The sequence below is a fragment of the Aeromonas sp. 160P genome, from assembly GCF_055193095.1.
This window is the reverse complement of sequence record NZ_JBUXKV010000001.1, coordinates 1823187-1880314: the sequence shown is the minus strand read 5'-3', so window position 1 is coordinate 1880314 and position 57128 is coordinate 1823187. Positions and strand designations below refer to the sequence as shown.

At 59.2% G+C, this 57128-nt stretch carries 52 protein-coding genes, 1 tRNA gene and 3 pseudogenes (2 of these 56 cut by a window edge); 32 read left to right on the top strand and 24 right to left on the bottom strand.

The features are described 5' to 3' along the window. Window positions 1–1179 carry the 3' portion of an MATE family efflux transporter gene (locus tag ACY8FN_RS08930; protein WP_463099788.1) on the top strand. It extends 201 nt beyond the left edge of the window, so the window shows 1179 of its 1380 coding nt (coding positions 202–1380); its start codon lies beyond the left edge, outside the window; its stop codon occupies window positions 1177–1179. Between the two features lie 123 nt (window positions 1180–1302). After that, window positions 1303–1551, top strand: coding sequence for a YciN family protein (locus ACY8FN_RS08925; protein ID WP_463099787.1), 249 nt, complete (start codon window positions 1303–1305; stop codon window positions 1549–1551). 30 nt (window positions 1552–1581) lie between these two features. Here the strand turns inward: ACY8FN_RS08925 and ACY8FN_RS08920 are convergent, their stop codons facing one another. Further along, window positions 1582–2703, bottom strand: coding sequence for a GGDEF domain-containing protein (locus tag ACY8FN_RS08920; RefSeq protein ID WP_463099786.1), 1122 nt, complete (start codon window positions 2701–2703; stop codon window positions 1582–1584). Window positions 2704–2939: 236 nt separating this feature from the next. Between ACY8FN_RS08920 and ACY8FN_RS08915 the strand changes: the two genes are divergently transcribed. From ACY8FN_RS08915 to ACY8FN_RS08900, 4 genes are all read left to right on the top strand, one after another. Then, window positions 2940–4337, top strand: a complete 1398-nt coding sequence (locus tag ACY8FN_RS08915; RefSeq protein WP_463099785.1) for a nucleobase:cation symporter-2 family protein — start codon at window positions 2940–2942, stop codon at window positions 4335–4337. Window positions 4338–4495: 158 nt separating this feature from the next. Next, on the top strand, window positions 4496–4663 hold the full coding sequence (locus tag ACY8FN_RS08910; protein WP_157830565.1) for a hypothetical protein: 168 nt from the start codon (window positions 4496–4498) through the stop codon (window positions 4661–4663). A 1-nt stretch (window position 4664) separates the two neighbouring features. Beyond that, complete coding sequence (gene yccS, locus ACY8FN_RS08905) at window positions 4665–6830, top strand: YccS family putative transporter (RefSeq protein WP_463099784.1); 2166 nt, start codon at window positions 4665–4667, stop codon at window positions 6828–6830. 23 nt (window positions 6831–6853) lie between these two features. Further along, window positions 6854–7204, top strand: coding sequence for a TusE/DsrC/DsvC family sulfur relay protein (locus tag ACY8FN_RS08900; RefSeq protein WP_068978729.1), 351 nt, complete (start codon window positions 6854–6856; stop codon window positions 7202–7204). A gap of 98 nt (window positions 7205–7302) precedes the next feature. Here ACY8FN_RS08900 and ACY8FN_RS08895 read toward each other — a convergent pair whose 3' ends face one another. Both ACY8FN_RS08895 and ACY8FN_RS08890 read right to left on the bottom strand, forming a co-directional pair. Then, window positions 7303–8217, bottom strand: coding sequence for a Gfo/Idh/MocA family protein (locus ACY8FN_RS08895; RefSeq protein WP_463099783.1), 915 nt, complete (start codon window positions 8215–8217; stop codon window positions 7303–7305). A 127-nt stretch (window positions 8218–8344) separates the two neighbouring features. Beyond that, on the bottom strand, window positions 8345–9229 hold the full coding sequence (locus ACY8FN_RS08890) for a LysR family transcriptional regulator (protein WP_463099782.1): 885 nt from the start codon (window positions 9227–9229) through the stop codon (window positions 8345–8347). A 105-nt stretch (window positions 9230–9334) separates the two neighbouring features. Between ACY8FN_RS08890 and ACY8FN_RS08885 the strand changes: the two genes are divergently transcribed. From ACY8FN_RS08885 to ACY8FN_RS08870, 4 genes are all read left to right on the top strand, one after another. Continuing rightward, on the top strand, window positions 9335–9943 hold the full coding sequence (locus ACY8FN_RS08885) for a short chain dehydrogenase (protein WP_339014184.1): 609 nt from the start codon (window positions 9335–9337) through the stop codon (window positions 9941–9943). A 184-nt stretch (window positions 9944–10127) separates the two neighbouring features. Beyond that, window positions 10128–10628, top strand: coding sequence for a DinB family protein (locus ACY8FN_RS08880; protein ID WP_463099781.1), 501 nt, complete (start codon window positions 10128–10130; stop codon window positions 10626–10628). Window positions 10629–10864: 236 nt separating this feature from the next. After that, window positions 10865–11401: a YbhB/YbcL family Raf kinase inhibitor-like protein gene (locus ACY8FN_RS08875; RefSeq protein ID WP_463099780.1), complete on the top strand. Its 537-nt coding sequence runs from the start codon at window positions 10865–10867 to the stop codon at window positions 11399–11401. Between the two features lie 11 nt (window positions 11402–11412). Beyond that, window positions 11413–12213, top strand: coding sequence for a helix-turn-helix transcriptional regulator (locus ACY8FN_RS08870; RefSeq protein WP_463099779.1), 801 nt, complete (start codon window positions 11413–11415; stop codon window positions 12211–12213). A 156-nt stretch (window positions 12214–12369) separates the two neighbouring features. Here the strand turns inward: ACY8FN_RS08870 and ACY8FN_RS08865 are convergent, their stop codons facing one another. From ACY8FN_RS08865 to ACY8FN_RS08855, 3 genes are all read right to left on the bottom strand, one after another. Then, a complete protein-coding gene (locus ACY8FN_RS08865; protein WP_101325394.1) occupies window positions 12370–12921 on the bottom strand; it encodes a hemerythrin domain-containing protein in 552 nt (183 codons plus the stop codon). Between the two features lie 70 nt (window positions 12922–12991). Continuing rightward, window positions 12992–13669, bottom strand: coding sequence for a uracil-DNA glycosylase (gene ung, locus ACY8FN_RS08860; RefSeq protein ID WP_139718196.1), 678 nt, complete (start codon window positions 13667–13669; stop codon window positions 12992–12994). Window positions 13670–13738: 69 nt separating this feature from the next. Beyond that, window positions 13739–14473 (bottom strand): substrate-binding periplasmic protein, encoded by a 735-nt coding sequence (locus ACY8FN_RS08855; RefSeq protein WP_463099778.1) that lies wholly within the window; start codon window positions 14471–14473, stop codon window positions 13739–13741. 369 nt (window positions 14474–14842) lie between these two features. Between ACY8FN_RS08855 and grcA the strand changes: the two genes are divergently transcribed. After that, the gene (grcA, locus tag ACY8FN_RS08850; protein WP_042020546.1) at window positions 14843–15223 is read left to right on the top strand and encodes an autonomous glycyl radical cofactor GrcA; all 381 of its coding nucleotides are present in this window, start codon (window positions 14843–14845) and stop codon (window positions 15221–15223) included. A gap of 144 nt (window positions 15224–15367) precedes the next feature. Here the strand turns inward: grcA and ACY8FN_RS08845 are convergent, their stop codons facing one another. The 8 genes from ACY8FN_RS08845 to hemA all read right to left on the bottom strand — a co-directional run bounded on the left by ACY8FN_RS08845 (window position 15368) and on the right by hemA (window position 24036). Then, window positions 15368–16648, bottom strand: coding sequence for a dicarboxylate/amino acid:cation symporter (locus ACY8FN_RS08845; protein WP_068978738.1), 1281 nt, complete (start codon window positions 16646–16648; stop codon window positions 15368–15370). Window positions 16649–16933: 285 nt separating this feature from the next. Continuing rightward, complete coding sequence (locus ACY8FN_RS08840) at window positions 16934–18262, bottom strand: IS4 family transposase (RefSeq protein WP_463099777.1); 1329 nt, start codon at window positions 18260–18262, stop codon at window positions 16934–16936. Between the two features lie 126 nt (window positions 18263–18388). Next, window positions 18389–19243, bottom strand: a complete 855-nt coding sequence (gene kdsA / locus ACY8FN_RS08835) for a 3-deoxy-8-phosphooctulonate synthase (protein ID WP_042020544.1) — start codon at window positions 19241–19243, stop codon at window positions 18389–18391. Window positions 19244–19444: 201 nt separating this feature from the next. Further along, window positions 19445–20245 carry a SirB1 family protein gene (locus tag ACY8FN_RS08830; protein ID WP_042020543.1) on the bottom strand — a complete coding sequence of 267 codons (801 nt, stop codon included), beginning with the start codon at window positions 20243–20245 and terminating at the stop codon, window positions 19445–19447. A gap of 12 nt (window positions 20246–20257) precedes the next feature. Next, window positions 20258–20641 (bottom strand): SirB2 family protein, encoded by a 384-nt coding sequence (locus ACY8FN_RS08825; protein ID WP_101318368.1) that lies wholly within the window; start codon window positions 20639–20641, stop codon window positions 20258–20260. A gap of 88 nt (window positions 20642–20729) precedes the next feature. After that, entirely contained in the window at window positions 20730–21575 is an 846-nt protein-coding gene (gene prmC, locus ACY8FN_RS08820) for a peptide chain release factor N(5)-glutamine methyltransferase (RefSeq protein ID WP_463099776.1), read from the bottom strand. Between the two features lie 61 nt (window positions 21576–21636). After that, on the bottom strand, window positions 21637–22725 hold the full coding sequence (gene prfA / locus ACY8FN_RS08815) for a peptide chain release factor 1 (RefSeq protein ID WP_042020540.1): 1089 nt from the start codon (window positions 22723–22725) through the stop codon (window positions 21637–21639). A gap of 54 nt (window positions 22726–22779) precedes the next feature. Next, window positions 22780–24036 (bottom strand): glutamyl-tRNA reductase, encoded by a 1257-nt coding sequence (gene hemA / locus ACY8FN_RS08810; RefSeq protein WP_101318372.1) that lies wholly within the window; start codon window positions 24034–24036, stop codon window positions 22780–22782. Window positions 24037–24161: 125 nt separating this feature from the next. Between hemA and lolB the strand changes: the two genes are divergently transcribed. The 8 genes and pseudogenes from lolB (at window position 24162) to ychF (ending at window position 31076) form a co-directional block, all read left to right on the top strand. Beyond that, a complete protein-coding gene (lolB, locus tag ACY8FN_RS08805; RefSeq protein WP_463099775.1) occupies window positions 24162–24740 on the top strand; it encodes a lipoprotein insertase outer membrane protein LolB in 579 nt (192 codons plus the stop codon). After that, window positions 24740–25610 (top strand): annotated as a pseudogene (ispE, locus tag ACY8FN_RS08800) (4-(cytidine 5'-diphospho)-2-C-methyl-D-erythritol kinase). Before lolB ends, ispE begins: the two are co-directional and overlap by 1 nt. Beyond that, window positions 25590–25664, top strand: a tRNA-Gln gene (locus ACY8FN_RS08795). The pseudogene ispE and the gene ACY8FN_RS08795 overlap by 21 nt, the downstream one beginning before the upstream one ends. 115 nt (window positions 25665–25779) lie before the next feature. Then, window positions 25780–26727: a ribose-phosphate pyrophosphokinase gene (locus ACY8FN_RS08790; RefSeq protein ID WP_042020535.1), complete on the top strand. Its 948-nt coding sequence runs from the start codon at window positions 25780–25782 to the stop codon at window positions 26725–26727. Window positions 26728–26842: 115 nt separating this feature from the next. Next, window positions 26843–28831: a bifunctional metallophosphatase/5'-nucleotidase gene (locus ACY8FN_RS08785; RefSeq protein WP_463099774.1), complete on the top strand. Its 1989-nt coding sequence runs from the start codon at window positions 26843–26845 to the stop codon at window positions 28829–28831. A gap of 200 nt (window positions 28832–29031) precedes the next feature. After that, the gene (pth, locus tag ACY8FN_RS08780) at window positions 29032–29628 is read left to right on the top strand and encodes an aminoacyl-tRNA hydrolase (protein ID WP_101325405.1); all 597 of its coding nucleotides are present in this window, start codon (window positions 29032–29034) and stop codon (window positions 29626–29628) included. Continuing rightward, window positions 29621–29748, top strand: a pseudogene (locus ACY8FN_RS08775) (aminoacyl-tRNA hydrolase); the annotation flags it as partial. The gene pth and the pseudogene ACY8FN_RS08775, both read left to right, overlap by 8 nt. 236 nt (window positions 29749–29984) lie before the next feature. Then, complete coding sequence (ychF, locus tag ACY8FN_RS08770; protein WP_101347712.1) at window positions 29985–31076, top strand: redox-regulated ATPase YchF; 1092 nt, start codon at window positions 29985–29987, stop codon at window positions 31074–31076. A 243-nt stretch (window positions 31077–31319) separates the two neighbouring features. Here ychF and yidZ (ACY8FN_RS08765) read toward each other — a convergent pair whose 3' ends face one another. The 5 genes from yidZ (ACY8FN_RS08765) to ACY8FN_RS08745 all read right to left on the bottom strand — a co-directional run bounded on the left by yidZ (ACY8FN_RS08765) (window position 31320) and on the right by ACY8FN_RS08745 (window position 36470). Then, window positions 31320–32288, bottom strand: a complete 969-nt coding sequence (gene yidZ, locus ACY8FN_RS08765) for an HTH-type transcriptional regulator YidZ (RefSeq protein WP_463099773.1) — start codon at window positions 32286–32288, stop codon at window positions 31320–31322. A gap of 214 nt (window positions 32289–32502) precedes the next feature. Further along, window positions 32503–33468: a hypothetical protein gene (locus ACY8FN_RS08760; RefSeq protein ID WP_463099772.1), complete on the bottom strand. Its 966-nt coding sequence runs from the start codon at window positions 33466–33468 to the stop codon at window positions 32503–32505. Window positions 33469–33487: 19 nt separating this feature from the next. Continuing rightward, on the bottom strand, window positions 33488–33811 hold the full coding sequence (locus ACY8FN_RS08755; RefSeq protein WP_139718206.1) for a Bor/Iss family lipoprotein: 324 nt from the start codon (window positions 33809–33811) through the stop codon (window positions 33488–33490). Between the two features lie 505 nt (window positions 33812–34316). After that, entirely contained in the window at window positions 34317–35279 is a 963-nt protein-coding gene (yidZ, locus tag ACY8FN_RS08750; protein ID WP_139718227.1) for an HTH-type transcriptional regulator YidZ, read from the bottom strand. A gap of 18 nt (window positions 35280–35297) precedes the next feature. Next, window positions 35298–36470 carry an MdtL family multidrug efflux MFS transporter gene (locus tag ACY8FN_RS08745; RefSeq protein WP_463099771.1) on the bottom strand — a complete coding sequence of 391 codons (1173 nt, stop codon included), beginning with the start codon at window positions 36468–36470 and terminating at the stop codon, window positions 35298–35300. 360 nt (window positions 36471–36830) lie between these two features. Between ACY8FN_RS08745 and ACY8FN_RS08740 the strand changes: the two genes are divergently transcribed. Genes ACY8FN_RS08740 through ACY8FN_RS08730 form a run of 3 tightly spaced genes read left to right on the top strand, consistent with a single transcriptional unit; the run spans window position 36831 to window position 40715 of the window. Continuing rightward, entirely contained in the window at window positions 36831–37760 is a 930-nt protein-coding gene (locus ACY8FN_RS08740) for an AAA family ATPase (RefSeq protein ID WP_463099770.1), read from the top strand. Further along, window positions 37760–38755, top strand: a complete 996-nt coding sequence (locus tag ACY8FN_RS08735; RefSeq protein WP_463099769.1) for a DUF58 domain-containing protein — start codon at window positions 37760–37762, stop codon at window positions 38753–38755. Before ACY8FN_RS08740 ends, ACY8FN_RS08735 begins: the two co-directional genes overlap by 1 nt. Further along, complete coding sequence (locus tag ACY8FN_RS08730; protein ID WP_463099768.1) at window positions 38742–40715, top strand: transglutaminase TgpA family protein; 1974 nt, start codon at window positions 38742–38744, stop codon at window positions 40713–40715. Before ACY8FN_RS08735 ends, ACY8FN_RS08730 begins: the two co-directional genes overlap by 14 nt. Window positions 40716–40839: 124 nt before the next feature. Here the strand turns inward: ACY8FN_RS08730 and ACY8FN_RS08725 are convergent, their stop codons facing one another. The 3 genes from ACY8FN_RS08725 to ACY8FN_RS08715 form a co-directional block, all read right to left on the bottom strand. Further along, window positions 40840–41385 carry a peptidoglycan L,D-endopeptidase MepK gene (locus ACY8FN_RS08725; protein ID WP_101318265.1) on the bottom strand — a complete coding sequence of 182 codons (546 nt, stop codon included), beginning with the start codon at window positions 41383–41385 and terminating at the stop codon, window positions 40840–40842. 164 nt (window positions 41386–41549) lie between these two features. Continuing rightward, entirely contained in the window at window positions 41550–43034 is a 1485-nt protein-coding gene (locus ACY8FN_RS08720; protein ID WP_463099767.1) for a L,D-transpeptidase family protein, read from the bottom strand. A 92-nt stretch (window positions 43035–43126) separates the two neighbouring features. Further along, window positions 43127–43891 (bottom strand): substrate-binding periplasmic protein, encoded by a 765-nt coding sequence (locus tag ACY8FN_RS08715; protein ID WP_463099766.1) that lies wholly within the window; start codon window positions 43889–43891, stop codon window positions 43127–43129. Window positions 43892–44214: 323 nt separating this feature from the next. Between ACY8FN_RS08715 and ACY8FN_RS08710 the strand changes: the two genes are divergently transcribed. The 5 genes from ACY8FN_RS08710 (at window position 44215) to ACY8FN_RS08690 (ending at window position 49697) form a co-directional block, all read left to right on the top strand. Next, entirely contained in the window at window positions 44215–44760 is a 546-nt protein-coding gene (locus ACY8FN_RS08710; RefSeq protein ID WP_139691248.1) for a hypothetical protein, read from the top strand. Window positions 44761–44815: 55 nt separating this feature from the next. Then, entirely contained in the window at window positions 44816–45823 is a 1008-nt protein-coding gene (locus ACY8FN_RS08705) for a glycosyltransferase family 2 protein (RefSeq protein ID WP_438578627.1), read from the top strand. After that, entirely contained in the window at window positions 45820–46191 is a 372-nt protein-coding gene (locus tag ACY8FN_RS08700; protein ID WP_042020504.1) for a GtrA family protein, read from the top strand. Before ACY8FN_RS08705 ends, ACY8FN_RS08700 begins: the two co-directional genes overlap by 4 nt. After that, a complete protein-coding gene (locus tag ACY8FN_RS08695) occupies window positions 46191–47357 on the top strand; it encodes a hypothetical protein (RefSeq protein WP_139691246.1) in 1167 nt (388 codons plus the stop codon). The genes ACY8FN_RS08700 and ACY8FN_RS08695 overlap by 1 nt, the downstream gene beginning before the upstream one ends. Window positions 47358–47585: 228 nt before the next feature. Next, window positions 47586–49697, top strand: a complete 2112-nt coding sequence (locus ACY8FN_RS08690; RefSeq protein WP_463099765.1) for an alpha-amylase — start codon at window positions 47586–47588, stop codon at window positions 49695–49697. 75 nt (window positions 49698–49772) lie between these two features. Here the strand turns inward: ACY8FN_RS08690 and ACY8FN_RS08685 are convergent, their stop codons facing one another. After that, window positions 49773–50399 carry a glutathione S-transferase N-terminal domain-containing protein gene (locus ACY8FN_RS08685; RefSeq protein ID WP_463099764.1) on the bottom strand — a complete coding sequence of 209 codons (627 nt, stop codon included), beginning with the start codon at window positions 50397–50399 and terminating at the stop codon, window positions 49773–49775. Between the two features lie 170 nt (window positions 50400–50569). On the opposite strand from ACY8FN_RS08685, the gene ACY8FN_RS08680 reads away from it, so the two are divergent. The 4 genes from ACY8FN_RS08680 to ACY8FN_RS08665 all read left to right on the top strand — a co-directional run bounded on the left by ACY8FN_RS08680 (window position 50570) and on the right by ACY8FN_RS08665 (window position 54241). Further along, entirely contained in the window at window positions 50570–51214 is a 645-nt protein-coding gene (locus ACY8FN_RS08680) for a response regulator (RefSeq protein ID WP_101325442.1), read from the top strand. Between the two features lie 210 nt (window positions 51215–51424). Further along, a complete protein-coding gene (locus ACY8FN_RS08675; protein WP_463099763.1) occupies window positions 51425–52021 on the top strand; it encodes a TetR/AcrR family transcriptional regulator in 597 nt (198 codons plus the stop codon). A gap of 82 nt (window positions 52022–52103) precedes the next feature. Further along, window positions 52104–52982: an alpha/beta hydrolase gene (locus ACY8FN_RS08670; RefSeq protein WP_463099762.1), complete on the top strand. Its 879-nt coding sequence runs from the start codon at window positions 52104–52106 to the stop codon at window positions 52980–52982. A gap of 113 nt (window positions 52983–53095) precedes the next feature. Then, window positions 53096–54241, top strand: a complete 1146-nt coding sequence (locus ACY8FN_RS08665; protein WP_463099761.1) for a patatin-like phospholipase family protein — start codon at window positions 53096–53098, stop codon at window positions 54239–54241. A 27-nt stretch (window positions 54242–54268) separates the two neighbouring features. Here ACY8FN_RS08665 and ACY8FN_RS08660 read toward each other — a convergent pair. Next, a pseudogene (locus tag ACY8FN_RS08660) lies at window positions 54269–56221 on the bottom strand (cation:proton antiporter domain-containing protein). 123 nt (window positions 56222–56344) lie between these two features. Between ACY8FN_RS08660 and ACY8FN_RS08655 the strand changes: the two are divergent. Further along, window positions 56345–57128, top strand: partial view of a GGDEF domain-containing protein gene (locus ACY8FN_RS08655; RefSeq protein WP_101325445.1) — the 5' portion only. The gene runs 119 nt beyond the window's last position; 784 of the gene's 903 nt are visible here — the first part of the coding sequence; its start codon is at window positions 56345–56347; the stop codon falls past the right edge of the window.

The window sequence follows — 57128 nt, the reverse complement described above, 5'->3', positions numbered from 1 at the left end:
CTGGTAATAGGGGGCCTCGCGGGCGGGGTCTCGGTATTGTCAGCGCAATACTTCGGGCGCGGCGAGCTGGCGGGGGTGCGCCGCTCCCTGGCGCTGGCGCTGGTGGGGGCCCTGCTGATTACCCTGCCGTTTGCCTTTCTCTATGTGTTATCGCCGGGCAGCGTGCTGGGCTTTGCCAGCCAGGATCCAGCACTGCGCCTGCTGGCGGATCAATTCCTGATGATCACCGGCGCCACCATCCTCTGTACCGCCATCGTGGTGCCGCTGGAGTCAGCGCTGCGTTCGGTAGGCAACGCCGCGGCACCGACCCGCATCGGCATTATCGCCATCATCGCCAACGTCATCCTCAACTACGCCCTCATCTTCGGTCACTTCGGCTGCGAGGCGATGGGGGTGGCCGGGTCGGCCTGGGGCACCACCATTTCGCGCCTGCTGCAAACGGCCTTGCTGCTGATCTATGTGAAGCGTTATGAGTCGCGGCTGATCCCGCGCGCACCAGACTGGCTGGCCGCCTTCAAACGCAAGGAGGTGGTGCGCTTCACCCTGATCGCCCTGCCGCTCTTGTTCCACGACGGGCTCTGGGCCTTTGGCATGCTGATTTACGGCTTTCTCTACGCCCATCTGGGCACCGATTCGCTGGCCATCATGACCACCCTCGGCACGCTGGAGAGCATTCTTATCTCCCTCTTCTTCGGGCTGGCAGTGGCCTGCTCTACCCTGCTCGGCCACCGGCTCGGGGCCGAGCAGTACGACATCGCCTGGCAGCACTCCCAGCTGTTCCTGCTGCTGGCACCGATTGGTGCGCTATTGGTGGGGATCGCGGTCTGGTTGCTGCAAGCCAATCTGCTGCAGTGGGTCGGCAACCTGCCCGCCGAGCTGATGACCGAGGCGGGTCAGGTGCTCGGCATCATGTGTCTGGGGATGCTGCTCAAGGTGTTCAATATGGTGGGGATCATCGGCGTGCTGCGCTCTGGCGGCGATGTGAACTACAGCATCTTCATCGATATCGTCGGCATGTGGTGCATCGGCATCCCGCTCGCCTGGGTGGCGGTCAGTGTGCTCGGCTGGCCCCTCTCCTGGGTGGTAGCAGTGGTGTTGCTGGAGGAGCTCTGCAAGGTGCTGCTGGTGCAACGCCGCATTCGCCAGCGGCGCTGGCTCAAAAACCTGGTGATCGGATAAACAGCCACAAATCGGGGTCATATCAATGACAGAAAAACCCTGTTTGCAGTATGCTGGGCGCCTCTTCAATCAGAGGCAGGGATCCACGGTTTCCCTGTCCAGTAGTCGTTTAAGGAGACGAGCATGCAACCACAAAAAGAGCTGATCACCGAGACTGCCCTGCTTGAGATGGCCAACAAGATCATCAAGAGCCACGAAGACTTCATCCACGGCATGCGTGCCGATTCGGTGGAGCAAAAGAGCGACATTCTGGTATTCAAAGGGGAGTTCTTCCTGGCCGAAGATGGCACCCCGACCGGCAAAACCATGGCGGTGTTCAACATGTTCAAGCTGCTGGCCCAGCAGCTCTCCGGCAAGTACCGGCTGAGCTAAGCTCGACACCTCGCCAACAAGATGCCGCCCTCAGGCGGCATCTGTTTTTACGCTCGGCTGATGCTCAACCACCACGCAGTTGCGACCCGCCATCTTGGCCTGATAGAGACACTCGTCGGCACGGTTGATCAGAATATCTATGGTGTCGTCGGTGCGGGCCATGGCAATCCCGATACTCACCGTCACCTCCAGCAACTCATCAGCGGTGGGGCTTTTCACCAGCCGCGCCTCGACCGCAATGCGCAGCCGCTCGGCCACTTTGCTTGCCTGCGCCGGGTCAGCACAGTTGTGGATCAAAATGGCAAACTCTTCGCCGCCATAACGCCCCAACACCATCCCTGAGTCCAGTTGTTCATTCAAGGTCGCCGCGACGTCTTTGAGCACCGCATCCCCCGCCAGATGACCATAGATGTCATTGATCCGCTTGAAGCGATCCAGATCCAGCAGCAACACAGCAAACGATCTCTTCTTGGCTAACAGCCTGACACGGGCTTGCTCCAGCTCTTTCATCAACAAGCGGCGATTCATCATGCCGGTCAGCTCGTCGGTGGTCGATTCCCGATAGAGCCGCAGCAACATATTGAGCTGACCACACTGCACCCAGCAGCTGGCCAGGGTGAACATGCCGAGCACCCACACCTGATTCAGGGTGGCCTGACTCCAGATGGTCTGGCCCACCAGCAGCCAGTGGCCCAGCAGCATGGTCAGCAACACCACCCCCGCCAGTTGTAACCCGAGGGAAAGAGGAATAGGAAAGATGGCAAACAGGGTGATCAGCAGATAGGGAAAGGCGACATAGCCCGCTTGCAGCTGTTGTTCCGTGCCAAAGCTATGAAGGCAAAAGAGCGAGAAGAGCATCATCACCGCCATCAAATAGCCGAGTGCCAGCTTCATTCGCTCACGACGAAAGCGGATGAGATAGGAGAGCGGGATCAGGGGGGAGAGCGTCAGCGTGCAGAAGATCCTGGCCTGAAACAGTTGCTCGAAATGACCCGCAGGCAAGGTAGCCCAATCGATCACTGCCCACACCGGCAAGCCCGCCATCAGCAGGCAGGTGAGCAGGCGCAAACGCACTGTCATAAAGCCCATGCGGGTACGGGTAAAATCTTCGGAGTGAGCCTTGGCACTCCAGAACTCCGCCAATTTCAGCATCTGGATGCTCCACATAACTAAAGAGGGCTCATTCTACACCGACTCAGGGGGGGGCAAGGGGAAATTAAACCGTGAGGGGGATCACACAAACCGACAGATGATAACCGCAGCGCGCAAACGTTTCAATGCATCGAAAAATAAACCTTTTTCCGCATAATTAGCGCTGGTCAGCACCATTTCAATCACTACAATAGCGCCCAATTTTCTCCCCCTCCCCACACCATTTCGAGGTACTTATGGAACAGGCTGCCGCCGCCCCCATCACCCCTGAGGCACATCCACCCCGACGAGCGCACAGCGAACTGGTCTACGGCATAGATGATGTCCCTCCACTGCCCCAGACCCTGTTCGCCGCCCTGCAGCATATGCTCGCCATGTTTGTCGCCATCATCACTCCCACTCTCATCATCGCCAATGCCCTCGGGCTCCCTGCTGCCGACACCCGTTATATCGTCTCCATGTCACTGGTCATGTCCGGCATTGCCTCCTTCATCCAGACCCGCCGTTTCGGCCCTGTCGGTTCCGGTCTGCTGTCGGTACAGGGCACCAGCTTCAACTTCCTCGGCCCTATCATCGCCTCGGGCCTCGCGCTGCAACAAGCCGCCATGCCGACGGAAGATATGCTCGGCACCCTGTTTGGCACCATGATGGTGGCGGCACTCACCATGGTGATCCTGAGTCGCTTTCTCCATCTGGTACAAAAGGTGATCACCCCGCTGGTGACCGGCATAGTGGTGTTGCTGATCGGCCTGACCCTGATCAAGGTGGGTCTGATCAGCATGGGCGGTGGCTACGGTGCCCTTGCGGATGGCAGCTTTGCCAGCCACAGCAACCTGTTGCTTTCCCTGCTGGTGCTCGGTCTTATCGTGCTGCTGCAGCGCAGCCGCAACCCCTGGCTACGTCTCTCGGCCATCATGATCGCCATGCTGACCGGCTATGCCGTGGCGCTGCTGCTGGGCAAGGTGACACCACCAACCTTTGACGGCCCCATGGTGATGGTGCCGATCCCCTTGCGTTATGGCCTGGGTTTTGACTGGCAGCTGTTTGTGCCACTGGCCATCATCTTTGTGGTCACCGCACTGGAAGCCATTGGTGATATGACCGCCACGTCGGATGTCTCTGGCGAACCGGTGAGCGGCAAGATCTATATGCAACGGATTAAAGGGGGGGTGCTGGCTGATGGTTGCAACTCGATCATGGCGGCGCTCTTCTCCACCTTCCCCATGTCCACCTTCAGCCAGAACAATGGCGTCATCCAGCTGACCGGGGTGGCCAGCCGCTATGTCGGCCTGTTTATCGCTGGCATGCTGGCGCTACTCGGCCTGTTCCCCGCGGTCGCCAGCCTGGTACAACAGATCCCGGAACCCGTGCTGGGAGGGGCCACCATAGTGATGTTCGGCACCATTGCTGCCGCGGGTGTCCGCATTATTTCCCGCGAGGAGCTGGATAGACGGGCCCTGATGATCCTGGCAGTCTCGATTGCGATGGGGCTGGGCGTCGCCCAGGTGCCCGAGGTCTTGCAACATATGCCGGAACTCGTCAAGAGCGTGCTCTCCTACGGCGTTGCCACCGGTGGTATCACTGCTATCTTGATGAACCTGTTGCTACCCAAGCGCGAAAAGCCTCGCGTCTGAGTCATCACCTCCCGATAGCGGATTTCAGTGTGGCGATGCCCGGTTTTTCCGGGGAGGTGGCGGGTAGTGACAAGGCTCGCCGGGCGCCAAACAGGATCATCGATTGACTCATCGCCATTTCTGTCAAGATAATAGGTAAATCAACAATATGAAGCGAAGTGGCCCTGATCCAAATCAGGGCCACTTCGCGCTTGGCAGGTTACTATCCCGCTCTCGTCTCGTTCAAAGGTTTCACCTCTCTCATGCTGATGGATCTCTCTGGCCTGCTGCGCGGACTGCTGACCGACAGTCGCATCGATTTCACTTCGCTCAAGGGGGGGATCTAGCATGCCCATGGAGTTCTCCAGTCTGTTACGCCGACTGCTCACCGATAGTCACATCTACTTCGCCCTCAAGGTGCTGCTGGCCATTCTCGGTCTGCTCGCCTTCACCCTGGCCACCGGCAATATCCAGCTCACCGTGCTGCTCTCCCTCGGGGTAGTGGCAGGGGCCATCGCCGAAACCGATGACAGCCTGTGGGGGCGGCTCAAGAACCTCGCCATGACGCTGATCTGCTTCATGTTTGCGTCCCTCTGCGTGCAGTATCTCTACCCTACCCCCTGGCTATTCGCCATCGGGCTCGCCAGCTCCACCTTTATCTTCGTGATGGTGGGGGCGCTCGGTGCCCGCTACGCCACCATCAGCTTTGGCTCGCTGCTGATCGCCATCTACACCATGCTGGGGGCCGCCAAGGCGCCGGATCTCTTCTACCAGCCGCTGGCGCTCGGTGCTGGCGCCCTCTGGTACGGGCTGGTCTCTTTCATCTGGCTCTGGCTGCTGCCCTACAAGACCCTGCACGAACAGCTGGCCCAGAGCTACTTCGCCCTTGGCCGCTATCTGCTGGAAAAAGCCCGCTTCTTCCCGGCGGACGAGCACGGTGCCCAGGCCATTCGCCACAATCTGGCCCAGCTCAATATCAATCTGGTGAGTGCGTTGACCCTCACCAAGTCGGCCCTCAACGCCCGCCTCAGCCGCCGCCATCCGGCCAGCCCCGAGCTGGCCAGCCTGCTGCGCCTCTACCTGTTGGCGCTGGAAATTCACGAGCGCGCCACCTCCAGTCACTACCCCTACAGCCGACTGGAAGCTGAGCTCAAACAGGGCATAGTGCTGGAAGGATTTCAGGAGGTGTTCCTGCAACTCTCCGAGGCGTGTCAGCGGCTCGGCTACGCCATTCTGGTACACAAGCCCTACACCCATAACAAGCGCATTCACTGGACGCTGCAGGCCCTTGGCGATCAGCTGGAGTTCACCCACCTCAAGCAGCACTACCCGAAAACCCTGCTGACGCCGATGAAGTTTCTGCGCCGCAATCTGGCCAGCATCAACCAACTGTTGGGCAGCGCCGAGGGGCTGCAAAACCCCGAGCAGGCGCCGCAAAACCTGCCCGCGCTGGCCCGCCCGCCCCGGCTGCCGCTGCTGACCCAGCTCAAACAGCACCTCACCCTGCACTCCATGGTGTTTCGCCATGCGCTGCGCCTCTCCTTGGGGCTGGTGATCGGCTACGGCATACTGCAAGCCTTTGATCTGGAAAAGGGTTACTGGATATTGCTCACAGTGCTGTTTGTCTGCCAGCCCAGCTACAGCGCCACCCGCCGCCGACTGGTGCAGCGGATGCTCGGCACCTTCGCCGGTATTCTGGTGGGCATTCCGGTGCTCTGGCTGTTCCCCGAGCTGCACGTTCAGCTGGTGGTGATGGGGCTGGCCGCCTTCCTGTTCTTCACCCAGGTGCGCAACAACTACAGCGCCGCAGTCTGCTTTATCACTCTCTATGTACTGATGGCGTTCAACCTGCTCGATGGCATCGGCTTTGCCATTCTGGGGCCGCGTTTGCTCGATACCCTGCTCGGCTGCCTGATCTCCTACGGGCTGGTGGCCTGGCTGTGGCCGGACTGGCAATACAAACGGCTGCCGACCCTGATCGCCAATTCGCTGTCGGCCAACGCCCGTTACCTCTCGGCGGTGCTGGCGAGCCTCACCCAGCAGCGGGATGAATCCATAGACTATCGGGTGGCGCGCAAGAGCGCCCATCTGGCCGACAGCGAGCTGGCCACCGCCTGGCAGAGCATGCTGGTGGAGCCGCAAAAGCGCCGCCGCTTCCTCGATCTCTGCTTTACCCTCACCTGGCGCAACCACGCCCTGCTCTCCTACATCTCGGCGCTGGGGGCCCATCGCGACAAGCTGGAGGCAGTAAACGGGCTGGAGGAGCTGCGCCACCATATCTGCCACACCCTGGAGCAGGCCGCTGGCCATCTGGCGGGCAACCCCTCCAGCTCCATCGGCAACAAGAACCTGCTGATCACCCCGGATGGCGACCAGGAGTGCAGCGAGGAGCAGCTGATGCTGACCCAGCAGCTCAACCTGATCAGCGAGCTGGCGGATCAGTTGCTGCATCTGGCCAACGAGAGCCGGTTGCTCACCGGGGATCAAGGCGCTACCATGCCCGCCCAATCCTGATAGCCCCATTAGCGAGGAGCCCCATGTCTGCGTCCGAACAACATCAGCTGGAATTGAACGGCCAACTCATCAAGACCGATGCCAAGGGCTACCTGCTCAACAGCAGCGACTGGAGCGAGGAGCTGGCGCTGGTACTGGCTGCGCAGGAGGGGATCGAGCTGGAGGAGCCGCACTGGGAAGTGGTGCGGTTTGTGCGCGCCTTCTATCTGGAGTTCAACACCTCCCCCGCCATCCGCGCGCTGGTCAAGGCGATGGAGAAGCAGTACGGCCCCGAGAAGGGCAACAGCCGCTACCTCTACAAGCTATTCCCGGAAGGACCCGCCAAGCAGGCGACCAAGATTGGCGGCCTGCCCAAGCCGGTGAAATGCATCTGATCCCATAAAACGGGGGCCGCAACTGCGGCCCCCGTTGTTGTTGGTGCGCCTTGCTCACGCACCTTCCATTCATATTCCTCGCACTGACTCAGCCTGCCTTATCCCCGCTGTTCAGCCTGCGCCACCAGCTGCTCTGCAAGCCGGTGACCGTGCAGGTAGGAAGCGATCAGCTCGCTATCGGCCTTACCCGATCCAATCTGCTGATACCAGTGTTCCAGCATGGCAGCAAAGCCGCGCTGGGCCAGCACCGGCTGCCAGTCGTTGGGGGCCAGCGTCTGCGCCTGCTTGTCGCGGGCGATAATGCCGCGGGTGCAATTCTCAAGGTGCAGCGAGAGATTGTCGCCGTAGGCGTCGATGCGCTCCTCGGTGATGCCGGAGCTGCGATTCATGCTGCCGCTGATGGCGCGATCGCCGCTCTGCCAGCTGACGCTCACCCCGGCCAGCAAGCGCTGGTCCTGGGCACTTGGCCGCAGCACCGCCTGAAAATCCCCCTGTGGCGCACCGCCATAAAAACAGAGGCTGTCGAGCACATGGATAAAGTCGTCGAACAGAAAATCCCGCGCCCGCCCCGGCAGGGCAAAGCGGTGTTTTTGCCAGTTAAGTTCGGTGAGCGGCTGGGCGCGGGCGGCATCCATGGCGGGCAGATAGCGACGGTTGAAGCCGACAAACAGCGCACAATCCTGTGCCATGGCGAGGTTGGCAAGCTCCTCGGCCTCGGCCAGCGTGTCACACAGCGGCTTATCGACAAAGGTGGGGATACCCGCGCGCAGGCACTGCTCGGCAATCTGGCTGTGGACGGCGGTAGCGGCGTGGATCATCACGGCGTCGGGGCGGCTGGCCAGCAGGGCTGCCACATCGGTAAAGCACTCGGCGACCCGATACTGGCGGGCGAGCTTCTCCAGCACCGCTGGATTGCGGGTGCAGAGCAGCGGGGTGACCCGCTCATTGCTCGTCAGCAGCGGCAGATAGGCTTTTTGGGCGATATCCCCCAGACCAATCATGGCAATGCGCATCTCAACTCCTTTTCACTCGATAACGGGACAAGCGGATAACTGCCCGCACCATCGCAGGATTTCCCCCGCAGATCCAGCCTGCCGTTACCACGCTGCTGACGCTGGCCTTTCTCTGCCAGCGGCTGCGTTATCTGGGCGTGGCAAGGGCGCTGACCGACTTAATCACCTCGGCCAGCCACTCGATAGCCAGATTGCCCTGACTTTTGCGATGTCTGCCGACCACCACCTCGAACGGCTGCGGCGCCCCGGCCAGCGCCAGCAAGCGAAAATCCCCAAGGGCGGCGATGGCCGACGGAATGCAGGCCGCCACGTCATTGACCGACATAAAGGCTTGCAACGAGGTGTAACAGGGGAGCGTCGCCACCGCCGAGCGGGTGACCTGCTGCGGGCTCATTTGTCCTTCAAAATTGCCGACGCTGTTGGCGAACTGCACAAAGGGGATGGCCGCCATATCCTGCGACTGGGCATTATCCGGAAGATATCGGGAGTCCTGGCGCAGCACGCAGCAGTAGTGATCCCGGCGCAGGGTGGCGCGCAGCAACCCCGGGTCGATATAGGCATCAAAGCCAATCACCAGATCGACCTCGCCACTGGCCAGAGCGTCCAGATGCAGCTCGGCCTGAAAGTCCACCACATCGAGCCGGATGGAGGGCGCCAGGCGTCGCAGAGCGCTCGCCAACCTTGGAATAATGGCGAGTTGGGCATACTCGTTGGCCATCACCCTGAAGGTGCGCTGGCTGCTGGCCGGAACGAAGGGCGCAGCCACAAAGACCCCGTCGATGTCGGCCAGGATCTGCTCAAACTTGTCGGCCAGCTCGCAGGCGTAGTCGGTCGACTGCAATCCGGCGCTCTGGCGGATAAAGAGCTCGGCGGGAAAGGCATCGCGCAGCTTTTTCAGATGGCTGCTCACCCCCTGCTGGGAGATCTCCAGCAGCTCGGCCACCCGCGACACACTCTTGTGTCTGACCAGCAGCACCAGCACCCGCATCTGCCTGATATCGATCTTCTCCACCCTCACCTCACCAATTTAAGTTGTATCACATACAAATCACCCATGATTTACATTGTATCAGTGGCTCTCTAACCTTGCAGCTCTTCCAGCAAAGCGAGGTTAACGATGAAAACGGTCATTCTGATTGGTGCACAGGGGAAAATGGGGCAAGCCGCCCTCAGTGGTTTGGGCAAGCACAAAGTGATCACCGCCAGCCGCTCCGGCGAGGGGTGTGATTTTCAGGTGGATATCACCAGCAGAGAGTCTATCGAGCGGCTCTACCAAAACGTGGGTTCCTTCGATGCGGTGGTCAATACCGCCGGCTATTGCGAATACGCCCCCTTTGGCGAGATGAGCGACGAGCAGTGGCAAACCACCATCCAGAGCAAGCTGATGGGCCAGATCAATCTGGTCAATGTCGGCCTCAACTACATCAATCAGGGCGGCTCCTTCACCCTGATCTCCGGCATCCTCAATATCAAGCCGATCCCGCTGGCCATTGCCGATGCCACCACCAGTGGCGCCATCGATACCTTTGTCCAGTGCGTGGCCCACGAGCTGCCCCGCGGCATCCGCATCAATGTGGTCAACCCGACCGTACTGGAAGAAGCGTGGGACGTGTATGGCGAGATGATGCCCGGCTTCCAGCCGGTGCCGGGCGCCCTGGTCGGCAAGGCGTTTGAGCGCTCCGTCGATGGCTTTATTACCGGCCAGGTGCTCTATGTCGATGCCTGATCCCGTTCAGGCCTGACCCCAATGCCTTTGTAATCCCTTGTCGATGATTTTCCTCTTCCCCGACAGCGCCAGCTTTCGGGGCTTTTTGTATTGGAAGCGTCAAGCCCGCCACAGCATGGGTTTCGTATTGAGCCCTTTTTGGCTAACATGCCGCACTTCACGAAGCGACAAGGGCAAGGAAGCGATGGGCAACAAGACACTGCAATCTCTCTTTCACTACAAGCGCTGGGCCGATGGCGAGCTGCTGGATGCGATCGCCACACTCGATGCGCAGCAATATGGCGAGGCCCACCACACCTGCCTTAGGATCTTCAACCATATCCATGTGGTCGATGCCATCTTCAAAGCGAATCTACTGGGTAAAACCCACGGCTTTGCCGCCACCAATACCCCGGAGACGCCAACGTTGACCGCCCTTCGCAACGCAGTCACTGAGCTGGATAACTGGTTGGTGGATTACGTCGCGACCATCAGCCCGCAGGAGGGGGCAACCCCGCTCTCATTTCGCTTTGTCGATGGTGACAAGGGGCAGATGAGCCGCGACGAAATGTTGCTCCATCTGGTGACTCACGGCGGCTATCACAGGGGGGCTATCGGGCGGATTCTGGTGCAATGCGGCATCACGCCGCCGCGCGATACCCTGACCACCTTCCTGCATCGCAGCGAGCCAGCACGGCAACGATGACCCTCTCGTGGCCTGGGCGGTGACGAGATGATCCTGCGCTAAGCCGCACCTCTCATCGTCAAACAAAAACCGGCATCCATGATGCCGGTTTTTTATGGCTGCAATTTACCCTCTCGCCACAAAACAACCAAAAGGCTCATACAACTCATCTCATGACATCATAATGAGCCGTTCTGCAATAATATTCTGCCCCGTCCTCGCTAAAGTGATCCCGTTACCACACGAGGAGTCACCCGATGAAATTGCTCAAACACAGTGCCCTGCTGCCCCTGCTCTGCCTGACGGCCATGCCCGCCTTTGCCATGACCCTGAAGAGCACGGATATTCACGAAGGCCAGCTGATGGACAAACAGTTCAGCTTCAACGGCTTTGGCTGTAGCGGTGACAACCGCTCGCCCCAGCTGAGCTGGCAGGATCTGCCGGCAGGCACCCAGCGCGTCGCCATCACCGCCTATGACCCCGATGCCCCCACCGGCAGCGGTTGGTGGCACTGGCTGGTGGTGAACCTGCCTGCCACCCAGAGCGAGCTGGCCAGGAATGCCTCCGGCAAGCTCAAGCAGGGATTGGAGATCCGCACCGACTTTGGCAGCCAGGGTTACGGCGGCCCGTGCCCACCCGCGGGTCACGGCATGCACCGCTATCAGTTCACCGCCTGGGCCCTGCCCCATGATCTCGAGGTGAAGGCCGATACCCCGCCCGCTATGGTAGGCTACATGCTCAACAGCATGGCGCTCGGCAAGGCCACCCTGACCGCCACCTTCGTCACCCCCTAGGAGCCAACCGGATGAGCACTCCCCTGCTGCAACAGAGCCACTATCTCGGGATCCGCCAGCAGCCCCTGCACCGGGTGCTCATCTATGCCCCGACCCTCATCTGGGTCACTCAGGGGAGCAAGCAACTGTGGTGGCGCGAGCGGCGTCTGTCATTTGACAGGGAGCGCTGGCTGCTGATCCCGGCAGGGCACCAGCTCACCTTCATCAATCAGCCGGAGCAGGGCAAATTTCGCTCCCACGCCATCACATTGCTCACCCCACCGCCGAAAGAATGGCTGGCCGCGTCAGCCCCTTCCCATGCCGATCTGGATGAGCCAGCAGTCAAGGTCACCCCCGGGCTCGCCTTCTGCTTCGAGCTGATCAGCACCATGGCCGAGCGGGGCCTGAGTGAGGCGACCCAGGCCGAGCTGCTGCGCGGCTTTTACGCCGAACTGCGGGCCGAAAATGCCCTAGGGTTGCTCTTCCCCGCCAGCACCATGACCCTCGGCGAGCGGCTGGCCCGCTACCTGGCGGTCGAGCCCGGCATCGACCACACCCTTGAGGCGGTGGCACCACACTTCGCCATGAGTCGCGCCTCCATGGTGCGCAAGCTGGCCGCCGAAGATCGCTGCTTTCGCCAGTTGCTGGCTCAGGTTCGCATGAGCCATGCCCTCAACCTGCTGCAACAGGGCCTGACCCCGCTGGAGGTCGCCCTCGCCTGCGGTTATGACTCCCCCAGCCGTTTTGCAGCCCGCTTCAAACAGGAGTTCGGTCTGACTCCCCACCAATATCTGCACACCTGTCCATCCACCCCGCGCAGTCACGCCAGATAGTCGATAAGTAATTCTCCGAAGAGAGTTACTGCCAGCAGTTTTCTGTCCTTGGGCTGCGCAATGGATGGCAACACCCATGATGCAAAAGGCCTCCGGATGGAGGCCTTTCTGTTTTCACTCACGCGGTACCCGCCGCGCTGCAGGTACGCCCGCCTCTTAGCCGGTCGTGAGCGGCAAAGAGAGGCGTTTGGCCAACGCCTGAAAGTGCTGGCTCACCTCAGCCCCGAACAGGGGGTCGCCAATGGCACGGTTCTGCCAGTTTTGCTCCAGCTGGCGCCAGTCATCCTCGGTCAGGGCGTTACGCAGATGGGGGAAGATCTCTCCCTCTTCGTAGTTCATGTGCGCCTCTTGCAGCGCCACAAATTGCTCCAGTCTGCTGGTGAATTGATCAAGGGGGATCACCGCATCCATCAAGATCATCTCTACCATCTCCTTGAGATCGGTACCCGCCTCCAGCAATTTGAGGTGATCTTCTTGTAAGCGGTGAGCCACCTCACCCTCTACCATCCGATATTTCAGGTAGTAGTCATAGATGAGGTCTTCCTTGGGATGGTGATACTTGTCAGAAACCTCCCGCAGATAGTCGATGACATCCCGCACCAAAAAGTAGCTGATCGGCTGTTCGGCATGGATCGCCGCCAACTTGTGCTTGAGCAGCTCCAAGAGTCGGGCGATGTTGAGATGTTCCTTGTGCAGACTGGATAACATGGGCACTCCTTGGCTCTCAATTAATGTTATGTCCCTGAGTATACGGTCATTTGTCGCCCAAACTTTGCACTCAATCAAGTGAAGTGCAGACAGAATTCCACAGGATCGGCTCCTTGCCCTGCTGTTCCAGCAAGCGATTGGTCTCGGTAAAGTGGCCACAACCGATGAAACCACGGTGGGCAGAGAGAGGGCTCGGATGGGGGGCGGTCAATACATGGTGGCGCTGACGATCGATAAAACGCCCCTTCTTCTGGGCATGAGCCCCCCACAACAGGAAGACTACCCCCTGACAGCTGGCATTGATCTGTTCGATAACCCGATCGGTGAAGGTCTCCCAACCGAGCTGAGCGTGAGAGTGAGCCTGACCGGCCTGCACCGTCAGCACTGTATTGAGCAGCAAAACCCCCTGTTTGGCCCAGGATTCGAGAAAGCCGTGATTGGGGGTGACAAAGTCGGGCAGATCCCGCTGCAGCTCTTTATAGATGTTGACCAGGGAAGGCGGGGTACGCACCCCGGGTAGGACGGAGAAACAGAGACCGTGCGCCTGATTGGGGCCGTGGTAGGGGTCTTGCCCCAGGATCACCACCTTGACCTGATCCAGCTCGGTCAGCTTGAAGGCATTGAACACATCAGCTGTTGGCGGGTAGATCACCTTGCCCGCTTCCCGCTCCGCTCTGACGGTCGCCAGCGTAAGTTTGAAATAGTCCTGCTCTTTTTCAGAGCCAATCACATCACTCCAGGTCTGCACCCCTAACTCCTCACTTGAATCGGCGAAGGGCTCAGGATAGGGGGCCAGCCTACAAGACGCAACAGTGGCTCACGGTTGCCAGATCCGGGCAACACGCCCCGAGCGCTCCAACTTGTGCAGACCAGCGTTGAACAGCAACATCAGACGGCGCGCATCAGGATCAGCCTTGCGCATCAACAGGTATCCCGGTTGCGACCAGATAGGATCAGCGACGTGGGTCAGCGCCAGCGATGGAGGATGACGGGAGATCGCTTGCTGGAACAGGGTCTGTGCCACCTGCTCATCCATCACCAGATAGCGGATACGCCCGGCGAGCAACTTGCCCATGCTCTGCTCATCGGAATCTGACCACTCGAGGGTGAGCCCGGCTTGGCGGGCGGCAAACCCATCGCCATAAAAATAGCCACGGGTGACCCCGACCGGCTGCTCTTTTAGCTCCCCCAGATTCACCTGCGGCGAACCGGTCAGCATAAAGAGGCGAGTCGTGAAATCGCCGAGCGAGGCAGAAAAATAAAAGTACTGTTCACGTTCACTGGAACGAAACCAGGGCATGGTGACCACATACCTCCCCTCCTGGGTCAGCCGGTAAGCCTCGGCCCAGGGGTAGAAGTGAAAACTGACATCCAGCCCCGACTGGGCGAAGGCCTCGCGTACCAACTGGCAGAGAAAGCCCTGATTGGGCAGCGCCTCACTGATATAGGGCGGCCACTCGCCCACGGCAATGCGCACCGTCTCGGCACGCACTGCGCTGGTACAACAACACAACAGGGCTAGCCATGCCCACTTTCGCCACCCGCTCTTCACCCGGCACTCTCCTCAGTGTGTTTGCTGAGTGTAGCCAATCCCCCTGCCCTCATCAGAAAAAAGCCTAAAAGGTGTAGTTAAATTACTAAATTGGAGATATAAAAGATGCATTATTTGGATATCTTACAATTTCGGAAAAATGACCTAAATTTGATTCAACTCAATAAATTAATACCGTTGACATGCGGCTTTATTGAATTTTATTGATCTGGATCAATTTTGGTAATATTACCACCATGGTATATATGACCGCATCAAAGTAAAGGTGTAAGGCAAGGGCCCTTTAAGTCATCGCCATCGACGGTAGCTTAAATACATCAGGGTAATTTCCTTACAGTTGGATTCGCGTTCCCATTGAGGAGTCATACCATGATCAAAGGCATTCAAATCACCCAAGCTGCTAACACCGCTCTGCTGAACTCTTTCTGGCTGCTGGACGAAGAGAAGCAACAAGCTCGCTGCATCTGCGTCAAAGGCGATGCTTTCGCTGCCGATCAAGAAGTGCAACTGGCTGACCTGGGTCAGTTCGAATATCGTGAACTGCCAGTGCAAACTGACCCGGTTGTTGAAGGTGGCCAGCACCTGAACGTCAACGTTCTGCGTCGCGAAACCCTGGAAGATGCTATCGCCAACCCGGAGAAGTACCCGCAGCTGACCATCCGTGTATCTGGCTACGCAGTGCGTTTCAACGCCCTGACCCCGGAACAGCAGCGTGACGTGGTTACCCGTACTTTCACCGCCAGCCTGTAATCAGCGCTTTGCAGTGAACCGCTGATACTCACGGTATCAACACAAAAAGATACTCGCGGTATCAGCACAATAAAAAAACGGCCAAACGGCCGTTTTTTTATTGCCCCCGCACCAGCCAACGCGGCCGTGCGGGGGAAAATGCGCTTAAGCCCTGTCCACTTCCAGCTGCCCGGCCTTGCCGCCGAGCACCGCATCCATCTTCTTCTGGTCCAGCTGCTTGCAGTATTTGGCGACCACCACAGTCGCAACCCCGTTACCGATCAGGTTGGTCAGCGCCCGCGCTTCGGACATGAAGCGGTCGATCCCCAGGATCAGCGCCAAACCGGCCAGTGGCAGATGGCCCACTGCCGAAATGGTCGCCGCCAGCACGATAAAGCCGCTACCGGTTACCCCGGCCGCCCCTTTCGAGGAGATCAGCAGCACTACCAGCAGGGTGATCTGCTGGAACAGGTCCAGCGGCGTATTGGTGGCCTGCGCGATGAAAATCGCCGCCATGGTCAGATAGATGGAGGTGCCATCCAGGTTGAAGGAGTAACCGGTCGGAATAACCAGCCCTACTACCGATTTCTGGCAACCCAGCTTCTCCATCTTGTCCAGCATCCGTGGCAATACCGACTCGGAAGAGGAGGTCCCCAGCACGATCAGCAGCTCCTCGCGAATGTAGGAGATAAAACGCAAGATGCTGAAACCGGAGGCTTTGGCGATGCTACCCAGCACAACGAAGATGAAGAAGAGGCAGGTGATATAGAAGCAGGCGATCAACTGGCCCAACTGCACCAGCGAACCCACCCCGTATTTACCGATGGTAAATGCCATTGCCCCGAATGCACCGATCGGTGCCAGTCTCATTATCATATTGATAATGCCAAATATGACTTTGGAGAAACTGTCGATGACGCCGAAAATAACCTGTCCCTTTTCGCCAATATGGTGAAGGGAAAAACCGAACAGCACCGCAAACAGCAATACCTGCAAGATATTGCCGCTGGCAAAGGCGCCAATCACGCTGCCCGGAATAATATCCAGCAAAAAGGCGATAATGCCCTGTGACTTGGCCTGTTCCGCATAAGCAGAGATGGCGCTGGCATCCAGTGCAGCCGGATCGACATTCATGCCAACCCCGGGTTGCAGCAGGTTGACCACGCACAGCCCGATGATCAGGGCGATGGTGCTGACCACCTCGAAGTAGAGCAGGGCAATGGCGCCGGTCTTGCCGACCGCTTTCATGCTCTCCATCCCGGCAATACCGGTGACCACGGTACAGAAAATAACGGGGGCGATGATCATCTTGATCAATTTGACGAAGCCATCACCGAGGGGCTTCATATCAGCGCCCAGTTCCGGATAGACATGCCCCAGTAATACCCCGAGGGTAATCGCGAGCAATACCTGAAAATAGAGGCTGCTAAATAGTTTCTTTCGCATTATTAACGTCCTGTTAATTTAATTGCACATTGTTAGGGCAGCAATAAACATGCAGATAGCCGGGACGAGATATCTGCGTATCTCACCCGATCCATGCCGTTTCTGCATTACTACGGCGACTACTCTACATGTAATAAAAAACAATTAAGAGACATTAATCACACAACAAAATTAACACCTTTAACGCCACAGCAACCAATGGTTGTTTGCTCAAAGATTAATTTTAGCCTTTAGCAAAATATGGCAGATATAAAAAATGCCCCGCATTGCGGTAATGCCAGTCAGTTAAGCCTGACTGGCATTGTTTTTATTGGCTTTTTTAACTCCATACTTCTGTGGCCTTGGCTTCACGCTGCGGGGATAACTTCGCTCCCTTCGGGCCGGCAACACAAACTGCCCTGCCTGTTTCTCTAGCTCCGCAACGCGTCCCGGGATATTCCCCGGCGACACATACGGCATACAGCTCAGTTCATGGATGAGGTAGACCGAGGCCATGTGAAAACTCAGCTGGCTCGCCGTGTATCCCTTCAGGCTCGCCGCCATCTTTACCATCTGGCTGCGCAGCAGGTTGTACGCCAACAGCACGCCCCACAACTCTTGCCGTATACCCGCCGCCTTCTTGCTGCGCAGGGTCAGCCGGTGCTGTTGCAGGCTGTGCTTCATCTCCCGATAGCCCAACTCGATTTCCCAGCGGTGGCCATACAGTTCGACGATATCGGCGCCCACAAAGCGCATCGGGTCGACCATTGAGGTCAGCACCTGCCGCTCTTTGCCGTTGATGGTGCGGGTCAGTAAACGTGCCTCAACAGTCTCTGGCAGTTGCGGCCACTTCTTCCTCGCCTGTGGACTGGTTGTGAGACGCACCAGGGCATCCTGGCGCCCCAGCTTGCGCACCACCTCGTATTGCGTGCCCTTTTTGAGTGGCAGCAACCAGTGCCGCTCGCTGCCAGTGGTTTGCCAGGCATGGAGCAAACCGAGCGAGTAAAACCCCTTGTCGAACAGGGTCAGCGAGTGGTCCGGCGTGCGCGCGACAAGCTGTTCGGCCAGTACCATCTCGTTGACGGCGCAGCTCTCCATGACCGCTTGAACAAGCAGGTGGCTGGTCAGCTCCATCTGGCAGAGCATGCGCACCTGAGGATAGGCGGTCTCCCCATGCTGGGTACCGGGCTTGGCAAAGGCGGCGGCATTGTCCGGGGTATCAGGCGTGCGCCACATCACGCCATCGACGGCGAGCAGTTGCAGCCCGGCCCAGCCGGGGTGATTGGCCTGCTGGTGCCAGCCTGCGGCGGTTTCGTGAAACAGGCGTTCGATGCTCTTGTGGCCAAGCTTTTGGCGAGCTTGCAGGAAGGCGCTGGGGGCGACGAAGGGGCGGTCACCGGGCAAGAGGATATCGAGCTGATTGACCAGCTGGGTCATGGGGACGTGGCGGAAGATGGCCATGCCGATGATGGCCCAGACCAGTCGCTCCATGGGCATACGGCGACGGCGGAGGGTAGCAACGCCCTCTTCGCCGAGCAGCGTGGTGATGAGCTCGGTGGGAATGAGGTCGGAGAGTGACTCAAACTGAGCGGCATTACTGGCGTGGAGGAAGTCGAGAGCTTGAGCGATACGCATAAAAAATCCGAAACCAATCAACAGGTTTCGGATTTTCACACATCAGAAGGATCGGTCAATGGATCCTTAACTGATCGGCATTACCGCATTGCGGAGCATTTTTCATCAAGCACGACAGCGTCGGGATCAGACCGAGGTATCGAGAGGTTCGAAGCCCTTGATCAGGTCATCGATGGCCTTCATCTGCTTGAGGAAGCCTTCCAGCTTCTCCAGCGGCAAGGCGCTCGGGCCATCGCAGCGAGCGATCTTCGGATCCGGGTGGGATTCGATAAAGAGACCAGCCAGACCCACTGCCATACCGGCGCGAGCCAGCTCGGTCACCTGCTCGCGGCGACCACCGGAGGCTGCTCCCAACGGATCACGGCACTGCAGGGAGTGGGTCACGTCAAAGATCACCGGGTAACCGCCGGTGCTCTTCTTCATCACCCCGAGCCCCAGCATGTCTACCACCAGGTTGTCGTAACCAAAGTTGGCGCCGCGCTCGCAGAGGATCAAGCGGTCATTACCGCACTCTTCGAACTTGTCGGTGATGTTCTTCATCTGACCCGGGCTCAGGAACTGGGGCTTTTTGATGTTGATGACATTGCCGGTGCGCGCCATCGCTTCCACCAGATCGGTCTGGCGTGCCAGGAAAGCGGGCAGCTGGATCACATCAACCACCTCGGCAACAGCCTTGGCCTGATGGGGCTCGTGCAGATCAGAGATCACCGGCATGCCGAAGGTGGCCTTCAGCTCCTGGAAAATTTTCATCCCCTCTTCCAGACCCGGACCGCGATAGGAGTGGATTGAAGAGCGATTAGCCTTATCCCAGCTCGCTTTGAAGACAAACGGAATACCCAGCTTGGTCGTCACTTCCATATACTTCTCGCACACCGCCATCGCCATATCGCGCGATTCCAGTACGTTCATGCCGCCGAACAGCACAAACGGTTTGTCGTTGGCAACGTCGATCTCGTTGATCTTGATATTCTTCTGGTCCATCTAAGACATCCTTAATAAACGGGTTTGGGTCTTGGGGCATGAAGCCAAGTTAGTCGCTGCGACCGGGCACAGCAGCCTTGATATTCTTCTGTTTCAGTTCCAAGACATCTTTAATGAAGAGGCTTGGGGCATGAAGCCAAGTTAGTCGCTGCGACCGGCACAGCGGCCTTGATATTCTTCTGTGTCAGTGCCAAGCCATCCTTAATGGAGGGGCTTGGGGCTAAGATCCAGCGCGGCCAGCTGCACTTTGAGTACATCGGCTACCGGATCGTCCGGGCACTGTTCAATAAAATAGCTAAAATCGTCGGCGGCCTGACGGGGGCAATCGAGCTGCTCGTAGATGAAGCCGCGATCCCGCGTCTCCAGCGGGTCGCCCGGCTTCATGCGCAATAGCAGCTCGCTACAGCGCAGCGCCTCTGGCATGCGATCTTCCCGCAGCAGGGCACCCTTGCTGACGTTGAGCAGTCGCTCGATGATTTCCCACTGCCCAGACGGTTGCAGATAAGCCGGGGTCAGGGTGGCTAAATCCCCCAACGCACCGCGCAGCAACAGTTCGATACGCGCCAGACTCAGCTCATCGCCGGTAAAGGGATCGACATAGACCTCTCCTTCACCACCGGCAAAGCTCACCAGGAAGTGGCCGGGGAAACAGATCCCCTCCACATCGAGCCCGAGCTTGCGCCCCAGCTGAATAATCAAAATACCGAGGCTGACCGGGATCCCTTTGCGCTGCACTAGCACCTGATTGAGGTCACTATTATTCGCAGAGAAGTAATCCTGCCAGTCGCCATGAAAACCGAGCTGCTGGTAAAAGCCCTGCAACAGTTGCTCACGCACCTCGTCGCACGTTCCCTCTTCGATCTGTTCGTCCAGCCACTCATCCAGCAGGGTCAACTCACGCCCTCCCTGCTCGGCAGATCCGTAAATCTCATCGCTGATCGACAACGCCAGTTCGGTGATGTCATGAGCTTCAAAATCGGTCCATTCGTCTATGCGTAACATCTTCTTCATGCCTTAACCGAATAAACTCGTCTGTTTGAGCACTGCCAACTTGGCAATGAAAAAGAGCCACCCCAGGGCGCCCAGAAAAGAACACCAGCGGATAAGATTGCTTTTGGCCAGCCGCAGCGCCATGGTCGCCAGAAATACCAGCACCACAATACCCATCAACTTTTCGCTGAGCCAGGGTGTACCGTTATTGAACGGATTGAGATCCAATGCCACACAGAGCAGCACGCCGGAGAGCACCACCAGACCGTTGAACCAGCCACTGAGTTTCACCACAGGCGCGCTGTAGGCACGGCTAGCGGTTGTTTGCACCCAGTAGAAGCGGAGCATAAAGATCAGCACGGCCCCGGCAATCAGGAAGAAGTGCAGCAGTTTGAGCACAAAATACATCGTTAATCCTTGCAAGGAGCGCCACAACGGCACCCAGCGTATAAAACCTGTCGTTCGACCAAACTCAGGCTAAAACGGGACCTTGCCGCTACGGGCAGAGGCCCAGCGTCACCCTGTCGTTATCGCCGTAATCGCGCACCGTGGCGACCTCGCGATAGCCGTTATCCCCCAGCAACTGCCGCACTGCAGCGCCCTGATCCCAGCCATGTTCCAGCAGCAGCCACCCTTCGCTGTGCAGATGGGCCGGGGCATGGGCCACGATGTGGCGGATATCCGCCAGCCCGGCCTCATCGGCAACCAGCGCCGAGCGCGGTTCAAACCTTACGTCCCCCTGCTCGAGATGGGGATCGGCGCCATCAATATAGGGGGGATTGGAGACAATCACCGCAAAACGGGGCGCCTTGCTCAGGCCTGCATCACCGAGCGGCTCAAACCAGCTGCCGTGCCGCACCTCGATGGGCAATCCCAAGGCAGCGCTGTTTTGACGGGCCAATTCCGCTGCATCAGCCATCCTGTCCACCGCCCACACCTCGACCTCGAGTCGCTCGGACTTGAGCGCCAGCGCGATGGCGCCGGTGCCGGTGCCCAGATCCAGCACGGCGCACGGCCCTTGCGGAATTTTGGTCAGCGCCTGCTCCACCAGCACCTCGGTATCGGGGCGCGGGATCAGGGTCGCCGGGCTCACCTTGAGCGGCAGCGACCAGAACTCCCGCTCGCCAACCAGATGGGCGATAGGTTCACCCGCCAACCGGCGAGCGAGCCACTGTTGCAGAGTGACCTGCTGGGCGGCATCCAGCTCGCGCTCGGGCCAGGTCATCAGATAGCTACGGCGGCAATCGAGCAGATGGCAGAGCAGTACATCGGCATCGGCACGGGGGGATTCCCCGCCAGCCAGTACCGTCATGATATGGGCACGGGCCTGCTGGATCTGCATCAGTGCCACTCCACCTTATGGGGGCAACACTTAATGCGAGCTTGCCGGATCACCAGTTGCATCAGCTGTTCTCGGCCAGCGAGGCGAGCTGATCGGCCTGATACTCCTGCACCAGCGGCGTGATGATGCAGTCCAGATCCCCTTCCAAAATTTCGGAGAGGCGGTACAGGGTGAGGTTGATGCGGTGCTCGGAGAGACGGCCCTGCGGGTAGTTGTAGGTGCGAATGCGCTCGGAGCGATCACCGGAGCCCACCAGATTGCGGCGAGTGCTCTGTTCGGCGGCGCGGTGGCGCTCATCCTCAGCCGCCTGCAGGCGGGCAGAGAGCACTGACATCGCCTTGGCGCGGTTCTTGTGCTGGGAACGCTCGTCCTGACACTCCACCACCAGACCGGTCGGCAGGTGGGTGATACGAATGGCCGAGTCGGTCTTGTTGACGTGCTGACCACCGGCACCGGAGGCGCGGAAGGTATCGATCTTCAGATCGGAGGGGTTGATCTCGATCTGCTCGGCTTCCGGCACTTCCGGCAGCACGGCGACGGTGCAGGCAGAGGTGTGCACCCGACCCTGGGATTCGGTCTCAGGCACCCGCTGCACCCGGTGACCACCAGATTCAAACTTGAGGCGGCCATAGACCCGCTCGCCGTCGATCTTGGCGATCACCTCCTTGTAGCCACCGTATTCACCGTCGTTGCAACTGACGATGGAAAGGCGCCAGCCCTGACGCTCGGCAAAGCGTGAATACATGCGAAACAGGTCGCCGGCAAAGATCGCCGCTTCGTCGCCACCGGCACCGGCGCGGATCTCCAGATAACAGTTATTGTCATCGCGGGGATCCTTGGGCAGCAGCATGACCTGCATCGCCTGCTCCTGTTGCTCCAGGGCAGCCTTGACCAGTGGCAGCTCCTCCTGCGCCATCTCGCGCAGGTCGGCGTCATCCTCTTCCAGCATCAGCTGGGTGGTCTCCAGATCATCCTGCGCCTGGCGATAATGCTGGAAAGCGTGAACGATATCTTCCAGCTGGGCATACTCGCGGGTCAGGGCACGGTAGCGCTCCTGATCCGAGACCACATCCGGCTCGCCGAGCATGGCCTGAACTTCTTCGTGGCGCTCGATGAGGCCTTCCAGCTTTCTGATCAGTGACGGATTCATAACTCTTGCATTCTCAATGGAGGAAGGGGCCGCCAGCATGGCAACCCCGAACAATTACTCTTGGGACAATCCCAGCGCCTGCCGCAAGCGGGACAGCTCGCTCTGATCGCCCTGGGAAGCCGCCTGGCGCAAGGCCTGGGTCGGCGCGTGGATCAACTTGTTGGTGAGGCGATGGGCCATCGCCTTGAGCGCCTGCTCGGCACTCTCGCCCTGTGCCAATGCCAGCAGGGCGCGCTGCAGCTCTTCGTCCGCAACCTGTTGGGACTGATGGCGATAGTCACGGATCAGATCGACCGAGCGCTGACTCCGGTACCAACCCATAAACTCGTCGCGCTCTTCCTGCACGATCACTTCCGCCTGCGCCGCCGCTCTTTTACGGGTTTCGAGATTCTGCTCGATGATCCCCTGCAGGTCATCCACCGTGTAGAGATAGGCATCGGAGAGCTCATCCACTTCGGCTTCGATGTCACGCGGTACCGCGATATCCACCAGAAACATTGGCTTGGAGCGGCGGGCCTTGAGGGCACGCTCCACCATCCCCTTACCGATGATGGGCAGGGGGCTGGCGGTCGAACTGATGACGATATCCGCCTCGTGCAGATAGTCGGGGATCTCTTCGAGCGTCATCACCTGGGCGCCGAATTCGGCCGCCAGGGTCTGGGCACGCTGCAGGGTACGGTTGGCCACCATCATCCGGGTGACGTTCTGCTCGCGCAGATGGCGTGCCACCAGTTCGATGGTCTCCCCCGCCCCCACCAACAGCACCTTGGTCTGGGAAAGGTCGGAGAAGATCCGTCGCCCCAGGCTGACGGCGGCAAAGGCCACCGACACGGCACTGGCGCCGATCTCGGTATCGGTGCGCACCCGTTTCGCCACCGAGAAGGATTTCTGGAACAACCGCTCCAGGGTTCCCTTGAGGGAGTCTGACTGCTGGGCATGGGCATAGGATTGCTTGATTTGGCCGAGGATCTGCGGCTCACCGAGCACCAGTGAATCAAGCCCGCACGCCACCCGCATCAAGTGGCGCACCGCCTCTTCGTCATGGTGCTGATAGATGGCATTGACCAATTCGGCTGCGTCCAGCCCGTGGAATTGCTGCAACCAGCGCAGCACCTCGCTCTGCTGCTCGCCATCCAGGTTGCAGTACAGTTCGGTCCGGTTGCAGGTGGAGACAATCACCGCCTCGCTGACACCGGATTGGCTCACCAGCTCACGCAAGGCGCGATCGATGCAGTCCGGGCCAAAGGCGACCCGCTCCCGCAAGGCGACACTGGCGGTGTTGTGGTTGATTCCGAGTGCTAGCAAACTCATGAGTGGGCGACGATCATTTCATATGCAGGGTGCAAAGGCGGCAATTGTACGAGAAAGGGTAAGTCTTTAAAAGCAATACGGCAGCCCCGTATACTGTGGCAAATTCCTCTCTCTGGAGCCTTGCCGTGCTGTTGCGTATTTTCACCCTCACCTGTCTACTGTTGCTGGCCGGTTGTGCCACCACCCAACCCCAACGGGATCAGGTGAACTGGAACCAGGAGCGGACCCGTCTCGAACAGCTGACCCACTGGCAGATCGTCGGCAAGATGGCCATCATCACCCCCCAGCAGAAAGGCAGCGCCCGCCTCAACTGGCAGCAAGATGGCGAGGATTATCGTCTCAACCTTAGCAGCCTGATCGGCACCAATATTCTGGAGCTCTCCCGCAGCAAGGGGGAGATCACCCTGCTCGACAGCGACGGCAAACGCCACCAGAGCCAGGATGCCGAGGCGCTGATCTATAAGCTCACGGGTTGGCATATTCCGGTCACCGGACTCCCCGAGTGGATCAAGGGGCTGCCGGGTCAGGCCGAGTTTGAACTCAACCCCGACCGCAGTCTGGCCAGTGTCCGTGACGGCCAGTGGCAGATCGTCTATGGCGACTATCGGGATCAAGATGGCTACCGCCTGCCGCACCAACTGACCATGACCGGCCAGAACAGCCGCCTCAAGCTTCAGATCAACCAATGGACTCTTGCACGCTAATGGCTTCCACACGCTGGCCGGCACCGGCCAAACTCAACCTGTTTTTACACGTCAATGGCCGTCGTCCCGATGGCTATCACGAGCTGCAGACCCTGTTTATCTTCCTCAACCACAGCGACTGGCTCGAGTTCGAGGTGATTCCTGATAGCGACACACTCACCCTGAGCCCGGCCATTCCCGGGGTGCCGGATGAGCAGAATCTGATCATCCGCGCAGCTCGACTGCTGCAGGCCAAGCTGCCGAGCCCGCAGGGAGCCCATATCCGGTTGGAGAAAGTGCTGCCCATGGGGGGCGGAATTGGCGGCGGGTCGTCCGATGCAGCGACCACGCTAGTGGCGCTTAATCAGCTCTGGCAGGCAGGTTTGAGCGAAGATGAACTGGCACAGCTTGGCGTGCAGCTGGGAGCCGATGTGCCGGTGTTTGTCCGTGGTCGGGCCGCCTTTGCCGAAGGGGTGGGCGAGCGGCTGCAACCGGTCGAATTACCAAGCGCCTGGTATCTGGTGCTCAAACCCGATTGCCATGTGGCAACTGCGGCGGTATTTCAGGATCAAGACCTGCCCAGAGCCACTCCGAAAATGGCGTTGGACAACTTGCTGGCAGGTGAGTGGAAAAACGATTGCGAATCACTGGTGAAAAAGCGCCACCCCGAGGTTGCCAATGCGCTCGGCTGGTTGCTAGAATACGCGCCGTCGAGAATGACGGGCACAGGAGCCTGCGTCTTTGCTCAATTTGAAGACGAAGTGACTGCTCGGGAAGTGTTTGCCAAGGTGCCGAAGGGGCTAGATGGGTTTGTCGCGAAAGGCGAGAACATATCACCTCTCTTCTGGACATTGCAACAGTTCAAATGATTGGGGTATCGCCAAGCGGTAAGGCAGCGGGTTTTGATCTCGCCATTCCTAGGTTCGAATCCTAGTACCCCAGCCAAATCCAGAGCCATAATATCCTTGCTCGTTATCTTGATAAATCGTTTGCCCCAAAACGATATGGGTCTGGTTTCAGACTCCCCCACATACTGGATGCAACCCCGAGGTTTCAAACCGTGCCTGACATGAAGCTGTTTGCTGGTAACGCAACGCCGGAACTAGCCCAGAAGATCGCAGATCGCCTGTTTATCAAACTCGGCAATGCTGCCGTAGGTCGCTTTAGCGACGGCGAGATCAGCGTACAGATCAATGAGAATGTACGTGGTGGCGATATCTTCATCATTCAATCCACCTGTGCCCCAACCAACGACAATTTGATGGAATTGATCGTTATGGTGGATGCACTGCGTCGTGCTTCAGCTGGCCGTATCACAGCCGTTATCCCCTACTTTGGTTATGCCCGTCAGGACCGCCGCGTCCGTTCCGCCCGTGTACCTATCACCGCCAAGGTTGTCGCTGACTTCCTCTCCAGCGTGGGTGTGGATCGCGTGCTGACCGTTGACCTGCATGCCGAGCAGATCCAGGGCTTCTTTGACGTTCCGGTCGACAACGTGTTCGGCAGTCCGGTACTGCTGGAAGACATGAAGTCCAAGAACCTCGAGTCTCCAGTCGTCGTCTCGCCAGACATCGGCGGCGTAGTGCGTGCCCGCGCCATCGCCAAGCTGCTGGACGATACCGACATCGCCATCATCGACAAGCGTCGTCCCCGCCCGAACGTCTCTCAGGTCATGCACCTGATCGGTGATGTTGCTGGCCGCGACTGCGTCATCGTTGATGACATGATCGACACCGGCGGCACCCTGTGCAAAGCCGCAGAAGCCCTGAAAGAGCGTGGCGCCAAGCGTGTATTCGCTTATGCGACTCACCCGGTCTTCTCCGGCACTGCCGTCGAGAACATCAAAAACTCGGTGATCGATGAACTGATCATCACCGACTCCATCCCGCTCACCGCGGAGATGAAAGCGATTGGTAAAGTCAAACAGCTGACTCTCTCAACCGTGCTGGCCGAAGCCATTCGCCGCATCAGCAACGAAGAGTCCATCTCTGCCATGTTTGAGCATTGATAGATTCAGCAATAACGAAAACCGCCTGCTGGCGGTTTTCGTCTTTCTGAACCCTCTCTTTCCACCCCTCTGCTATCTGGTACGACCCTGCCCCGGCAGGCTTAAGGATTTACCCATGAATTGCTTGCGTCCCCTCCTGCTCGCGACCCTCACCAGCGCCCTGTTTGCCTGTCAGCCGGCGAAAGAGAGTCAACCCTTCGTGCTGACCCTGGCCCACATGAACGATACCCACTCCCAGTTTGATCCGGTCAATGCCGATCTCACCGGGCAGATCTTTGGCCAGCAGGAGGAGACGGACACCCTCTACACCCGGTTTGGCGGCTACCCCCGGCTGCTGACCATGGCAAAGGTGTATCAGGCCGAGGCACTGGCCAAGAACCAACCCATGCTGCTGCTACACGGTGGCGACGCCTGGCAGGGCAGCGGCTACTTCAAGCTCAACGAAGGGATGGCCAATGCCGATCTGCTGAGTCAGTTCGGCCTGGATGCCATGGCACTGGGCAACCACGAGTTCGATCTGGACAACCAGAAGCTGGCCCGCTTCATCGAGGGGGTCAACTTCCCGGTACTGGCTGCCAACCTCGACACCAAGGCCGATCCTGCTCTCAGCAAGGCAGACAACCTCAAGCCCTTCGTGGTCTATGCCTTTGACGGCAACCAGAAGAGCCCGGTCACCGATCTCGACAAGCTGCCGCAAGGCAAACAGCTGGTCGCCATCATCGGTCTGGTGCTGGAAGACATGGGTAATATCGCCCCCAACGTTGGCAAGCTGCGCTTTGGCAAAGAGGTCACCTCGGCTCAGGCCACGGTCGACATGCTGCAGGCCAAGGGGATCAACCAGATCATCGCCCTCACCCACATCGGCAACGAGCGGGATCTGGCGCTGGCGGCCAAGGTGAATGGCATCGATGCCATCGTCGGTGGCCACTCCCACAGCCTGCTCGGCGATTTTCGCAATATTGGCTGGGGCAAGACCGGCGACTACGCCAAGCTGGTGACCAACCCGGACGGCATTGGCAAGACCTGCGTGGTGCAGGCCGGCTCTTACGCCCAAGCCATCGGTCTGGCGCAGGTGACCTTTGACAGCCAAGGCCAGCTGACCGACTGCCAGGGCCACAACAGCCTGCTGGCCAGCCGCGACTTCTTCGCCGATCCGGCCCGCAAGCAAGCGCTCGACCAAACCCGCAGCAAAAAAGCCAGTCAGTTTATCGACAACCAGCCCAATCTGGTGACCGTGGATGAGGATCCGCGCCTGCGCGGCATCATCGACAGCCACTACAAACCGGCACTGGAGCAAGCCTACGGCCCGGTGATCGGCACCATACCCGCACAGCTGCAAAATGCCCGTCGCCCCGGCGACAACGGCAGCGACAACCACGGCTCCGATGTGGCACCGCTGGTCGCCGAAGGGGAGTTTTACTGGGCCAATACCCCCCAAGTGCAGGCCCTGACTGGCGGGGCGGTGGACTTCGCCCTGCTGGCAGTCGGTGGCGTACGGGCCGAACTGCCCGCGGGCGAATGGCGCGAGGGGGACAGTGCCCTCACCCTGCTGCCGTTCAAGAACCAGCTCTCGGTGCTGACCCTGACCGGCGCCGAGGTGCGCGCCCTGCTGAGCGAAACCATCAGCGCCACCCTGCCCGCCAGCGCCCATGCCGGCAAGTTCCCCTATGGTGGCAACCTGCGCTACACCTTCCAGGAGACCACCCCTGGCAAAGCGGGCACCCTGACCCGGTTGCAGCGCAAGACGGCAAGCGGCGAGTGGCAGGATCTGCTGGATAGCCAGCGCTATCGGGTGGTGATGAACGCCTACAGCGCCAACGGCAACGATGGCTGGCAGGCACTGGCCAATGCCCAGCGCCACCAGAGCGAGCGGGTAGATATCGCCAGCGTCAATGGCACGCTGACCGCCTTCCCGGTGCTGAAAGTGGCACAAAACGGCGAGCTGCTGAGCGCCATCTATGCTCCGGGCCAGGCCCTCGATTGCAAGGCCAGCGGCGTGGATTGCGGCACCGATGCGGCCTCCTTCGTCCAATATGTGCGCGAGGCTCGCCCCACCCTGACCGCGCTGGATGAAGAGACCGTCACCCTGCTGCGAGCCAAGTAAATCGGCCTATTCGTTACCTGCAACAGGCCTCTCGCATGAGGCCTGTTTATTGATTGATAGCCGACCGTTAGCTGCCAGAGTGACTCAAATCCCGCCAGAACATGAGCATTGGTTGAGTGATCGTCACTCGGCGGCTAGAATATTGCGTCCTATTGCCCTGGGTAGTGTACCCATGGCAGCTGCGAGTGAAGACATCAAGCGTGACAAGCGAAATCAAACTGATCGTCGGACTGGGTAACCCCGGCCCGGAATATGCCAAGACCCGCCACAATGCGGGCGCCTGGTATGTGGAGCAACTGGCCCGCTGGCACAATGTCAGCCTGCGTGAAGAACCCAAGTTCTTTGGCCATACTGCCCGCATTCAGGTCGAGGGGCAGGATGTGCGTCTGCTCATCCCGAACACCTATATGAACCTCTCTGGCAAAGCGGTCGCTGCTCTGGCGCGCTTTTATCAGATTGAGCCAGAAGCAATGCTGGTTGCCCACGATGAACTTGACCTGCCGCCGGGCATCGCCAAGTTCAAGCAGGGCGGTGGTCACGGCGGCCATAACGGCCTCAAAGACATCATCGCCAAAATGGGCAACAACAATAACTTCTTCCGGCTGCGCCTCGGGATCGGCCATCCCGGCAGCAAAGAGCTGGTGGCAGGCTTTGTGCTGACCAAGGCCCCCAGCAGTGAACAGAACCTGATCGACGCCGCGCTGGACGAATCCCTGCGCGCCACCGATATCCTGTTCAAACAAGATATGACCAAGGCCATGAATCGCTTACACAGCTTCAAGGCTGAAAAAGTCTGAACAGGCTGTGATCGATGACGCGCGGGATAAATGTCCATGTACGCCACCGATATCCTGTTCAAACAAGATATGACCAAGGCTATGAATCGCTTACACAGCTTCAAGGCCGAAAAAGTCTGAACAGGCTGTGATCGATGACGCGCGGGATGAATGTCCATGTACGCCACCGACATCCTGTTCAAACAAGATATGACCAAGGCCATGAATCGGCTGCACAGCTTCAAGGCCGAAAAGGTGTAGGTCGATTTGACCCTGTACGGGCATTGTGCCGGTGCATGAGCAACGACCAGAACAAACATGACATGGGCCGCCTGCCGGCGCCCCTCAACAGCATCCATCAAGTAAGGTAACAATCCATGGGTTTTAAATGCGGTATCGTGGGCCTGCCCAATGTAGGCAAATCCACCCTGTTCAACGCGCTGACCAAGGCCGGTATCGAAGCCGCCAACTTCCCGTTCTGCACCATCGAGCCGAACACCGGCGTCGTGCCGATGCCAGATAGCCGCCTCGATCAACTGGCTGCCATCATCAATCCGCAGCGCGTTGTGCCGACCACCATGGAATTTGTCGACATCGCAGGTCTGGTCGCTGGCGCCTCCAAGGGTGAGGGTCTGGGCAACCAGTTCCTGGCCAACATCCGTGAAACCGAAGCGATCGGCCACGTGGTGCGCTGCTTCGACAACGAGAACATCATTCACGTTGCCGGCAAGGTCTCCCCTGCTGACGATATCGAAGTGATCAACACCGAGCTGGCCCTGTCGGATCTGGACGCCTGCGAGCGCGCCATCCACCGTCAGTCCAAGCGCGCCAAAGGTGGCGACAAGGATGCCAAGCTGGAAGTGGAAGTGCTGGAGAAGATCCGCGTTGCACTGGAAGATGGCCAGATGATCCGTGGCTTGAAGCTGGACAAGGAAGAGCTGGGCGCTATCAGCCAGTTCAACTTCCTGACCCTCAAGCCAACCATGTATATCGCCAACGTGGCGGAAGATGGTTTCGACAACAACCCCTACCTCGACAAAGTGCGTGAAATCGCCGCCGCCGAGAATGCCGTCGTAGTCGTGGTTTGCTGCGCCATCGAATCAGACATCGCCGAGCTCGACGACGAAGACCGTGCCGAATTTATGGCCGATCTGGGCATCGAAGAACCGGGCCTGAACCGGGTGATCCGCTCCGGTTACGAGCTGCTCAACCTGCAAACCTACTTCACCGCCGGTGTTAAAGAGGTTCGCGCCTGGACTATCCCGGTCGGTGCCACCGCCCCGCAAGCGGCAGGCAAGATCCACACTGACTTTGAAAAAGGCTTTATTCGCGCCCAAACCATCGCCTTTGATGACTTCATTACCTACAAGGGTGAGCAAGGCGCCAAAGAAGCGGGCAAGATGCGTGCAGAAGGGAAAGAGTACATCGTCAAAGATGGCGATATCATGAACTTCCTGTTTAACGTATAAGTGCTTTAGCCCTTTTTAAACAATCGGTTAAACAGGGTCTATCCGGCGTTGTGGTCGGTGTGACACATTGCTGAAAAAGCCCGTCTGGAAACAGATGGGCTTTTACTTTTAGCGCATGCCACAGTCATTATTTGGCAGTGAAGTAAACGGGTAACCTCTTCTCGGCACGGCTCAATTCGCTGTGCCACCACAACACCCGCACGGTTCACCATAAAAAGCCGGAGCATCTTGCTCCGGCTCCCGCTATCTGGCTGAAGGTCGCGACTCCCGGTGATAGAGCAGCCTTATCTCATTGAGTAGCCACATCACCTTGGCATCCTGGTTGTGGCGTTTGTGCCACAGCAAGATGAAGGTGACCTCCAGCTGTTTATAGAGCTTCTCCGGCAATGGCAACGGCATGGTCACCAGATTGGGATGATATTTGGCCGCAAAACCGGCGCAGTAGGAGGGGGCGACCGCAATCAGCTCATGATTGGATTGGGAAGCAACATTCAGCGCCTGCTCGAAGCTGGATACCATAATAGGCACCTTGCGCTGCAACCCCTGATCCTCCAGCAGCATATCCAGACTCCAGGTCTCCTTGACCTCCAGCACCACGCTGCAGTGGGAGCAAGCCAGAAAGTTCTCCAGTGTCCACTGCTGCAGCAACGGGTGGTCATTGCGCAAGAACACCACCGGCAAGTCGTGGAACAGCACTTCGTGATCGATGTAATAGGGCAGGTTGCTGATCTTGGCCAGAGAACGGTCATAACGCTCGCGGACACAGACGCCGAGATCCGCATCGCCATTGACGAGATCAGTGAGGGAGTGGTGATTCCACCCCTGCATCTTGACCACCGAGTTGGGATACTTCTCATGGATGGTGATGGGCAGATCCCCCAACAGGCTGTTGTAGAAGGGGGATTGCATCACCAGATTGAAGCGGGCCCCATCGGGGATCGCCTCACTATTGAGCGAGGCGATGCTGCCGGTAAGCTGAAACCAGGCCTCCAACTCCTCGGTCAGCGCCAGAGCGAGGTTGGTGGGTAGTAATCCCTTGCGCCCTCGCACAAAGAGCGGATCGGCAAACCACTCCCGCAACTTGGCCAGCGCCTTGCTCACGGTGGAAGGAGTCACACTAAGCTGCTTGGCGGCGCCCGCCACACTGCGCTCCGCCATCAAGTATTTGAATACCACCAGCAGGTTCAAATCGAGCTCACCCAGTGTTCGCATACGTCCTCTCATCAAGGGCTCTCATCGTGAAGGTGCCTTTCGGACTGCGAACGATGACCTTCGCACGCTGATCGACCGATCTGTGTGCAAAACTATCCACCGAAAACCAGTCCCCAAGCACCATCAGAGTAGCTAGCCTGTTTTCTCTCTGCGACACCGCAACCATGCACTACTGAACCACATACGGCCAAACAACAGATTATCGAATGCTCACCTATCTTTTGTTCATCACCAACACGACACCATCCAGTTCAGGGAAGCCGATAAGCAGCATCTCTGCTCCGCTATCATTTTTAAGAGTCGCACCATATGCCACAGCCCCATTTCTTCCCTTGGCCAATCCTTCGTTGTTAAAAAGATCGTGGGCAGTCCAGTTTACCCCTTTCGCGAGGTCAAACCGACACCTGTCAAAACCGGTAAAAATCAGCTTGTCGAAATTTGTTTTACCCGATGACGTTGCATCCCCCACCAGGGTACATCCGGCAGCCGGAAACGTCATCGTGACCGTCACCTTGTCACCATTGCGGGTTGTCTCCACATCGCCCAGCATATCCGTGCTATACCCCTTATTGTCATGCCAGTTATCCGTATTTATGGCGTGGGTTTTCAACTCCGTTAAGGATATTTTACCAGACCATTTTGGATACATTGAGGTGCCCGCACTAACGAAATCAAGCTCAGTATTAAGTTTTGAGGAAATATTAGGATTGCTCACCTTTATCTGCGGTGTGTTGTGAACAATATCATTATAAGAAACATCTACCCGCTTGATGACAAGTTCTGCAGGGACACGACCATCTGCCATTGGCCGGTTCATTTGACGACTAATACTTGTGAGCTGTACTGAATTAGGATTGTCTTTTAATATTTCATCACGACTCTGCGCTACCCACCATGTGGTGGCCATCACACCATTATTGGCCCATACACTCCAGCGAGTAACGCCTCTCTCATCAACCTTTTGATATTTCAATGCCAAACCAGTCAGGTCTATCGCCCCGTTGGTTTGTATATAATCAGCTTTATAAAGTGTTGCATTAGGTATAGTCACATGTTCCAGTGCAAGGGGTTTAATCGGTTCACTGGCTTTTACAACGGTTGTTTCATCAGATCCACCACCACAGCCATAAAGCACCGCCATACCAGCAGCCGCCAATAAAACACTTTTCAATTGAGTCACACGCTATCTCCTTTACTTGTCATGCAGCACAATCAATTTGTGCTGTGCGAGGTGCATAAATACCGAAACTCAGGCTGCCAAACAGGGAGTCCCAAAAGCCGACTTTGGTCTCTATCCGTACGACATTCTCGCTACCGTGACAGATCGCGGCCGCATCAATCGTATCGTTGATGCCAAAATCGATATCGGAAAAGAAAAAGTGGCTGGTAATTTCTTTCGAACTGACAATTGCACCTTTGTTAAGTGCAAATGCCTGAGAACCATCGGAATGCACACTGTTTTTCGCGCAACCACAGAGCAACACGGTCAACCCAATGGCCGTTATAGTTTTGTGATTAATCATTTAAACAACCTTTCCAGTTTCGTTAATCCACCATATCTGGCTTTAACGGCAATATATTAACAGCAAAAATAGACACCCAATGGCATAAAACCATGAGAAAGTTGTAATGATTTATTTCATAAGTGTTCGATGGACAATAGACATCCCCTGGTGATACATCCAGATGTAAATACAGGGTGATAATGTCAACACAAGCCGATATTTTTATTATTGATGAATAGCCACTGACAGACACGGATATATCCCGATAGCACATCGCAGCTTTTATTATAAATGGCAGTATCTAACAGCGGAGAGTGTGACGTCTATAGCAAAACCAGAAGTTGGCACCTTCCATTTCAGAATGTGCGTTAATAGTTTGTTGCCGCCACTAAATACAATATTGTCAGCAAAACTTATCCCCGCAGCAACCTCTTGTTTCGAGACATAAATCGAGGCATAAATCGGGGCATAAAAAGCCGGAGCAGATGGCTCCGGCTGATCAATGGGCACCGTTTCGGCAACATTAGCGTGGCGATTCGTCGTTGTAGAGTCGCCGGATCTCGTTGCGCAACCACATCACCTTGGCATCCTGGTTGTGCCGCTTGTGCCACAGCAGGATGAAGGCGATCTCCAGCTGGGCGTAGAGCTTCTCCGGCAGTGGCAGTGGCATGGCGATCAGGTTGCCGTGATGCCGACTGGCATAACCACCGCAGTAGGAGGGGGCCACCGCAATCAGTTCGTGGCTCGACTGGGAGGCAATATGCAGCGCCTGCTCGAAGCTGGAGACCATGATGGGCACCTCCCGCTTCAGCCCTTCGTCCTCCAGCAGACTGTCGAGAGCCCAGGTATCGTTCGCTTCCCACACCATGCTGATCTGGGGGCAGGCCAGAAAGTTCTCCAGCGACCACTTCTGCTCGAGCAGGGGGTGATCCTTACGCAGAAAAACCACTGGGCGATCGGTGAACAGTACCTCGTGATCTATGTAGTAGGGCAACCGGTTGACCTTGGCCTGGGAGCGGCCATGGGTCTCGCGGGCACAAAAGCCGAGATCCGCATCGCCATTGACGATGTCGTTGAGGGAGTGGTGATCCCACCCCAGCATCCTGACCACCGAGTTGGGGTACTTCTGGTAGATGGTCATCGGCAGATCGCTCAGGAAGCTGATGTAGAAGGGGGACTCCATCACCAGGGTGAAGCGGGCACCGTCGGGGATCGCGTCGCTATTGAGCGAGGTGATGCTGTCGGTGAGCTGGAACCAGACCTTCAGCTCCTCCTCCAGGGTCAGGGAGAGGTTGGTGGGCTGCAATCCCTGGCGCACCCGCACAAACAGCGGATCATCAAACCACTCCCGCAACTTGGCGAGGGACTTGCTCACCGCCGACGGGGTGACACAGAGCTTTTTCGCCGCCCCAGCCACACTGCGCGCCTGCATCAGGTGCTTGAAGACCACCAGCAGGTTCAAATCGAGTTCACCCAGATTGCGCATATCCCCTCTCATCTTTGGTTATCCTCGCGACCGCACTTCGCGAAGCGCGAGCCATGGTACCAGCCCTTTGACAGCCAGGTAACTGAGCAGTGCCAGCAACAGGGCGTAGATCAGCATCTCGGTCGGAGCAAAACCAAGCTGACCCAGCAGCCAGATATAGAGGCCGGAGAGGCTGATCTGCATGATGCAGAGCACAGCGCTGGCGAACGCCACATTTTGCTGACAACCATCCAGTGCCTCCCCCATCGCCACCCCGAAGCCACAGGAGAACCCGACACAAACCAGCGCAAATCCCGGCAACAGCAAGTGGATATCGCCCCCCAGTTGCCAGCACCCGAGCAGAAAGCACGCCGCCAGCAGATAGGCCAAATGGGATACGGCCAGCACCTTGTGCTTGCCAAGCCAGCGCAGCAGCAGCGGCGTCAGGAAGGAGGTGGACATGCTCACCCCGGCCATCACCATCATCACGATGGAGTACTGCTCGGTGGTAAAGCCAAACTCCTTCATCAGGATCAGCGGCGAGACGCTGACATAGACCAGAATGGCGGTCACGCTGGTACTGGTCAGCAGGGAGAGCAGCATAAAGCGCGGCGAGCGCAGCAGGGCAAAAGGCTGCGCCGTGCCACTTGCTGGTTGCCGGGCCGGGCGGGTCTCCTTGAGCAGCAGCAAGTTAACCAGACCGCTGACGGTCGCCACCAGCGCCATCGCCATGAAGATCCCGCGCCAGTCAAAATGTGACAGGATGAGGTAGCCGAGCACCGGCGCCAGCACCGGGATCACGCAAATCACCCCGTTGATCATCGAGAGCGCCATCGCCAGCCGCTCCTGACTCAACACATCCCGCAGCACGGTAAAGGTCATGATATAGAGCGCACCGGCGCCGACCCCTTGCCAGAAACGGCCGAGATAGAACTGGTTGATCCCCTCCGCATTACCCGCCACCAGCGAGGCGATGACAAAAATCAGCGCGCCCCCCAGCACCACCCAGCGCCGGCCGTAGCGATCGGCAATCATCCCCCCCAGCAGCACGGTGGCCGCCATGCCGAACAGATAGATGGAGAAGGCGGTGTGGATCTGCGCCTCGCTCGCCTGCAGGGCATCGGCAATCTGGGGCACCGCCACCAGATAGAGATCGATCCCGACCGGATAGAGAATGATCATCAGAAAACTGCATAACAGGAAAACAGGCATGGGTGCTCCATAACAGATTGGCCCGCCAGCACCGGCCAGATAGCAGCAACAGGCAAAAAGAGTGGGCGGGGCCAAGGTGGTAACAAAGGTAGCAACGCAGCGCGTCGCAATGGGGGCAACTATATGGGCGCCCACCGCCCGTACCTAGTGAAGAGATGGCGTTCGGTACATTCCAATCAGGAAATATCATGTTGAGTCGCGTGCCTAAGCGGCCATATTGAATCGACCAGACACCACCGTAAACCGGGTCGCCTCCCGCTCATTGCCATCCCTGCTCTGCACTTTTACCGCCCACCAGTTATCCGCCTTCGCCCTTGCGGGCGTATAAGCTGTAGGGGCGATGGGATACAGGAAATGTGTATGAAGGGAATGAAGAGAGAAGAGCAGATTGCCGGGCTGCTGGCGGCACTGGAGCGAGTCATTCTCGGCAAGCCGCTGCAACTGAAAATCGCGCTGGTGACCCTGCTGGCGCGCGGCCATCTGCTGATCGAGGATCTGCCCGGCATGGGCAAAACCACCCTGGCCCACGCGCTGGCGCAGGTGCTCGGGCTTGCATGCAAGCGGATGCAGTTCACCGCCGATCTGCTGCCCGCCGACCTGCTGGGGTTGCAGATCTTTGACCCGCAACAGCAAACATTTCGCTTTCACCCCGGCCCCATCTTCACCCAGGTGCTGCTGGCGGACGAGATAAACCGCGCCAGCCCCAAGGTGCAGAGCGCCCTGCTGGAGGCGATGGCCGAGGGCAAGGTGAGCATTGAGGGGAATACGCATCCCCTCCCCGATCCATTTTTCGTCATCGCCACCCAGAATCCGGCGGATCAGGCGGGCACCTATCCGCTGCCGGAGTCCCAGCTCGACCGCTTCGCCGTGCGGCTCTCGCTGGGCTTTCCGCCGCGCGAAGCGGAGCGCCAGCTGCTGCGGGGCCACCAGCAATCAGCCCCGATCCCCCCTATGCTGGATGCCGCCGAGCTGGCGGCCTTGCAAAGCGAAGGAGATGCTATCCATGTTTCCGATGCCACCCTCGACTACCTGCTGGCGCTGGTGCACCAGAGCCGCTTTACGGGAGAATTGCCTCAGCCCCTCTCCCCTCGAGCCGCCCAGACCTTGCTGGCGGTAAGCCGGGCCTGGACGCTGGTGGCGGGGCGGCGCTTCGTCACGGTGGAGGATGTACAGGCGGTCTTCCCCTATGTGGCCGAACACCGGCTGCGGGGCAGCTTTGGCGTGCAACACGGCGAAGCCTGCCCCCTGAGCCAGCGACTGCTGGCCAGGGTCGATCCGGACCATCCCTGATGAGCAAATTGCTTAACCGTTGGCAGCTGTGGCGAGCCCACTGGCAGCGGCGCTGGCTCGATCGCCGCATTCCCCCGGCCCGCCAGATCACGCTGGGGACCCACAGCCTCTTTATCCTGCCCACCCGCATGGGGCTGCTCTATCTGCTGGTGTTGCTCGCCATCTATCTGCTCGGCACCAACTACCAGAACAATCTGGTGCTGCTGGTGGCCTACTGCCTCGGCAGCCTGTTTATGGCCGCCATGTGGCTCACCCATCGCAATCTGTTGGGGTTGGAGCTGCTGGGTGGCCCGCTGGTGCTAGGGGAGGCGGGCAGCCAATTGCCCATCCGGTTTACGGTACAGAGCCCGCGCCCGGTGCTGGCACTGCGCTTTAGCCTCAACGAAGGGACCCTCTGGCTGGCCCGGGCAGATGCTGTGCCCCGCACCTTGCTCCTGCCGGTATTGGGCACGCGCCGTGGGCCACTGCCCCTTGGTCGATTGCGGGTCGAGAGCCGCTACCCCCTCGGCCTGTTTCGCTGCTGGTCCCTGCTGGATCTGCAGTTGGAGGGCTGGCTCGCCCCCAAACCGGAGTACGGGGCGCTGAGGGGGGAAGCGTCGGGTGACAACAAGGGTCATCAGGGGCAGCCAGCCCCAGCCCCCCTTGGCGACTTCGATACCTTGCGGGCACATCAGGCTGGCGAGCCCCTCAGCCGTGTCGCTTGGAAGCAACTTGCCCAGGGGCGCGGCCTGCTGACCAAGCAGTTCCATGAACCGCTGCAGGATGACTCTCACCTTATGTTGCAGCGGGTCGCGGGTGGGGATCTGGAGCAGCGGCTGGCGGTGCTGGCATGGTGGTGCACCGATTACGGCAAGCGGGGCATCCCCTTCACCCTGACGCTGGCCAACCAGACGCTGGGGCCCGATAGCGGCGCCGCCTTTGTGCAGCGCTGCCTGCTGGCACTGGCCCAATTCGATGCCAAACCACCGAAGAGCACGCCGGATGCTGCTCGATAACCGCCGCCTGCTGCCACTCATCGCCCTGCAACAGTTGCTGCTGGTGGCGGCGCTCTGGCCGCAGTTGCAACTCTGGGTGGTGGCGGTGGGCGCCATCACCCTCGGCGTCCGGGCCATGATGTTGTGGCGTGGCTGGCCGCCCCTTCCTGCCCGCTGGTTGGCGTTGCTGGCGATTACTACCGTGGCGTTGCTGGGGTTGCAGTGGCGAGGATTGGGCACCCTGCCCGCCTTGATCAATCTGCTCTGGCTCGGCTATAGCCTGAAGATGATCGAGGTGCGGCGCGAGCGGGATATCGAGCAGGTACTGCTGCTCGCCTTCTTTCTCATCGCGCTGGCGCTGGTGCAGCGACAAAGCATCAGCTGGACAGCAGGGATGGCGGTGGCGCTCTGGCTGGCAGTGACCGCTCTGGTGGCCGCCATCGCTCCCGAGCAAAAACGGCCGCAGCGCAGCGCAGGCGGCGCCCTGCTGCTGGCGCTTCCCTTGCTTATCACCCTGTTTTTGCTGCTGCCGAGGCTCCCACCCCTCTGGCAAATGCCCACCACCAGCCGCGCCCTGTCGGGACTGTCGGAAGAGCTGGCCCCCGGCGATATCAGCGAACTGGTCAACTCATCGGAACTGGCCTTTCGCGTTACTTTTGCCGATGGCCCGCCCCCAGCCCGCGAGCGCTACTTTCCGGTGATGCGGCAGGAGGTTTTCGATGGCCAGCGCTGGCTGCTGAGCCCCGAGATCAAGGCATGGCAACGGACGATGCCGGTGCAAACCGGGCTCAACCCACTACCGGAAGGCTCGCTACCCCCCGGGAGCTACGAGGTGATTGCCGAGCCCCAGCGCCACCGCTGGGCCTTTGCCCTCAGTGAACCCCGTCTGCTGGCGGGGCCGGTGCTGCTCACCCCCCTCGACACCCTCTATCGTCAGGGGAGCGGCGAGGTGGCGATCCGTTATCGCATTGGCCGCGGCGAAGCGCTGCCCGAGGATGACAGTCAAGCCACTCAGCGCAACCTGCAACTGCCAGCCGGGGGCAACCCGAGAGCACGAGCGCACGGCCAAGCACTGGCCGCACGCCATCCAGATCGCGCGGTGCTGGTCGCCGCCCTGCTCGAGCAGTTTCGCAGCCAATACTATTACTACACCCTGACCCCGCCACGGCTTGGCAGTGACGGGGTGGATGGGTTCCTGTTCGATACCAAGCGCGGCTTTTGCGGCCACTACGCCATGGCGACCGCCTTCGTGCTGCGCGCTGCCGGTATTCCGGCACGGCTGGTCACCGGTTATCTCGGCGGCGAGTGGAATCCCAGAGGCAGCTATCTGGCGGTACACCAGTTCGATGCTCACGCCTGGGTGGAGTATCTCGATGAAGGGGGAGAGTGGCGGCGAGTCGACCCCACCGCAGCGGTGGCGCCGGAGCGCATTGAGGGTGGGGTGAGGGAGGCCCTGAGCGACGAGTTTACCGCCGCCGACCCGCTCGCTTTGCAGCGTTATCGCAACTGGGCCCTGCTCAACCAACTGCGCTGGTGGGGCAGCAATATTGACTACCAATGGAGTCGCTGGGTGATTGGGCACGATGCGGGCCAGCTCTGGCAGCACATCGGCCTGCGCTGGCCGGCACTGGCGGGGCACACTCCCTGGTTGATCCTCGCCAGCCTGATGCTGGTTGCCCTGCTGGTGAGCCTGCCCCTGCTGTTGCCCGCCCGTCTGCCACCAGAGCGGCGCATCTGGCAGCCCTTGCTCAAACGGGGCAACCGCAGCGGCTACCCACCCCAGCCTGCCGAAAGCATGGGCGCATGGTGCGAGCGACTGGCGCGGCTACGCCCCGACCTTGCCCACCCCTTGTTGCAGACCGCCTGGCTCTATCGCCGCTGGCGCTATGCCCCCCTCAGCGAACGGCAACAACGGCGCAGCTGGCGCCAGTTAAAACGGCGACTGCACCGGATTTGTCACTGCTGGGATCAAGATAAATAAAGAGCCTATGCCCCCATTACGGCGTTGTTGACTAAATCCGAAGTGGGGGAGCCTCTCCCCAAGCGACTTATTTCGCTCAGTTCACCGGCCACCTGACAAGCATGCCAAGCCCCGTCAAACCCGGTTACCAGCTGCGAACAGGACCGGTATCGAGATGCACAAAGTTGTCATGGGGATAGTAACCGACGCCGCCCACCTTGAGATTGAGAGCAGCTTTGCGTAGATGGGCCAGCTGTACGCCGGGGATCCGCACATCTACCGCCTGACCAAGGGTGTGATAGCTGTGCTTGGCCACACCGCGGCTCTTGTGGCGCTTCTGGCGATTGGTGGCAGGTGCACGATAGCCGGAGATAAGCTGGATCTCGCTGCGTCGACCCAGTTTGTGTTGCAACAGAAACAGCTGATCAAACAGCTTCTTGTCGATGTTGAACACTTCATTGCGCCGGTAGTCGCGGAAGATGTGGTTGAGTTCGGCCAATCCATCGCTCAGATAGTGGCCATTCTCCCAATAACTGGTGCGCACCCGCTCGCCGGTATTGAGATTGAAGAAACTGAGTTCACGCCCGGAGGTACTGCGGCTGGCCAGCGCAGGGAAGGAGATCAGCGAGCTGCCCAGCAGGCAACCGGCTCCCAGCAACAGGCGGCGTCGACTTATCTCTTGTTCCAGCATAAGGGGCTCGTCCATCGCAGTTTCAAGCGAAAAAAGTTAAATGAGATCACAGGATGAATTTGATACAGGCGCTTGAAACTACCTTCCGGCAGGGGCCCATGTCAAACCTCCATTGCCCATAGAAAAGCCCGGCACAGGCCGGGCTTCTCACTCTGTGGCAGGGATCACAACAAGCGGCTCTGGAAGCTGACTCGATCAAATCCGTAGATGTCATTACGCAGTTGCTGGCGACCATTTTCGTCGATCCAGCTGCTCCAGTAGACGGTAAACACCGGGATCGGTGTGGTGAGCGGCAACCACTTGGTCTGGCTCTCCTTGAGAATATTGGCCACCTTGTCCGGTTGATAGCGGGAGTCCGCCAGCAGCAGCTCGGCCAGATCGTCTGCATGTTCCACCCGGATGCAGCCCGAGCTGAAGGCGCGTGCGCCCTGCTCGAACAGCGCCTTGCGCGGGGTGGAGTGCAGATAGATGGCGTCATTGTTGGGCAGGTAGAACTTGTAGCGACCCAGGGCATTGTGGTCCCCCGGTTTTTGCCGCAGGCGATAGGGGAAACCGGCAGCCAGCGCCTGATGCCATCCCTCTTCGCTGAACTGCACCGGATTGCCTTCGCTGTCGATCACCTCGAACTGCTCGCGATTGAGGTAGGCAGGATCACGGCCCAGCTTGGGCAGAATGTCCTTGCTCAGGATGGAGCGCGGCACATGCCAGGAGGGGTTGAGCACGATAGAGCGGATCTCACTGGCCAGAATAGGGGTTGCCCGCTGCTCCTTGCCGACGATGACCCGGCTGGTAAATATCTCACTGCCCGCCTGCACCACACTCAGGCGGTAATCGGGAATGTTGACCAGCACATAGCGGCCACCGGCGAGCTTATCCACCAGATCGCGACGCCACAGGTTGCGCAACAGCAAGCTGGCACGCACTTGCGGGCCGGTATTGAGCCAGGAGCGGGTCTGGCGGCCGATGATGCCGTCCGCAGTCAGGCCATGACGACGCTGGAACTGTTTGATGGCCTGCTCGGTATCGCCATCATAAATCAGATCACTATGGCTCGGCGCACTGTCACCCAGCTCGTTGAGCATTGCGCGGATCTGGCCAAGCTCGGCTGAGCTCTCTCCGGCCCGCAGGGTCGGCATATCGAGCGTAGGCCACTTGCTGGCCATCGGCATCGCCAGCAGCTTGTGCACTTTGGCCCGCACCGCCTCATATTCCGCCACTTGAGGACGCAGGGATTTCACCTGGGTCAGCAAGTCATCATCGCTGGGCTTGCTGACCACAGGGCGCTTCAAATCGAATTTGAGGGTCTTCATCTGCTCGCGAGAGACCAGATCCATCCCCCGCCAGGCATGCTGGAAACGGCTCAACTTGGCAAAAATACCGTCATAGATGGCGCCACGCTTGGTGGCAGGGGTCGCCTGCAGCCGTTTCCACAAGGTGAAAAAATCGGGGTGCAGCTGGGCCAACACAGCCTCTTGTAGCTGTTGTTCCAACTCGATACGAACTAGTTCAGCCTGACTACCCTGATACCAGTCATGCTGAGGTTCACTGGCCGCAACCACCATCTGTGATTCTGCCGCATGAACTACCCCGGCAGGCCAACATCCCAGCCACACCAGATTGGCAAGGGCCAGCCAATACTTCATCCCCATGGACACCTCAAAACGGTTTATTCATTCAGTCAGCCCTGATATTCAGGCCTGATGCTCAGGCCGCTCATCATGCGTGAACAGCCATCACTTTGCTAGCGCCCGGGGCCATAACGTTGCCAGATAATGTCGTATGCATCTGTTCCCTTAAACGCGGTTAACGCCTGATTAAATTGTTGCAAGAACTGCGGCGACACACTGCGTTTGCTCAGCATAAAGAAGCTCGGCGATTCATACACCACCATGGGGTGAAAGGCGAATTGGCCACTCCTGCCCTCCTTTTTCAGCCCGCTGGGTGTCGCCAACATGTCACCGAGAAAGCCATCAATGCGCCCCCGGGCCAACTTGTCGTAGTTCTGTTTGTCACTCACCTCACTCACCTGTTTCGCATAACGGCCGAGCAGCGCCATCACCTCATCACCATAAAAGTACTCTTTGGTGACGCCGAGGGTATACCCCTTGGCCAGCCAGCTCGCCAGATCCGGCTCTGAGTAGTTGCTGTCCTTGCGGACCCATAACAGGGTACGCCCGGGGTTGTAAGCGTCTGAAAACCAGGCGTAACGAGCACGCTCATCATTGATGTTCGCCTCCATCGCCATGTCTATCTCGCCGTACTCCATCTCATGGAGTACCCGCTTCCAGGGCAGCTCCACATAGTTAACCTTGCACTGCATGGAGGAGAGCACGGCCGTCAGCACTTCGACGGCATAACCGCGCACCTGTTGTGGTGAGTCGGCCTCATGATAATGGTAAGGAGGCCAGTTATCGTAACCGACCTGAATAGGCTCGGGACAAAGTGCCTTGGCAAAGGCCATTGGCGCCCATAACCCGCATAACAGGCAGTAAGAGATCCACTTCATATGTCGTCCTTGACGAAAAGATGGGCCATCATAAAACGGCCCCAGTAAAATGGCGATAGAGGGCACATAACTATGGCAGGCGCCAAAAAATGGCACAGCAAAACGGTGATGCTTGCCAATCTGCTTGTGTGATCACCACGGATTCCGGTCACTGGCGCCTCGCCAACTCTGTATATTGGAAAAAACAGCACTATTTGGCACAAGGGCAAAGAGGGGTTAATATGTGACCAAATTTTTTTTTGTGATCCACTATGCTTTTTTTGCAATTGGATTAGCATATGCGCGACATCGGCCTACCAATTCTGTCAGGCGTAGAGAGTGATATGACGTACAAAAAGTTCGGTTTTCTGACTGCCATCCTAGCGTTAAGCGGTTTTTATCTTTACACCCTCTATCTGGCTGCTCATCCCAACGTGAGCCTGGCCTACAAACTCTATTATCTGGAAGGCAAAACCCGCTTCTGGGAACACAACTCCAGCATGACCTATCAGCCAGGCAACGAGCTCAATCTGACCAAGCCGAGCCGCTTCCTCTCCAGCGAAGGCTGGGCCAAAAAGCCAAGCGATGCAGGCACCCTGCTCACCGGTCAAGGCGGTCTCTATTTTGTGCTGCCAAAACAGTCAGCCAATCCTGATCAACTGACGGTACACGCCCGCATCAACAGCCCGGAGGCTGGCGCCCTGCTGAAGGTGGCCCTGGGTCACGATTTCACCACCACCATTAAAATGGCCAAAGCGGGTATCAACGAGATCCGTCTCAGCCTGCCCGGTGACTCTCTTACCGCAGACCCCAAACACCCCAACTTTCTGGCACTCTCGGCACCTACTCCCATCAGCGTGGAGTCGGTACGTTTGACTGTTGCCCAGTGATCCTTGCGCCGAATACCATTTTATAAAAACAACTATCTCTAATAAGGACGTTCTTATGTCGCATCCAGATTTTCGACTCTCTCTGGTCGTTCCCGTTTATAACGAGGAAGAGAGTATCGATGCCTTCATCAACGCGATAGACAACGAACTGGCCCCACTGAAAGACCAGCTTGAAATTGTATTCGTCAACGATGGTAGCCGTGACCGCACCCGTGAAGTGGTCGAGCAGGCTATCGCCCGTGACCCGCGCATCACGCTAGTCAACCTGGCTCGCAACTTTGGCAAAGAGGCGGCGATGACCGCTGGTCTGCACCATGCCAAAGGGGACGCCATCGTGCCGATGGACGTGGATCTGCAAGACCCGCCCGCGCTTATTCTGGAATTCGTCAAACTGTGGCAGACCGGTGACTACGACACCGTCTTCGGCATCCGGGTCGATCGCAGTGCCGATACCCCGATGAAGCGCCTGACCGCCGGTGGCTTCTACCGTTTCTTCAACGCCCTCTCCACCAGCACCAAGTTGCCGGAGAACGCCGGAGACTTCCGTCTTATCGACCGCAAAGTGGTCGAAGCCATCAAACAACTGCCCGAGCGCAACCGCTTTATGAAGGGTCTGTTCGCCTGGGCCGGTTTCCGTGCCGTGGGTGTGCCCTACGAGCGCCCCGCCCGCCATGCCGGTGAAACCAAGTTCAACTACTGGAAACTGTGGAACTTCGCCCTCGACGGTCTGCTCAGCTTCTCCAGCTGGCCACTGCGAGTGTGGAGCTATGTAGGGGTAAGCGTCTCTCTGGTGGCATTCCTTTACATCCTGAAAATCGTCACTCAGGTGGTCTTCTTCGGCATCGACGTGCCAGGTTATGCCTCCCTGATGTCAGCGGTGCTGTTCATCGGCGGCATTCAGTTGATTTCGCTCGGCATCATCGGCGAGTACATTGGCCGCATTTTTGTGGAAGTAAAACAGCGCCCGGTCTACCTCATCGAAGGGGTTTACGGCCAATATGCCAAGCAAGAGGCCGACCAGCCACAAGCTGAGCAAGAGCAGCAGGAGCAAGCGCCTCAATGATCTCCCGCGAGGAATTCTGGCGGCTGGTACGTTTCGGTTTTGTCGGCGGGGGGGCTACCCTCGTCGACCTTGGCACCTCCATCGCACTGTTTCATACCTGGCCGACCATGTCGGAGCATCTGGTAACGACGCTGGCCTTTGCCATCGCGTTCTGGTTCTCCTTCTTTGGTCACCGCTACATCACCTTCCAGAAGCAGGGAGCCGCCAGCAAGTTTCTGCTGGTCGCTCTCTTCTCGCTGGCGGTACGTAACCTGATCCTGAGCGGCCTGCTATTTGCCGGGCTCTCCGGTCTGCTGCCGGTGGTCATCGCCACCCTGACCGTTACCGTCCTCACTTACGTTCTCTCTCGCGTCTGGGTTTTTGCCTGATGAATGATATGACCAATACTGCCCCGTTAACCGGGGCTGCACTCCCCTATCGCCCGTCACTGCGCATCAGCGGTCGTGACTGGCTGATGATCATCGCCGCCTTCATGCTGAGCCGGGTGGCGCTTTATGGCATGGGCTACTTCGGTGTCCAACTCTATGGCTCCCCCGATATCGGCCCGCTGCAGGCCTATTGCCAGTTCGACTGCGTCTGGTTCCAGCGCATCATCGAAAACGGCTACGACCTCTATCCACGCTGGCTGAGCAAGGGCAATGCGGCCAACTGGGCCTTTATGCCGCTCTATCCGATGGTCTCCGGTGCCATCTCCAACCTGTTCAATGTCGAGAGCCTGATCGGCCTCATCATTGTCGCCAACGCCTCTTTCTTCGCCAGTTTGGCGCTGATGTTGCTGGTGCTACGTCAGCTCAAGCTGGGGGATGACACCGCACGCTTCGGCGTCTGGCTGCTGGCCTTCTCCCCCTTCTCCGCCTACTTCGTCTCCGGTTATACCGAATCGACCTTTATGGCGCTGATGCTGGGGATGTTCCTGTTTGCCTATCGGGAACAGTGGCTGATGGTTGCGCTGCTGGGGGTCTGTATCTCCAGTACCCGTAACCTGGGGGTGATGATGGTGTTCCCGGTGCTGATCCTGGCGCTGCAAGCCTACGGCTGGCGGGAGTTTTTCCGCTTCACCGAGCGCGCCTTCAAGGTGGTATTCACCCTCTGGATGATCCCCTTTGGCCTGTTTGCCTACATGGTCTACCTCTATCACCTGACCGGCGATGCCTTTGCCTTCAAACATATTCAGGTGGCCTGGGGCCGCTACATGGACAGCCCGCTGGACTGGTGGCTGAGCGGGTTCGAGCTGGGTGGCCGCAAGGCTTACCTCTCCATCATGGTGATCTTCGGCTGGTGTCTGAATGGCTATCTGTTCAGCCAGAAGCGCTGGGCCGAGGCGACCCTGATGTTCATCTGCTGCACCATTCCACTGATGACCGGCCTCAACGCCATGCCACGCTACATGTTCGGGCTCTACCCGACCATGCTGGCCATCATACTGCTGACCCATCGCTGGCCCGCCATCCGCCCTGCGGTGCTCTGCCTCAGCGGCATGGTGGCCTCCTTCATCGCGGTGGCCTTCGTCAACTTCAAGTTCTTCACCGTCTGATTTTACGGCGATGCTTCGAACCTCAAATGCCGGTCACCTGACCGGCATTTTTTATGGCCGCTATTTTTATCAACAGAGCGCCCCCGCCACTCCCCGTCACACTTTCCACAGCTTGAAAACGTAACCATTTGCACTGAGTTCACAAATCGGTATTTTGCCGATCCAACAGTGCCTTATGGCCTCCTAGAATGGGCCCTTGTCCGAACTGCCCTGCTCAAGGAATGGCTTATGCGTCGCGCTCCCAACTTATCCCCCCTCTGGCTTGCCCTGCTGGCCGCCCCGCTGTTTACCCAACAGGCGATGGCCGCCCCCGAGGTTCACCTCTATGTGGATGGTCAGCCGGTGGCAACCCCGATCGCGCTGGACCAGGGCACTGTGGAGCTGACCCATCCCCTTGCCAAGGGGAGTCACCAGATCCGCATCAGCGACGCAGGCAACAGCTGCGGCACCAGCTTTGGCCCGAGTGAGAGCAAGCCACTCCCCTTCGGCACCGCCCAGCCGATGGACAAATGCAGCAAGGATCAGAGCTTTACCCTGCGGGTGATGCTGGCCGGGGAGTATCAGTTCACCTTCAACCCTGATACCCCCAGCCTCAAGGTGCTGCGGGCAACCAAGAAGAGCGAGTTCAAGCGCCAACCACCAGAGGAGCCCTGCATCAGCTGGGATGGCGGCCCGGTCACGGTATCCCTGCAAGGGGTTTGGCCCGACGGCACCCGGCTGCGGGATGCCTACTCGAAACAAGAGGCGGTGGTCAAACAGGGCAAGCTGACCCTGACCCCGAGCAAAGAGAGCGGCGGCCTGCTGCTGCTCGAGCCAGTCAAGGCGGCCAAACCGGCCCCCTTCAGCTGGGATCAGGCGAGCGTCTATTTCCTGCTGACCGATCGTTTCCACAATGGCGACCCGGCCAATGACCACAGCTTCGGCCGCCAGAAGGATGGTCAGGACGAGGTGGCCACCTGGCACGGCGGCGACTTCAAGGGGCTGACCGAGAAGCTCGACTACATCAAGTCGCTGGGCATGAATGCCATCTGGATCACCCCCATGGTGGAGCAGGTGCACGGCTTTATCGGTGGCGGCGAGCAGGGCAACTTCCCCTTCTACGCCTACCACGGCTACTGGGCGCTCGACTTCACCAAAATCGACCCCAACTACGGCGATGAAGAGAGCTTGAAAACCCTGGTGGACGAGGCCCACAAGCGCGGCATGCGCATCATCCTCGACGTGGTGATGAACCACGCAGGTTACGCCACCCTCGCCGATCTACAGGATCTGGGGCTCACCGAGCTGACCCAGAACACAGCCAAACTGCCGACCACCTGGAACCAGTGGCGCCCGAGTGGTGGCCTCAACTGGCATGGCTACAACCAGTTCATCGACTATCAATCGCCAGCGTGGAACAAGTGGTGGAGTGGTGACTGGGTGCGCGCCGGTCTGCCCGGCTACCCGCAGCCCGGCACCGACGACGTCACCGGTGCGGTGGCGGGGCTGCCGGACTTTCTGACCGAATCGACCACACCGGTAGGGCTGCCGCCATTGCTGGCAACGAAAAAGGACACCCGCGCCAAGGCGCTGCCCGACGCCACCGTGAGCGACTACCTGATCGCCTGGCACACCGACTGGGTGCGCCGCTTTGGCATCGACGGTTTTCGGGCCGACACAGTCAAACATCTGGAGCCCGAGGTGTGGGCCAAGCTCAAACAGGCGGGCACTACCGCGCTCAAGGAGTGGAAGGCCGCCAATCCGGACAAGGCGCTCGACGCTCTGCCCTTCTACATGGTGGGTGAGGTGTGGGATCACGGGGTCGCCAAGGATTTCTGGTATCAAAACGGCTTCGATTCGCTGATCAACTTTGACTATCAGCGCGAATTCGCCCTGCCCCAGGCCCAGTGCATGGCCAACGCCGAGCCCACCTATGCCAGCTACGCCAGCCGCATCAATCAGGATCCCGAGTTCAACGTGCTGAGCTATATCAGCTCCCACGACACCAAGCTGTTCTTTGGCGACTATCAGGATGTGCCGCTACAGCGCCGGGTCGCCAACAGCTTTATGCTGCTGCCTGGCGGCATCCAGCTCTACTACGGCGATGAGTCCGGCCGTAGGCTGGCCAAGGATGGCGGGGTGTTCGATCAAAGCGTGCGCTCGGACATGAACTGGCAGGAGCTGGCCAGCGGCGAGCGGGCCGAACTGGTCAAACACTGGCAGCAACTGGGCCAGTTCCGCGCCGCCCATCCGGCCATTGCGGCAGGCAGCCATCAGAAACTCTCGGATGCTCCCTACGCCTTCGTGCGGGAGCAGGGGGATGACAAGGTGGTGGTGGTCTTTGCCGGTCGGCAGCAGTAACCCTTACGCCATATTCACCAGCAACAGAGAGGGGAGCCACTGGCTCCCCTCTCTCGTTTATCCATCTGCCACGGCTCACTGTGACTGGCGCGCCGCCACCGGCCACTGCAAGCGCGCCTTGAGCAGGGTATCCTGCCACAGGGGCCAAGCCAGCAGCGCCTGCTGATAAACTCCGGCCTGACCGGGCAACAGGATGCCGTAGCTGGCCAGCCGGTAGGCCATCACGGCATAGAAGGCATCGACAGTGCCCGCTTCGCCAAAGTAGAAGGGGCCCCGCCCTTGCGCCCAGATCTCCTGCAAACGGGCCAGCTCGCTGACTGCCTCCACCGGGGGATCGATACGGGTTGGCGCCCCAAGGAAGAAGGGGAGCAGAGAACGGATCTGGCGAAATCCGGCGTGCAACTCGGCGCAGAGACTGCGAGCCAGCGCCCGCTCGGCCAGCGACACCGGATAGAGCTGACGGTCGGGACAGAGCTCGTGAACATATTCGGCGATGGCCAGCGAGTCGTGAACCCGCGCCCCGTCGTGCTCAAGCCAGGGCACCAGACCTGCCGGTGCCAGCCGCTTGAGTCGCGCCAGCGACTTGGCATCCTCCAGATCGAACACCTGCTCCTGCCACGTCAGCCCGCTCATGGCGAGCACCAGTGCCGCCCGCATCGCCCAGGTGGAGCCGGTGCCCACCGCCAATACCAAGGATCCCATCTGTTGCCTCCTGCATGAGTTGCCTGCGACCAGCCTGGCTGCCCTGATGGCAGCACATCCGATGGTCGCTTCACATTTGCGCACCGGCGGGTTTGACCCCCTTGGTGAGCGATGCTAGTTTGATTTTTCAAAACAATCAGTTAGCAACAATGTGAGCCATTAACCGAAATATGGACAGCCAATTTACCATCGTCATCGCAGATGACCACCCCCTGTTTCGGGGCGCCCTCTACCAAGCGGTGCACATGGCCATCAACGACGCTCAATTGCTGGAGGCGGACTCCATCGACAGCTTGATCAGCCTGCTGGGGGAGCACCCCGAGGTTGACCTGCTGCTGCTCGATCTCAAGATGCCGGGGGCCAATGGCTTCGAGGGGCTGGCCCACCTGCGCGGCCAATATCCCGACCTGCCCATAGTGGTGGTCTCCGCCTCGGAAGATGCGGCCATCATCCAGCAGGTGTTGCGGCTCGGGGCGCTCGGTTTCATTCCCAAGTCAGTACCGATGAAGGAGCTGGTCAACGCCCTCAATACGGTGATCGGGGGGGATAATTGGGTGCCGGAAGGCATCTCGCTCCATCCCGAATCGGAAGATGGCCCCGATTTCGCCAGCAAGCTGGCCAGCCTCACCCCCCAGCAGTACAAGGTGCTGATCATGCTGCGCGATGGCAGCCTCAACAAGCAGATCGCCTGGGAGCTCAACGTCTCCGAGGCCACCATCAAGGCGCACATCACCGCCATTTTCCGCAAAATCGGGGTCAAAAACCGCACTCAGGCGGTTATCGCCCTGCAACAGCTCGATATCAGGGAGAGCTGAGCCCTCCCATCAGGCCCATATCACCACAACCTTCCGCAAGCTCGGGGTCAAAAACCGTACTCAGGCGGCCATCGCCCTGCAACAGCTCGATATCAAGGAGAGCTGAAACCCGTGCGCAACTAGACGACATAGCCAGCCGTGCTGGCTATTTGTTGCTCGACAATTAGCACGGTCGTACTTTATGCTGCCAGCACCAATGAGGAGAGAGTGATGAGCAAGGGGCGCCTGACCCGGGAAACCATTTTGCAGACTGCCTTTGAGCAGGCGAGCCAGCAAGGGCTGGAGAGCCTGACCATCGGTTCGCTGGCCAGCGCCTGCGAGATGTCGAAAAGCGGCCTGTTTGCCCACTTTCAATCCCGCGACAATCTGCAGATCGCCGTGCTGGAGTACGCCGCCGAGGTGTTTCGGCTGCGGGTGATCCAGCCGGTACGCCAGCAGGTGCACCAGAGCCAGCATGACAAACTGATCGCCCTGTTGCGTGCCTGGCAGGCGTGGCACCACTGCTTCGCCGGACGCTGCATGTTCCTCGACGCCTGGACCTCGGCGCAGGATGGCGAAGTACAAGATAGCCAAGTGCAGCAGGCCGCCCGTCAACTGGTGCGCTTCTGGCTCGACTATCTGGCCCGTCAGGTGGTGCAGGGTCAAGCCGCAGGCGAGTGGCGACAGGAGCTGGATCCCTGGCGCGCCGTTTACCGCCTCTACGGCCTCTACTTGGCGGATCAGGTGTTCAACGCCCTCGAACTGTGTCAGGATCCGGCCCGCCACTTCTGGCCCGAGGTGGAAGATCTGCTGAGCAGCTGGCGCTGATGTTTTAGCATCCGTTCAACATGCCTTTTTAAAAACCGATAAAAAAGCACGACCGTTCGCGCATAAAAACCACAGGATGACCATGAGCAGCAAGATCTACTTCAACACCCGCCGCTTCAGCCCGAGCAAATGGTTGCTGGGGATCGGCACCCGGTTGCACCACAGATTCGCCCCCAGCCATGCCAAGCGCACCGCCAGCAAGTTGCTGCTCACCCCCCAGCGCAACCAGCGGGATGGCAGCGAACCTGCCGGTCTGGTGCAGCAGGCCGTCCATACCAGCGAAGGGGCAGTGATGAGCTATCGGCTCGGTCAGGGGCCACTGTGGCTGCTGATGCACGGCTGGTCCGGCAGCGCCAGCCAGTTTTATCCGTTGATGAGCCATATCGCCGCCCAGGGTTTCACCGCCATTGCCTACGATCATCCGGCCCACGGCCAGAGCGCAGGCAATACCGGCCATCTGCCCCGCTTCGTGCGCGCCTTCGACGAGCTGGCGACCAGATTGGCCAGCGACGTGGGCCCCCTGCACGGGGTCATCGCCCACAGCATGGGGGGCGCCGTCGCCCTCTCCAGCCGTCAGCCGGGTATCGATACCCTGGCGCTGCTGTTGATTTCGCCGGTGCTCGACTATGTGCCCCAGCTCTACGGCATGGTGGCGCGCTCCGGCTACTCCATCCGCTTGTTCGATGCGGTGGTCAAAGAAATTGAGCAGGAGTACCAGCACCCCTTGAGCACGGTCGATCCGCTGGGGCGGCTCGCCAGCCGCAGCGGTGCGGCTATGATAGTGCACGACGAGGAGGACAGATTTGCCCCCCATGACGACTCCCTGCGGGCCAGCCAGGATGGTCATACCCGGCTGGTGAGCACCCGGGGTCTGGGCCACGGTCGCATCCTCGCCAGCGCCCCGGTCTTCGCCGCCTTCAATCAGCTGGCACGGCCGGAAAATCCTCACCGGGCCCTTTGACAGCGGGCCATGAAAAAAACGGGCGAGCGCCCATTTTTATATTTGATACAGCGCCTTATAGTTAACTTGTCAGTGGGAACGCCCCTCTCGGGCCAACAATAAGGCGCCAGCATATGGCCAGACCCAATACAGCGTTGTTGCTCACCGGTGGCGGTGCTCGCGCCGCCTATCAGGTCGGAGCCCTCAAGGCGATTGCGGAGCTCTACCCGCGCAATCTCGGCATCCCTTTTCCCATCCTGTGCGGTACCTCGGCAGGGGCAATCAATGTCACTGCGCTGGCCTGCTACGCCTCCTGCTTTCATCTGGGAGTACGCAAGCTGGAGTGGGTCTGGCGCCGCTTCGAGACGCACCACATCTTCGATTTTCACCCCGGTCGGCTGCTGTGGCGGCTGATGTACGAGGGGTCGGCGGGGCTGATCAATCCCCACACCAACCACGCTTTTCAGCTCTTTGATAACGCCCCGCTGCGCCGCCTGCTGGATCAGCTCATCGACTATCACCGCATTGATGACAACATCCTCTACGGCAGTCTGGAGGCGCTGGCCATCACGGCGTCAGACTACGATGATGGCCTCTCCACCACCTTCTTTCAGGGACGGGCCGACCACCATCCGTGGGAGCGGGCCAGACGGCGCGGGGTGCGCACCGTGCTTACATCGGAACATCTGCTCGCCTCTTCGGCGCTGCCCTTTGTCTTTCCGGCCACCCACATCGGTGAGAAGTTTTACGGTGACGGCTCCATCCACCAGTTAAGCCCGCTCAGCCCCGCCATCCATCTGGGGGCGGAGCGGATCCTGCTGATCACGCTCGATCCACCGGCACACTCGGCCCCCACCCATCATCACGGCCATCTCACCAGCTCCAATATCGCCAGCCATCTACTCGATACGGTCTTTACCGACACCCTCAACTCCGATCTGGAGCGGCTGTGGCGCATCAACCAGACCCTGGATCTTATCCCGGAGCGGGAACGCAACCGCCTGCAGCTGAAACGGGTGGAGACCTGCGTGCTGAAACCGAGTCAGGATCTTGACACCATAGCGCTGACCTATCTGCACAAGCTGCCGCTGCAGTTGCGCCGCCTGTTGCGGGTGCTGGGCGTGAAGGGGGATGAGACCAGCAGTCTGGCCAGCTTTCTGATGTTCTATCCGGGTTACTGCCAGCAGCTGATCAAGCTAGGCTATCAGGACACCCTCAGAGAGCGGGAACGGGTCGCCGCCTTCCTCGATATCGACGGGCAGCCAAACGAGGGGGAGTAAACGGGCGGCCGATGAGTGCGAGGGGACTCAGTGCCCCTCCAGCAGACGCTGCTCCGCCTGCTCCATCGCCACCACGGTACCAAACAGGATCAGCCGATCCCCTGCAGCCAACACCAGCTCCGGTCTGGGCTCCAGACTCTGATCGCCACGCTGGATCTCTTTGATCCTTATCTCCTCAAGGGACAACTCCCGCACCTCCCGTCCCACCGCCCACGCCTGATCGTGCAGCAACAGCGGGTGGAGGCGCTCAAGCAGCTGATCTGCCTCCAGATTGCTGGCGCTCTGATCCCCCCAGTAGAAACCGTGCAGGAAGCGATATTGACTGCTGCGCTCCAGCTCCATCCGGCGGATCACCCGACCGATGGGGATATCGCAGTTGAGCAACAGATGGGAGACCAGCATCAGGGCCCCCTCCTGGGATTCGGGGATCACCTCAAACGCCCCCGCCTGCTTGTACTGCTCCAGAAAACTGTCATCCCGGGTGCGCACCAGCACCTTGAGCTCCCCCGCCAGTTCGCGGATCAGCGCCAGCATCGCCTCCACCCGCTTGCGATCATCGAAGGTGATGATCACCAGCCGGGCCCGCAACAGCCCGGCAGCCAGCAGAATATCGCGGCGGCTGGCATCACCGAAGGCCACCTGCTCCCCCGCCAGCTTGGCCTCGCTCACCCGCTCGGGGTCGAGGTCGAGGGCCAGAAAGGGGATCTCCTCGATCTTGAGGAAACGGGCGCAGGTCTGCCCGGCCCGGCCAAACCCAGCGATGATGACATGCTGGTTCTTGCTAAGGCCCGACTGGGCCACCTCGGAGCGGGTCAATAGCGCCGGATCGGTGAGGCTGCGAGCCAACGAGTGGGCCTGGGTCACCAGCCAGGGGGTCATGGCGATAGAGATGATGCCGATGCCGATCAGCAGGGAGACAAGCTGCTGATCCAGCAGACCGTGGTGGAGCGCCAGTGCCAGCAGCACGAAGCCAAACTCCCCGACCTGACTCAACATGATGCCAGCGGCCATGCTGTCGCGCTTGCGCTCCCCCATCAGTCGCCCGGCCAGCAGCACCAGCAGGGATTTACAGAGCACCAGCAGCACCACGCAGACCAACACCTGCCACCATGCCCGCGCCACCAGCTCCCAATCCATGGCCATGCCGATGGTGATAAAGAAGAGCCCCATCAGCACGTCACGAAACGGCTTGATGTCCACCTCCAGCTGATGACGGTAGTGGGACTCCCCCAGCATCATCCCCGCCAGAAATGCCCCCAGCGCCATCGATAGCCCCAGCGAATGGGTCATGAAAGCGGCCAGCAGCGCCACCAGCAAAGCACTCAGCACGAACAGCTCGTCGGAGCGGGCCCGCGCCACCTCGTGAAACAGCAGCGGCAGCAACCACTTACCCACCGCCAGCAGAGTGAAGAGGGCAAACAGCCCCTTGAGGGTGGCCTAGGCGATCTCGGCGGCCAGGGCGCTGCCCTGCACTTCCGGCTGAGCGAGGATCGGGATCATCACCAGCAGGGGCACCACCGCCAGATCCTGAAACAGCAGCACGCTCACCCCCAGCTGGGCGCGGCGGGTATGGAGCTGCTTCTGCTCGCCGAGCTGCTTGATCACCACCGCTGTGGAGGAGAGCGCCAGCGTCCCCGCCACCACCAGCGACTGCGCCAAACCCAACCCCCACCACCAGGCCAGTGCGAAAAAGAGCAGCGAGGTGAGCAGCACCTGCAAGCCACCCACCCCCAACACCAGTCGGCGCATCGCCAGCAATTTCGGGAGGGAGAACTCCAGCCCCAGCGAGAACATCAGAAAGACGATCCCGAGCTCGGCAATGGTCTGCATGATCGACTGGCCGGTGATCACCGCCAGCCCGTGAGGGCCGAGCAATACGCCGGCAATCAGGTAAGCGAGGATCACCGGCAGCCCGAGGCGCCGGAAAGTTGCCACCAGCAAGACGGCGGTAAACAGCAGGATCAGCAGGTCTGTGTACAAATTTTCCTCTCCTTTTTATCGACTTAAGTCTAGTCAGCCGATGTGGGCGGAAGGAAAGATATATTGGGCATGCCAATTGCAGGCGAAGAGTAAGAAAGTCGTTAGATACACAGGTGAAAGACCATGGAAAATACATCGTCACTTAATGGCTTTAGTCATGGCATCGAGCAGTGGGTTCGCCAGATGGAGCGGCTCACACCGCTGCCCAGCGTGGAACGCAACCAGTTGCTGGAGCAGTTGTTGGGGCAGAGCGATCTTGGCGGTTTGCTGACAACTTTTGCCGATCGTGCGGCAAAAATTGTCAGGATCCATGGTCTTTACCTCGACTGTGGCCAGCCCCATGTGCTGATCCAGCACCCGCCACTGGCCACCCTCAACCTGCACAACTATCCGTTCGAGCTGCGCGGCCAGCACAGCCAGCTGCTGGGTCAACTGCACTACGAGCTGGAGCATCCGTTGAGCGGTAGCCAGCAACGGGTACTGACGCAATATCATCAACTGCTCTGTCTGCTGCTGCCCCTCTACCTGCGGCTGGAAAAACTGGATCAACTGGTACGGCTCGATCACCTGACCGGCCTTGGCAACCGCTCCTACTTTGACGAAGCCATCGGCCGCGCCATCGAGCAACACAGCCGCGAGCCCCACGGTCTGGTGCTGGTGCTGCTGGATCTCGATCGCTTCAAGCAGATCAATGACACCTGGGGTCATCCGGTGGGGGATCTGGTGCTGAGCCGCTTCGCCCAGCTGCTCAAGGGGTGTATCCGCAGTACGGATCAAGCCTTCCGGCTCGGGGGGGACGAGTTTGCCCTGCTGCTGCAACCGGCGGAGCCCGAGGCGTGGCGCCCGGTCTGGCTGCGACTGCAGCATATGTTGATGACCAACAAGGAGCTCAGCACCTTCTCGGTCG

Coding starts and splice junctions, on each gene's coding strand:
- ACY8FN_RS08675 (WP_463099763.1), top strand. CDS start 51,425: ATGAGCAAGGGGCGCCTGACCCGGGAAACCATTTTGCAGACTGCCTTT.
- ACY8FN_RS08725 (WP_101318265.1), bottom strand. CDS start 41,385: ATGCTGGAACAAGAGATAAGTCGACGCCGCCTGTTGCTGGGAGCCGGT.
- ACY8FN_RS08685 (WP_463099764.1), bottom strand. CDS start 50,399: ATGGGATCCTTGGTATTGGCGGTGGGCACCGGCTCCACCTGGGCGATG.
- prfA (WP_042020540.1), bottom strand. CDS start 22,725: ATGAATCCGTCACTGATCAGAAAGCTGGAAGGCCTCATCGAGCGCCAC.
- ACY8FN_RS08830 (WP_042020543.1), bottom strand. CDS start 20,245: ATGTTACGCATAGACGAATGGACCGATTTTGAAGCTCATGACATCACC.
- ACY8FN_RS08825 (WP_101318368.1), bottom strand. CDS start 20,641: ATGTATTTTGTGCTCAAACTGCTGCACTTCTTCCTGATTGCCGGGGCC.
- ACY8FN_RS08730 (WP_463099768.1), top strand. CDS start 38,742: ATGCTGCTCGATAACCGCCGCCTGCTGCCACTCATCGCCCTGCAACAG.
- hemA (WP_101318372.1), bottom strand. CDS start 24,036: ATGAGTTTGCTAGCACTCGGAATCAACCACAACACCGCCAGTGTCGCC.
- ACY8FN_RS08785 (WP_463099774.1), top strand. CDS start 26,843: ATGAATTGCTTGCGTCCCCTCCTGCTCGCGACCCTCACCAGCGCCCTG.
- ACY8FN_RS08840 (WP_463099777.1), bottom strand. CDS start 18,262: ATGCGTATCGCTCAAGCTCTCGACTTCCTCCACGCCAGTAATGCCGCT.
- ACY8FN_RS08700 (WP_042020504.1), top strand. CDS start 45,820: ATGATCTCCCGCGAGGAATTCTGGCGGCTGGTACGTTTCGGTTTTGTC.
- yccS (WP_463099784.1), top strand. CDS start 4,665: ATGCCCATGGAGTTCTCCAGTCTGTTACGCCGACTGCTCACCGATAGT.
- ACY8FN_RS08690 (WP_463099765.1), top strand. CDS start 47,586: ATGCGTCGCGCTCCCAACTTATCCCCCCTCTGGCTTGCCCTGCTGGCC.
- ACY8FN_RS08900 (WP_068978729.1), top strand. CDS start 6,854: ATGTCTGCGTCCGAACAACATCAGCTGGAATTGAACGGCCAACTCATC.
- prmC (WP_463099776.1), bottom strand. CDS start 21,575: ATGCAGATCCAGCAGGCCCGTGCCCATATCATGACGGTACTGGCTGGC.
- kdsA (WP_042020544.1), bottom strand. CDS start 19,243: ATGGACCAGAAGAATATCAAGATCAACGAGATCGACGTTGCCAACGAC.
- ACY8FN_RS08680 (WP_101325442.1), top strand. CDS start 50,570: ATGGACAGCCAATTTACCATCGTCATCGCAGATGACCACCCCCTGTTT.
- ACY8FN_RS08715 (WP_463099766.1), bottom strand. CDS start 43,891: ATGAAGTGGATCTCTTACTGCCTGTTATGCGGGTTATGGGCGCCAATG.
- yidZ (WP_139718227.1), bottom strand. CDS start 35,279: ATGCGCAATCTGGGTGAACTCGATTTGAACCTGCTGGTGGTCTTCAAG.
- ACY8FN_RS08705 (WP_438578627.1), top strand. CDS start 44,816: ATGTCGCATCCAGATTTTCGACTCTCTCTGGTCGTTCCCGTTTATAAC.
- ACY8FN_RS08710 (WP_139691248.1), top strand. CDS start 44,215: ATGACGTACAAAAAGTTCGGTTTTCTGACTGCCATCCTAGCGTTAAGC.
- ACY8FN_RS08875 (WP_463099780.1), top strand. CDS start 10,865: ATGAAATTGCTCAAACACAGTGCCCTGCTGCCCCTGCTCTGCCTGACG.
- ACY8FN_RS08880 (WP_463099781.1), top strand. CDS start 10,128: ATGGGCAACAAGACACTGCAATCTCTCTTTCACTACAAGCGCTGGGCC.
- ACY8FN_RS08720 (WP_463099767.1), bottom strand. CDS start 43,034: ATGGGGATGAAGTATTGGCTGGCCCTTGCCAATCTGGTGTGGCTGGGA.
- ACY8FN_RS08895 (WP_463099783.1), bottom strand. CDS start 8,217: ATGCGCATTGCCATGATTGGTCTGGGGGATATCGCCCAAAAAGCCTAT.
- ychF (WP_101347712.1), top strand. CDS start 29,985: ATGGGTTTTAAATGCGGTATCGTGGGCCTGCCCAATGTAGGCAAATCC.
- ACY8FN_RS08745 (WP_463099771.1), bottom strand. CDS start 36,470: ATGCCTGTTTTCCTGTTATGCAGTTTTCTGATGATCATTCTCTATCCG.
- ACY8FN_RS08665 (WP_463099761.1), top strand. CDS start 53,096: ATGGCCAGACCCAATACAGCGTTGTTGCTCACCGGTGGCGGTGCTCGC.
- ACY8FN_RS08925 (WP_463099787.1), top strand. CDS start 1,303: ATGCAACCACAAAAAGAGCTGATCACCGAGACTGCCCTGCTTGAGATG.
- ACY8FN_RS08740 (WP_463099770.1), top strand. CDS start 36,831: ATGAAGGGAATGAAGAGAGAAGAGCAGATTGCCGGGCTGCTGGCGGCA.
- ACY8FN_RS08755 (WP_139718206.1), bottom strand. CDS start 33,811: ATGATTAATCACAAAACTATAACGGCCATTGGGTTGACCGTGTTGCTC.
- ACY8FN_RS08735 (WP_463099769.1), top strand. CDS start 37,760: ATGAGCAAATTGCTTAACCGTTGGCAGCTGTGGCGAGCCCACTGGCAG.
- ACY8FN_RS08870 (WP_463099779.1), top strand. CDS start 11,413: ATGAGCACTCCCCTGCTGCAACAGAGCCACTATCTCGGGATCCGCCAG.
- grcA (WP_042020546.1), top strand. CDS start 14,843: ATGATCAAAGGCATTCAAATCACCCAAGCTGCTAACACCGCTCTGCTG.
- ACY8FN_RS08915 (WP_463099785.1), top strand. CDS start 2,940: ATGGAACAGGCTGCCGCCGCCCCCATCACCCCTGAGGCACATCCACCC.
- ACY8FN_RS08670 (WP_463099762.1), top strand. CDS start 52,104: ATGAGCAGCAAGATCTACTTCAACACCCGCCGCTTCAGCCCGAGCAAA.
- ACY8FN_RS08885 (WP_339014184.1), top strand. CDS start 9,335: ATGAAAACGGTCATTCTGATTGGTGCACAGGGGAAAATGGGGCAAGCC.
- ACY8FN_RS08865 (WP_101325394.1), bottom strand. CDS start 12,921: ATGTTATCCAGTCTGCACAAGGAACATCTCAACATCGCCCGACTCTTG.
- yidZ (WP_463099773.1), bottom strand. CDS start 32,288: ATGCGAACACTGGGTGAGCTCGATTTGAACCTGCTGGTGGTATTCAAA.
- ACY8FN_RS08695 (WP_139691246.1), top strand. CDS start 46,191: ATGAATGATATGACCAATACTGCCCCGTTAACCGGGGCTGCACTCCCC.
- ACY8FN_RS08920 (WP_463099786.1), bottom strand. CDS start 2,703: ATGCTGAAATTGGCGGAGTTCTGGAGTGCCAAGGCTCACTCCGAAGAT.
- ACY8FN_RS08845 (WP_068978738.1), bottom strand. CDS start 16,648: ATGCGAAAGAAACTATTTAGCAGCCTCTATTTTCAGGTATTGCTCGCG.